This window comes from Moritella sp. 5 (assembly GCF_018219455.1).
In the GTDB taxonomy this organism is placed as follows: Bacteria; Pseudomonadota; Gammaproteobacteria; order Enterobacterales; family Moritellaceae; genus Moritella.
In genome coordinates this window covers 2,709,254-2,766,924 of sequence record NZ_CP056122.1, presented here as the reverse complement: position 1 = coordinate 2,766,924, position 57,671 = coordinate 2,709,254, and the positions used below count along the sequence as shown (strand labels likewise).

The following is a 57,671-nucleotide window of genomic DNA, read 5'->3' as shown; positions in this document are numbered from 1 at the left end:
TGTATTCGATCAATTCCTTTCTTCTGGTGAACAGAAGTGGGGCCGTATGTGTGGTTTAACAGTGATGTTACCACATGGTTATGAAGGGCAAGGTCCTGAACATTCATCTGCACGTCTAGAACGTTATATGCAAATGTGTGCTGAGCATAACTGGCAAGTCTGTGTACCTAGTACACCTGCGCAGGTTTACCATATGCTTCGTCGTCAAACAGTTCGCCCAATGCGTCGTCCATTGATCGTGATGACACCTAAATCGTTATTACGTCACCCATTAGCTATTTCTAGTTTATCTGAATTAGCAGAAGGCACGTTCCAAAATGCAATCGGTGAAATTGATACTCTCGACGCAGCACAAGTCAAACGTGTTGTTATGTGTAGTGGTAAAGTGTATTTCGATTTACTAGAAACGCGTCGTAAATTGGGTCAGACGGATGTTGCTATTGTACGTATTGAACAGCTTTATCCTTTCCCTCATGCGGAAATTGCAGCTATATTTGCAGAGTATCAACACGTAGAACAGTTTGTTTGGTGTCAAGAAGAACCTCAGAATCAGGGCGCTTGGTATTCAAGTCAGCATAATTTCTGGGGCGTAATCCCGCAAGGTGCGAAACTAAGTTACGCTGGACGTGCTGCATCAGCATCACCAGCAGTCGGGTATATGTCTGTACATACAAAACAGCAGTTAGCACTTATTGAAGATGCTTTAACTGTTGCGCAGAAATAGTTTATTAAAGGAATTATGAAAATGACAATTGAAATCTTGGTACCTGTACTACCTGAATCAGTAGCTGACGCAGCAGTAGCAACATGGCACAAACGCCCTGGTGATGCTGTTGAACGTGACGAAGTAATTGTAGAGATTGAGACAGACAAAGTTATTCTAGAAGTTCCAGCAGTTGAATCTGGTGTTCTTGCTGAAATTCTAGAAGAAGAAGGCGCAACGGTTCTTGGCCAGCAAGTTATTGGTCGTTTAAAAGCTGGCGCTGTCGCTGGTGAAGAAACAAAAGATAAACCTGCAGAAGTAAGCGAACAATCAGTTGACGCTAGCCCTGCTGTTCGCCGCCTTATTGCAGAAAAAGGCTTAGATGCTTCGAAGATCACTGGTACAGGAAAAAATGGCCTGATCACAAAAGAAGATGTTGAAAAAGTATTAGCACCTGCAGCACCAGTAGCAAAATCACCAGTAGCTGCTCCGGTTGTTGAACTTCAACCAGGCCGTAGCGAAAAACGTGTTGCTATGACGCGTCTTCGTAAGCGTATCGCAGAACGTCTTCTAGAAGCTAAAAACTCAACGGCAATGTTAACAACGTTTAACGAAATCAACATGAAGCCTATCATGGATATTCGTAAACAATATAAAGATGTATTTGAAGAGCGTCATGGTATCCGCTTAGGCTTTATGTCTTTCTACGTGAAAGCGGTTGTTGAAGCATTAAAACGTTACCCTGAAGTTAACGCTTCAATCGATGGTACCGATATTGTTTATCATAACTACTTTGATGTAAGTATCGCGATTTCTACACCGCGTGGCCTAGTGACACCTGTATTACGCGATTGCGACACGATGAGCCTTGCTGATATCGAGAAGAATATTCGTGAACTAGCACTTAAGGGTCGTGACGGTAAACTGTCAATTGAAGATCTAACCGGTGGTAATTTCACAATTACAAACGGTGGTGTATTTGGTTCATTAATGTCAACGCCAATCATCAACCCGCCACAGAGTGCAATCTTGGGTATGCATAAAATCCAAGATCGTCCAATGGCTGTTGATGGTAAAGTTGAAATTTTACCTATGATGTATCTAGCACTTTCTTACGATCACCGTTTGGTTGATGGTAAAGAATCTGTAGGATTCTTAGTAACAGTAAAAGAATTATTAGAAGACCCAACTCGTCTTCTTTTAGATGTGTAATATTTAGTTTAATTATTTAGTTGCTTACGCCTTATCTTAAGGCGTAAGTTTTCGGGACAAGCCCTAGTGGCTAATAACATGGATATACGAGCATGAATCTGCATGAGTATCAGGCAAAACAACTTTTTGCTGAATATGGTTTGCCAGTTCCAGAAGGTTACGCAACAAACGTACCTCATGAAGCGGCAGCTTTCGCTGACAAAATTGGTGGCGATAAATGGGTTGTTAAATGTCAAGTTCACGCCGGTGGGCGTGGTAAAGCAGGTGGTGTTAAGCTTGTAACGTCTAAAGACGAAATTACTGCATTTGCTGAGCATTGGTTAGGTAAGAACTTAGTTACTTATCAGACTGATGAACACGGTCAGCCAGTTTCACAAATTTTAGTTGAAGCTGCAGGTGATATCGCTAATGAACTTTACCTAGGTGCGGTTATTGACCGTGGTTCGCGTAAAGTTGTATTTATGGCATCAACTGAAGGTGGCGTTGACATTGAGACGGTTGCTGAACAAACTCCAGAGTTAATTCACAAAGCAACGATTGATCCACTTGTAGGTGCACAACCTTACCAAGCACGTGAACTTGCGTTCAAACTTGGTTTACAAGGTGCTCAAATCAAGCAGTTTACACAGATCTTTATGGGTCTAGCTAAAATGTTCACTGATTCTGATATGGCATTACTTGAAATCAACCCGCTTATCATTACTGGCGCAGGTGACCTTGTTTGTTTAGATGGTAAAATTACTATCGATTCAAATGCACTTTATCGTCAACCTAAGCTACGCACAATGCAAGATATTACTCAAGAAGATGCACGTGAAGCTCACGCTGCTAAATTTGAGCTAAACTATGTTGCATTAGACGGTAGTATTGGTTGCATGGTAAACGGCGCGGGTCTAGCAATGGGCACTATGGATATTGTTAACATCCATGGCGGAAAACCAGCTAACTTCCTTGACGTAGGCGGCGGCGCAACAAAAGAACGTGTTGCTGAAGCATTCAAAATCATTCTTTCTGATGACAATGTTAAAGCCGTACTTGTTAATATTTTCGGTGGTATCGTTCGTTGCGATATGATCGCTGAAGGTATTATTGGCGCAGTACAAGAAGTTGGTGTACAAGTGCCAGTTGTTGTACGTCTTGAAGGTAACAATGCAGAATTAGGCCGTGCAGTTTTAGCTAAATCTGACTTAAATATTATTGCAGCATCTAGCCTAACGGATGCAGCGCAACAAGTTGTTGCAGCAGCGGAGGGCAAATAAATGAGCGTTTTAATTAATAAAGATACGAAAGTGATCTGCCAAGGTTTCACTGGTGGTCAAGGTACTTTCCACTCAGAGCAAGCTATTGATTACGGAACTCAAATGGTTGGTGGTGTTTCTCCTGGTAAAGGTGGCACTACACATTTAGGTTTACCTGTATTTAACACAGTACGTGATGCAGTAGAAACAACAGGCGCAACAGCTTCTGTTATTTATGTACCTGCTCCGTTCTGTAAAGATGCGATTCTAGAAGCAATTGATGCTGGTATCGAACTTATCGTTTGTATCACAGAAGGTATTCCTACTGTTGATATGATCGAAGTTAAAGTTAAACTTGATCAAGAAAATGTGCGTATGATCGGTCCTAACTGTCCAGGTGTTATTACTCCTGGTGAATGTAAGATTGGTATTATGCCTGGTCACATTCACAAGCCGGGTAAAATTGGTATTGTTTCACGCTCTGGTACGCTTACGTACGAAGCAGTAAAACAAACAACTGATGAAGGTTACGGTCAATCAACATGTGTTGGTATCGGTGGTGATCCGATCCCAGGTACAAACTTTATTGACGTACTTGAATTATTCGAAAATGATCCACAAACTGAAGCAATCGTTATGATTGGTGAAATTGGTGGTACGGCAGAAGAAGAAGCAGCAGCTTATATTAAAGCGAATGTAACTAAACCTGTCGTTTCTTACATTGCTGGCGTTACAGCGCCAGCAGGTAAGCGTATGGGCCATGCTGGGGCAATTATTGCTGGCGGTAAAGGTACTGCAGACGAGAAATTTGCAGCACTGGAAGATGCTGGTGTAGCAACGGTACGTTCACTTGCTGATATTGGTTCTGCTTTACGTGCTAAATTAGGTTAATACCTGTTTCTTTTAAAATAAAGCCACCTTCGGGCGACTTACTACAAGTTGTTCTAAGGTGGTTTTTTTATTTAAAACATAGGTTTAACTGTTTGTATTGATACTGCGATATGTATCATATACTACGAGTTTGGTCACAATGTGGACATTGGGTTTAGCGTCATTGCTTCATTCAAATAATCCGGAGCAAGGTGAGCATAAGTCATTGTTTGCATAATCGTTGAATGACCTAGGATTTTTTGCAACGTTAAAATATTGCCCCCGTTCATCATAAAATGACTCGCAAAAGTATGTCGTAAAACATGCGTTGCCTGACCTTTAGGTAAATCAAAGCCCTGCGCTTTCAACACATCGTAAAACTCCATGTATGAACCATTAAACAACCGACCTGTTTTTCCATTGTAGATCTCATTCATTAATTCTGGCGTTATAGGTACAGTTCTGTTTTTACCATTTTTGGTATCATTGAATGTAACTCGCCCATGAATAATATCGTTTCCCCGTAGTTCTGCTGCTTCACTCCAACGCGCACCTGTCGATAAACACAACTTAGCAATATTAAGTTCATCGCCATCAAGATTATCCAGCAACTGAATGATTTCTTTTTTATTCAAAAAACCCATTTCAGTTGCGCGTATCTTGAGTTTGCCGATCCCTTTTAATGGGTGTTCGTTATGAAACTCACCAGCTTTTATCAATACAGTAAAAACACCACTTAGCCTGACTTGGCTCCTATTGATCGTTGTTGCTTTATTCCCGATAGCCATTTTGTCGGCTCGGAATTGCATAACGCGCTGTTTAGTTACCTGGTCAGCCCTTGGATGCCCTAAGTCTTTATCAATAGATAACAGGTGTTTTAGCTCTTTTTCAGGGCGCTTTAACTGTTGTCCATGGTAGTGATACCAAAGATCAATTAAATCGCGTAACGGCCGCTTGTCTGCTGATTTCTCTACCCAGCCTTTTTGGTTCTGAGTTGATAATAACCAGCGTTCATACTGTTGCGCTTCGCCTTTCGTTTTAAACTTTTTTCTGTATCGTTTACCACTTCGTCCTTGCGGACGACAATCGACCTCATACCCGTTAGGAATAGATTTAATAGACATCTAGTTGTCCTCCCCAGGGTAGAATTGTATTGCTAACGTTTTTATTGTAGTTGAGTCCACCTCCTTTTGATTTAAACGCATGGCTCTTGAGTTGAGAAAACCGGACAAACTTGACCTGAACGTGGCTCAACATTTCCGGTTAATAGCCATATCGTGTATTTTTTTAAACAGTCATGCTGGCTAAATTGCATTAAAAATTGGCAGCATGGTTCCTTATGTCCAGTAACATAGTTCGCTGTTGCGGATAGATTAAAACGTAACGCATTAGCGAGTTGTTTGTTACTATATCGCTCTTCTTGAATAATAGCGCGTAATCTCGTATCAAAAGACATCCTGTCACCTTTAATTTGTAGTGAATGAAATTATCCACCCTAAAAGGGTATTACAATTATTTACAAATTAACGAGTCTGAAGTACCAATTTAGAAATAGTGCTTATACTCCATATAATGGTTTGGCTTTTAACTAACTATAAGCTTTATCATGGTTATCTCCTTAAAAGTACATCTATTCGGTTTGAAGCACATTTCACATCAACTTTAATATTTATTCATATTCAATCTGTTACATATCTAAAGAATTATAACTTGAATTTATGTAAATTATTTCGACAGTATTCCTTACTTACCTTGTCGAACATTTGAAGTGGAATAGTTAACATTGCCACCTAGTTAGAGGTATTTAAGTGGTTTGTTTGGAGGCACAAGCAGGGAGATACCGCTTATGCCTATTATGAATAGTTAAATTTACAGAGTGTTCGTTACTGCGAAGGTGACCTATGTTTATTGCTTACGTTTTAACTTTAATGCCAAACCCATTAATCCAAACCCGAGTAGAGACAAACTAAAAGGTTCATTTACATTAATAGGTGGTGGTTCTGGGTATACTTGCAATAAGTCTTGATGTCCATCGTTACGATAAACATCAACTATGACGTCATTACTCCATGACCCTAAAGAATTGAGGTAGTTTTCAGCTGTAAGTATTCCACTTGGAATTATCTGTACCATCTGAAAGTCACCAGTAGATAAATCGAAGCCGTTGGTATTGTAGTCTTCATGCATTATCTCCCAAAGTGCAAACTGAAATGCAGCCGCGGTTGCCTCATCCGTGACGTTGCTATATGCATTTGTATAAAGACGACCTATGTAATCAGCCACCTCAGAGCCGGTACCCAAAGGTAGGGGGTCTGTGGCTGGGTAAATAGTATAATCTACGGTATCTCCTATTCCAATTGGCTCATTTATCTCAATGCAGAACGCCAAAAAATCTGATGATGTCGTATTATTGGTAAAATTAAACAACCCTCCAGATGTAGTACCATAACCCCCATTGAAAGAGAATAGTGCGCCTTCATTCCAGTCATTTTCCCAACCATTCAAAGTTGCTGAAATTGTAGTTGCGCTGACTTGGTTAGTTGACATGATTAGACTAGAAATGAAAATTAATTTATATAGGATTTTCATAAAAAAACGCCTTATAGGATTGTGACAATCATACTTATTAAGCACTTTGCGTACCAAGTGAAAAGTGTTGTTAAAATAGAAAGGCTTAGAAAGGCTTAGAAAGGCTTAAATGTTAAATTTGTAAACAAAATCGACATGATTTACGTAATATTATCTACGTTTAAAATTTTTAACCATGTGGATATTTATTGAAATAAGCTTCCTAATTGGATTTTTTATTTGGATAAAAATCCATACACGACCTATTGAACATAAATAGTGATAATGCGCATAACGATGATCGGGTTAAGTAATGGTAATAAATATTACTAGGTAATACTTAATGTTGTGACAACGGAATATCTCATTGGGATGTTTGATGGCCGTCAGCTACGCGCCTGGAATAATTCTTGGTGGGTGTTAGTTCGCTAGATTTCACGTAGCGAACCATTCTCACGATCTGATCTTACATAACATGCGTTATACGCAGTGATTTTAGCCTTTTAGTTTGTGGCCAAATTCACTATTCCACTACACTTGCCCAGTGCCGATAATGATGACTTTTTCCATGTGGTAATTCCTTAAATAAATGTATGATTTTATAGGTGTAAAACAACACATTGAGAACGATAAAAGGCCACACTCTGTGCGGCCTTTTTAATTTTACTTCGATACTTTCCTTAGACTTAGAAAATGAATTCGTATAGGAAACCTGCGCCAATTGCCATGCTCAGGATTACAAATAAGAACGCTGCAATCATTTGGTTTTTGAAGATAGATTTAAGTAAAATAACTTCTGTTAAACTTGCACCTGCACTACCAATAATCAATGCCATTACCGCGCCAAGTCCCATGCCTTTTGCTGCTAATGCTGCACTTAGAGGGATAACAGCTTCAGCTCTAATATAAAGTGGAATACCGATTACCGCTGCAACTGGGATAGCAAATGGGTTGTCTGCACTCGCCACACTTGCTACAAATTCAGTTGGCATAAAGCCGTAAATCATTGAGCCAAGTGCAATACCACCGACTAAATACGGGACTACTTTTTTGAAATCAACCCAAGTCGTGTTCCAAATACGCATCCATTTGCTCACCGGTGCTTTTTTACCACCACAGGCTGTTGCGCAACCTTTTGCTTCTGGCGTCATGTAGGCTTCAGCTCTAACATATTTTTCAAAACCTAGTTTTTCTAATGTGTAACCAGCTACAACCGATACACCCATTGCTATCACAAAGTAGAAAACAGTTACTTCGAGGCCGAACGTTACGGCAAACAAACCAATAATGATCGGGTTTAACAGTGGACTTGCGAACAAGAATACCATCATGGTACCAAATCCCGCTTTCGCTCTTAACAGCCCTTTAAGAAAAGGAATCGTAGAGCATGAACAGAACGGTGTAATCGCACCAAGTAAACCTGCAACAATGTAACCTCTACCGTTTTTACCGCTTAGAATACTTTGGATTTTTGATGGCGGAATATACTCTTGTAGTATCCCAACAATGTAACTAATCACTAAAAACAAAATTGTTAATTCAACGGCTAAGAATGCGAACATACCTAACGTGTCCATGACCATGTCTTGTGTAATGTTTATCATAATAAGTGCCTTTCGCTTCTTCATTTCGATGTTTCTGGAATAGTTGTAATATACCGATCTTAAAAAGCACTGTCAACTTTATTTCCATGTTTATCGAAATAACCTTGTGGTATTATAATAGACAGGTTTACATATTGATGAGTGTACATATGAGTATTGAGGTAATCGCTAAGGCGTTCAAAGAATTGGGTCATCCAGTTCGACTCGCGATATACAAAATTGTGATGAGAGCGGGGGCGCAGGGAGCACCTGTTGGAAAGGTATGTGACAATATTAAAATACCTAATTCCACACTGTCTCATCATATTTCAAGTTTGGTATCTGCTGGGCTGATTTCACAACGTAGAGAAGGACGCGTATTATTCTGTGTGGCAAATTATGATATTCGAGAGCAAGTCATCGATTTCCTACAAAAGGACTGTTGTGGAGTTCAGTGAGTATGACCTATTGATCTGTAGTGATTCATTGAATTTGGCCTCCTAGCGGGAGGCTTTTGAGGGCGCGGCCTTATTGGCAAGTGCCATCCAGGACGAAAGCCGTCAGTTCAGACCAGCGGCTTTTAATGCCCTGGTCTTTATGGGTTAGCAGTGATAACCCGAATGACTTAGCCAAGCAATTAGCAGCTATTAATGACTACTGTCCATTAACCGGCTTTGTCGAAAGTGCGCGTTATGCAGCGAGTCTAGCAACATTAGATGCAGATAAACTCACTCGGCCTCAAGGCACCGAACAATCAATAGAGTGGACGGTATTGAGTGATGAGCGGTCGATACCAGCGCTTAAGCGGCAATATCATGCGACATCATTAGCACTGGTTAATGACCAAGGGCAAGCGCTTATTAGCGATATTGATAGCGCACTAGCAGAATGTAAGCAGTTAAAGAGTTTGCGTAATGTGCGTTTAACTGCAACTGAATTCAACCCAATTAACACCGGCTTAAATTGCATCAGCATCAGCGCCAATTCAGCGAAAGGTTTAGCTGATAAGTTACAAGGTCTTGGTGATGATAAAGCGTATTGGGCTTTTTGTGCGTTTGTGGGTAATAGCAGTGAACTTGAACCGATTAAGGAAGTGTTTTTATGATAGCGCTCGATGGTTGGCAAGTACCAGGTTATGAAACCAAAATAAAATGCAGTTTCAAATTAGCTGGTGAAGACTTAAGTGGCTACGGTTCCTTGACCCTATCATCGGATAACGGGGTTAAACCTGCCGTTTTATCGGTGACGACCAAGATACCTTTCAATGAAAAATCAGACTTAGCCAAACTCATATCGAAAGCCAAAGAACTTGATGAACACGGCGCCCGAATAATTCGCACCGTGAATTGTGATGTAGCTGAATCATTCAAAGTACGTAAAGCCAAGTTTGATGGCGAAATGAGTGCGACCGAAGATGAAGAAGTGAAGTCATGGGTTGTCAGTTTTGATCTACTTGAAGTCATGAGCAAATCAGAACGCGAGCAACTGCAGATCGATAGTGAAGCCAATAACAATACTACCCTGCAAAGTACCGATGGGCATAATTCACTGCAACATCAATTTGAAAATGTAGAGGGACCCTAATTTATGGATAGAGGGATGAATGAACAGGATTCGGCACGATTAACAACCGTATTAACCATTGGTGGTGAACCCGTGGGTAATATTATCAATAACAGTGTGCAGCTTGATTTGTTTAGTCCTGGTCGCGCTAGCTTTGTTGTTACTTGTGAGCATGAACCCAAAGGCATCGTGGAATTACACCTTGGTTATCGGGTCGATAAATTACAGCCTTATTTCATGGGCGTGATTGAATCTAAATATCAATCATCCGATCGTTGGTATCTGACTTGTCGTGAATTACTCGGTGCATTATCGCTGCCGGCTAACATGGCCATTCGGTTTGCGACGATGAAAGATGTGCTGGACCAACTCTCGCTGACTGGTCTTCAATTTATTTATCCAGATGCAGGTTATCTTAATCAGCCGGTTCCTTGTTTTTATCATCAAGGCGATGGCATATCCGTATTACGTCAGTTGGGGAAGATATACCAGGTACCGGATTATATTTTCCAGCAACGCCCCGATGGTAAAATATACGTAGGCAGCTGGCATGATTCCGGTTGGGCCAAGTCGGTCATCACTGATTTTTCAGAACACCCAATCAAACCAATCAGCTCGAGTAAAGGTGAGCTAATTGCGATCCCTAAGTTACGTCCAGGACTAAAATTTAATGGCCGTTACCTTACCGAAGTGACATTAACAGGAAATAAGCAGGTTATCAGATGGTCAAAAACGCTATACGCCGCTTAGTATTACGTTACTTTCCCGAATTAGGACAGCGTAAACACTTACCGCAATTGGCTCGAATAGAAAAAATTTATGATATGCCGGTTAATGGCGCCAGTGTCAGCAGTGCATTCCGCGCCTATAAAGCGGCTGATATTCAATTATTAGATGCAGTGACGGGTAAGCCCTTAGCCGTTGCTGTCTTTGAACAAGTAAGTATTGCGTCAGGGCAGGGGCATGAACATGGTTTGTTCGTTGAACCAACACCTGGCATGCAGTGCTTGATTCAATATATTGATGGCCTTGATTCATTGCCGGTGATCACGTCACTTTTACCCTGGCATACTTTGGTACCCGACCATCGTTCAACAGATGTGAGTCTGCAGCAATCGCATCGTAGTAAATTAGTTGGTCGTAATGGCGATTGGCAGCTGCAGACAGATGGTGAAATAAAACAGTCTAGTCAGAAATCGATTGTTGAAGCCCAAACTAGTGAGCAAAGTTACCATGAACGCAACACTAAGGTTGCTACGCACGACATTAATAAAATAGACGGTAACCAGGTCAATGAAATTATGGGGGCGTTAAAAATACTCGTCGGTGAAAAGGCGATTATTACTTCATTGGATAACCAGTTCGCTATGGCTGAAAAATTAGCAACGGCCATTGCAAATGCTACAGTAAGAGAGCGAGTGAAGAATGCGAGCGTAACAATCACGTCGGGAAGTTCTGCTGGTACTTATAAAGTGGATTAAATATAATTGATATTAAAAAGGGAGATTAATAATGGTAGAGATTGAGTTTCCTTCTCGTAAATAAAGGCGATTAAATAGCGCCAACTAGTAACTATAGCACAACTGCATGGCGCTATATCCAATGAAGGGATAATTCAATAAATTATCCCTAATTAGCTAAAGAATAGGTAAGTATTTGTAAATAAAAAGGCCTTAATGAGGTCTTTTTATTAGCTTATTAACGTACATGTGGTCGACATGTGGTCACTTACAAATAATAAGTCATTATATTCAAGTACTTGAATGTAGTATAAAAACACCTTCGGGTGGTTTTTTTATTTGTGCATTTTTATTTTCTGAGTCTATATTTTTAATATGAGGTAAAAAAATTAATGTTTTATTTACGTTAATATTATTCCTCAGGGTTAACCTTGTATTCTCTAGGAGTATTAATAATGGAAATGTCACGGCCTCATGATGGAATAATTGTTTTGCAGATAGTTCACGATCTCGACACCGAGCACGTTGTTAGTATTCAGCCGAAATTAGAAGCCTTAGTTGATGAATATACTGAAAATATTATTTTAGATTTTTCAAATGTCCACTTTATCGATTCAACCGGTATTGGCGCTATTGTTTTTTTATTCAAAAGATTGACCTCACAACGACGAACTCTTTCTCTACTTAAAGTCTCAGGTCAACCTTACAAGTTGATGACGATGTTACGTGTAGAAAATGCTATTCCTTTTATTGAAAATATAACTGAATGTGACGCAAGTCGCTCGGCATAAGTACAAGGCCGTAAGGTATTAAATGAATAAATTAATGCTATGGATATCTATATGCGTTTCTTTTTCTGCTTGTACAAATTGGCCACGAGAAGGCTATTTTGAAAATACGACTATACATACAGAGGAACGAGTCCAATTCAAAAAACATTATTCGTATTTAAATTTGCATTTTTCAGTAGCCAACCTACGGGGTGCCAAAAAGTGTACACCAGCCTATGTTAAATCGGTCGAAAATATTAACAGCCGTGTTGAAAAAGCAATTGCCGTGGAAGACCTACAAGATATAAAAATTGAAATGGCTATCTTAGAGCGGAATATAACGGATTTAATTGTTAATCTTAATCGAGTTAGTGCGAATACTAATTGCGCACAACCGCCACGTTCATTGACTTCAAACTTTGTTCACCCTTTAACTTACCAACTTGATCTCTTATTGTATTGTGCCCCACAATTTGAAGTTGATAGCGCTGTTTTAACGGCGCTATATAAAGTGTGCCTTCGTCAGGTTAGTTTTTTACTGCTAGATAACCCCGATGTTGAGATTGAATATACTAAATACAAGTTGTTTGAAAGTAGGGGGAAGCCAATAGATGATGGTTCAAATGTCAATTACAATCAAGGTCTCGTTTTTCATGATGTTAGTACAATCGTCGATGTAAATAATGAGTTTAAAGACACGTTAAATGATCGTGACGATGAAGGTTATAATGACGAAATGCGTAAATATTTAATCTTTGATCAAGTACCAAGTGTGAGTGTTCAACAATTATCTAAATTAGAATTCAAGATAGATCAAGAACATACTCCTGTACTTGTCCATGAAATTAAATCCTCCAATGATGTTAATCATGACTCAAAATCAAATCCTGAAGTTGAATATGCAACAAATTTAGATGATGTTGCATTATTTAATTTACGTACAGATACAATTCTAAGCTATGTCACAGGTCTTACAGCGAATGAACAAAAAAACAATGTCATTTATGAAGAGCTCAGGACCGGTGTAACACCACCAACAGCCCCCGTTATCACAACACTTATGTGGCTATCTGAGAGCAATAAAAAGGTTAACCATAAGGTAAAAGATTGGCGTTTCTTGCTGACAGAAGGTGAACTTTTTAGTGATGCGAAATTGCCGAAAGGACTCGCTTTATGAAAATGGTATTTTTTTGTTTTGCTTTATTATTCACATCTCCTCTCGCTTTAGGTGAAAATGAATTCATTGATTCGGGTGATCAATTATTTATTTTTATGCCAGGTGAGGAGGACTTTGAAAAACCATTTCAAGTTGACGCAAGTGGTTTTATTCAATTGCCTGAAATTGGGAAGTTACATGTAAAAGGCAAAACCTTGACTGTCGTGTTAGAAGAGATGAAGGTATTGCTTAGTGTCGTATTCCGGGATATATCAAAGTTATATATTGAGTTTAGAGCACGAGAAAAATTAGTCACGGTGTTAGGTTATGTGAATGATCCTCGTGAAGTCGTATTACCAGAACTTGGTAATGTACAGATGGCATTGAATAAAGCCGGGGGGATGCTGGCTGGTGCACAGCTCGATAATATGCAACTGCAACGAGGCGCTGAAGTTATCATATTTAACTTCAAGCGTTATTTAGAAACGGGTGATGAAAATGAACTTCCTGCATTGAAATCTGGCGATATTATATTTGTCCCATCATCGCCATTGACCGGTAATGTACAGATGACCTTTGATGCGAGGTCACTAAAGCAAGGCGGAGACGCAAGCGACACTCAAAAAGCCGTGACGGTTTTCGGTGAGGTCAATGCGCCTGGCACATTTTCCTATGTGCCGGGTATGACCATTATCGAAAGTTTGATGAAAGCGAATGGCGTTACGCGTTATGCTAATGTGGGTAAAATCAGAGTCATGGGGAGTAAGGCTCCACAAACATTTGATTTAAAGTTATATCTTGATACAGGGGATATGGCTAAGTTACCCAAAATAAACCCCGGTACGACTATTTTTGTGCCTATTCAGGTTGAGGACATCAAAGTTGGCTTACAGGTTGTGTACGTGATGGGGCAAGTGAATAAACCGGGCGCTTTTGAAGGTCGTAAGGGGATCACCTTCATGGACATGTTAGCAAATGCCGGCGGGCCGAATAGATATGCTGATACTCAGCAAATTAGAGTGCTTAAAGAAAATGGTGAAACATTCCGCTTTGATTTAAAAAAATATTCAGATGATCCTGAAAATAACCCATTTCCTGTTATTGAGGGGGGGGATGTGATTTTCTTACCTGAAAAAGCCGATATGGTTGAAAAATCATGGCTCGTTGAATCACACGATGAGGCAATAAAAATTATTGGCGCGGTCAAAAATCCAGGTCGTTATCAATGGGATGATGACATGACATTCCTTGATCTACTTGGCCATGCTGAGGGACCAACCGAGAAGGCTGATTTATCAAAAGTAATGATTGTTGGTAATGATGGTTTAGGTGAACGTCTGTTTTTCGATTTAGATAAATTCATGAAAGTTGGTGGTGATTATTTAATTCTGCCGCAGTTATCTGCGGGTGATACAGTCATGTTTACGGAGCTACCGGATGATCCAACAGATAATAAATCAAAGTGGATAAAACAAGAATCTGAATCTTCTATATATATTCTTGGTGCAGTCGGTGCGCCAGGCCGGTATGCATTTAACAGTCAATTAGATTTCTTAGATTTATTATCTGCAGCTGATGGTCCGACTAATGATGCAGACATTAAGCATATTAAAGTAACACATCGTAATAAACGCTATGCAAAATCATCAACGCTGGATCTCGACATGTATTTTGAGACTGGAGACGAAAGTCTTTTACCACAAGTACTACCAGGAGATACGATTTATATTCCAGCTAAGAGTGAACAAGGGGAATTAAATAATACGGTTAATATTGTGCAGGTATTAGGTGCTGTGCATAACCCTGGCCGTTATAAATATGATTCTTCACTGGATGTAGTTGGTATATTAACAATGGCTGGAGGACCTACCACAGAAGCTTATATTGATCGTATTATTATTTTGACTAAACGTGGAGAAATGAAGCATAGTGCACGTACTTTTAATATGAAGCATTATCTTACTCAACCTGACTATAGAGATATCCCGATTATTCATGCTGGTGACACTATATATATCCCTAATGAGAAAGAGTCTAACTGGAGCCAGTTATTGGATATATTAGGGAGTGCGTTAAGTGTCGTTACGCTCTTTATTGTTGGTTCTTCATTATGAATATCTTACCAGAAACGTTTGTTGAAATTGAGCAGATTTATCAGTTAATTGCGAACGAAAATATCAAGTCATTAGCAATAAATTGTTCTCAAGGAAAAGAAGGTGGAACTGAATTAGTTCTAGCATTAGCTCGGCGTCATAAAGTGGCGGGGAGTAAGGTGCTGATTGTGGATCTTAATACATTTAAACCTGCAATTACCAATGAGTATATTAATGAAACAAAATCATGGTCTCTCGACGATATGGGTTCACAAACGGCTTGTATAGCAAAGTTTACTGACATGATTGATATTTTACCTGCGCCAAAAAGTGAACAAGATCAAAATATTAGCTTTCGAGATGAAAAAAAGATAAAAGATGCTATCGAATACTGGTTGCAGCACTATAATTTTATTATATTTGATACATGTGCAATCACGCGAACTAATTTTTCCAATATACCAGGCGAAGTTATTGCTAGAGGATGTGATGCCAGTTTACTTGTTGTTGCTCCTGGTATCTCGCTCGAGAGTTCGGTTGTAAAAACAATAAAAATTTTTAAATATAATCATGTTAAATTGCTTGGCACTGTGATTAATGATGTCAAATGTCCACCGTTGGATATGCAATTAAGAAATTCAGTGCGCAGACGATTACATGGCTTTCCGATATTCAAACAATGGTTACTTAATCGGATTTCAAACGTGGAATTATTAAAAGGTAAATTTGGCCGCTGATGAAAACACAACTGTTTGCAAAGCAATATCCATTAAAACTGGATTCAATTAGTGAGGTTCGGCGTCTCTTAACGACATTATGCCAACAGCTCGCTCTTGAACAAGCTGAAATTGACCGTGTAACGTTAGTGTTAGCAGAATACCTTTCTAATCTTTATTTTCATAACCAAGGTACAGTTAACTGGTTCAGTATTGAGCTCGCTGGAGTTAAAAGTAATTGGTATTTTGAAATATCAGATAGTGGTGATAGTTTTGATCCCTACAAAGTTAATGTTCGCGATATTTTTAATGGTGAGCTATTAACGGGCGGTATGGGATTAGCTTTAATTCAGAAGAATAACCACAATGGTCATTACGAGAGCGAGAATGGAATTAATAAATTCACTTGCCCCTTAAAGGAACAGAAAAAAAAGCTAAGTGTTGTTATTGTTGATGATGATCAAACCCTATTGTGGGCATATAAAGGCTATTTGCAACATGATTTTGTCGTGCATATTTTTTCAGCCGCGGTATTAGCACTTAAATATATTCAGCATGAAGGCTGCGATCTTATTATTGCCGATATTCACATGCCGGAAATGTCAGGATTTGAGTTTAGGCTGAAAGTGGAGTCTTTTGAGAAGGGAGCGTTGACACCGTTTGTATTCTTAACTGGTGATGATAATCTGTCAGTGCAAGAACAAGCCGCGGAAGTTTCTATTGATGATTATTTAATTAAGCCGATAACTAAAACACCGTTACTTGCAGTTTGTAACCGTGTTATACGTCGTACAAATCAACTGGCATTGCATTATCAGCAACGTATTGTGGAGTCACTCTGTCGACCATTTAAACCGTCACTGCCACCAAAGTCTGGTGACTGGAATTTCTCACTTGCTCATACGCCAGCAAGTGAAGGTGGCGGTGACTTTGTTTTTTTTCATGATTATGGTGAAAGTAAATTACTCATTTTAGGCGATATTATGGGGCATGGGCCTGTCGCTAAATTTCATAGTTTTGCGATAATGGGCTATTTAGAGGGGCTAATTACATCTATACCTACTTGTCCTGGTGTTCTATTAGCTGGCTTGTCTAGCAGGTTATACTTAAATCAGTTACTAGAGTCCAGTATGTTAACTTGTATTGTTATAAAGTTGACAGGAAACAAATGTGAAATCGCCACCGCGGGGCATCCACAGCCTTATCTATTGAATGACGTTGGATACAAAGCAATTGATTGTAAAGGCACTGTATTGGGACTCTTACCCGATGAAGGGTATGCCGCCGTCACAGTAGAGCTAAAAGAAGGAGAAAAACTTTTTTTCTATTCAGATGGCATTTTTGAGAATATAGATAGGAATTGTGATTGTATTGACAATATACTAGATGGAATTAAAGGAACGACAGCTCAATATGTATTAGATCAACTATGGTTACGTTTTGAATCACTTTTACCCGGAAAGTTACAGGATGATGCCACTGCAATTATCATTGATCTAAACAATAAATGAGTAATAAGTTCAAATTGAAGATATGAGGTAATGAAATGGAAAACACAGTTATTAATGAAACGGTATTTTCTCAGCTGTTAGTTGATGTAGGTGAAGACATGTTACCTGCGTTGGTCGCTGTTTTTAATGAAGAAACTACGGAGCGTATTAATGACTTACAAGCATTAATACTGGATATTGATAATAATAAAGTGGCACAAAGTTGTCATAGCATAAAAAGTAGTGCCGGCACATATGGGGCGTTATTAGTGCAGCAGCATGCTGAAGAGTTAGAGATTATGGCAAAATCGAATCATACCGAAGAAGTACAAGCGAAATTGCCTTTACTAATACATAGTCTCGAAGATGCAATCAATGCGCTGGCGTTAAGATGTGATTAACAACCGATTCAATTGCTTCTTTTAATTTAACACGATCGTGATAGTATTTATTAACGTCTTCACGTAAGTCATGGGTATAGGTAGGATAAGTCAGTTTTGACTGTTTATCTATATCCTCTATAACGGCACTAATGATTGGAAAACCAAGTTTTTTTTCACACCACTGTAAGCGTTCTTGCAGGGGTATTTTTGATGCCGGACCTATCTCTTGTTGTAAATTACCTAAGTAAATCACTTTTGCATTGCTTCTACGTAACGCTTTTTGTATATCTTTAAGCAACAGCGGAGGCATGATACTGGTTAGAAACGACCCCGGGCCTAATAATATTAAATCAGCTTTCTCAATTGCCTGTACGGCTTCAAATGTTGCTGCAACATTTGGGTGTACGGTTAATTGATTTGGAAACTCATGCATCTTATCGACAGACACTTCACCATGCACATCGTTACCACAAGGTGTGACTGCGATTAAATCACTTGGCTGTTCTGACATTGGGATCAGTTGACATTCGATATGTAGCATATTACGAATAAGATTTACAGCGTCTAGCGGACGCACACAGAGGTTATCTAAAGCAACCAGCATTAGGTTACCTAAGTTATGATTTTTTAGTTCACCTTCGTTCTTAAAGCGATATTCAAAAAGCAAAGAACCTATATCAGGTTGGGTTACTAGCTGATTAATACAGTTACGAACATCTCCCCAAGCGATGCAGTTCTCAGAACTTCTAAGTCGCCCTGTTGAACCACCATTATCTGTTGTTGTTACTATACCCGTTAATCTTGACCCTAAAAAAGAAAGGGAAGATAGCACTCGACCTAGTCCATGACCGCCGCCGATTGCGACAACTTTATCGAGATCTGAAAGTGATTTTTGCAACATATTACAATACTAAACTCGAATGAATTACAGAATCTCATCATATCTTGAAATAAAATATTTTAACAATTAACTTGACCCATTTGTTGCATTAATAAACAGTAATAAATAAGAATATAGTGATTTATAGATATGCCTCACAATAGGGTGTGAGTATGACTATATTGGAATAAGTTCTTTTAAGACTTGTAATGTATGGGTGCAGTTAGCTTGTTGTAATAAAAATTGTTTTCGCTCAACTGGTATTGGTAATAGTTCTAACCAGCGTTGTGATATCCAGCTTGCATTATCCATTTCTTTTGAGTAGTACAACTCATCCAGATCTGGATGTTGATTGAATATATCCGTTAGTTTGTCAGTTAAGTAGCGATCTTGTTCAGTGATGTTTTGATCTGGCCAATTAGATATGTAATGGATTTCGGCTATTTTTAATCCATCATCTTCGACGGCTATATCATCGATGATGAAACGATCAACACCTTCCACAATAATGCCAAGGAAACCATCATCGAGAGGGTAAAAATCAACAATTTTAACGTGTGTGCCGATAGGTGATATACGCCCAAATGGACCAGTCTGTTTAGAGTCAATCATAACGATACCAAACCCTATCATTGTCTTAGCGTTGTCTTTGATCATGCGTATATAGCGTTCTTCAATGATACGTAAAGGAAGTCGACCATTAGGGAGTATATGAGAGGGTAACGGGAATAATGCGAGTTGAGTTGATTGCAAAAGTGGACTCATTAGTCAGTGGATATATAACTAATAATAGTGCTGTTTAAAAAGTTTGCATTTTTGATTGTAAATATAGAAGTAAAAATATAATAAGGCTTATATCTTTACTTCTATTATTTGATTACGCGCTAGTTTTATTAAATTCAAGATACATAACAGCAGCTTCAACACGTGAACTTGCTTCTAGTTTCTTCAATAAACTTTTAACGTGAACTTTTACAGTCCCTTCTGAAATATGCAGGTTACTTGCAACATGTTTGTTGCTGTAGCCTTTTGAGATTTCAAGTAAGATTTGGTTTTCGCGTTTAGTTAGCTTAGCTAGCTTTTCTTCAAAGTTATTATCTTCATGTAGGCAGTCTAAATAGCCTAGTAAGCTTTCAGAAAGAGCCTGTTGACCAGATAATACGTCTTGTAATTGCTCTAGTAACAGATCCGGTTCCGAATCTTTTAATAAGTAGCCATCTGCACCCGCATTGATTAGTTTAATCACGTCTTGTTTGTTATCAGAAACTGTTAAAATAACAACGCGAGAGCTCAACTCTTCAGAGCGAAGCGCTTTTAACGTATCTAAGCCTGACATGCCTTTCATGTTCAGATCAAGTAGAACAAGATCCGGTTCATGCTGTTTAGCAAGCGTGATAGCTTCCACACCATCACTGGCTTCACCAATAACATTAAACTTTTCTTCTAATGTAAGAAGTTGAACTATCCCTTTACGCATTAGTGGATGATCATCAACAACTAAAATTGTGTAACTATTGTCAAGCATGTTTGTTTTCCCTGTCGAAGGTAAGTAATACCAAGGTGCCTTTTGTTATATTATTTTTAATTTCTAGTTTAGCACCTAGTTTTGAAGCGCGTTCACCCATTATGTTTAGCCCATAATGGTTGGATTTCGTTGGGTTAGCTGTAATGCCATCACCATTATCCGAAATAGATACTTTAATAGTACCATTTTTATTCGTGCCACAGTCAATCATTATTTCGTTTGAGTTCGCATGTTTGATTGAATTTAATACAGCTTCTCTAATTATTTGTAATATATGTATGTGTTGGTTGGGTTTGAATAAATGTTCTTCTAATTCGTAGCTTAGATGAATTTTGGATTTTGTGCGTTGACGCAGTTGTGTGAGCATGATCGAAATGGCTACAGAAAGGTTCGCGTCATCAAGCGTCAAACGAAAAGTATTTAATAATTCTCTTAGCTGTGTATAAGATAATTTTAGGTTAGTGTCGATTTCATCCACAATATCGTTGGTAGCCGATGTGATTTCTTGATTTTTTAAATGACGTTTCAATAACGCAACTTGTATTTTTAAATAAGAAAGCGCTTGCGCAAGTGAATCATGTAATTCCCGCGCAATAACGGCGCGTTCTTCCATTAATAAGGAGCGTTGTGCTTCTAAGTTACTTTGAGAACGGTGCTGAGCACGAGAAATAATTCGACAGTAACTGCGTAAGTGCTCTTGATCATTTGCTTCACGTTTGAGAACAGTCAAGGTACCAAATGATTGCTCTTCGAGTTCTAATTTTAGGTCAATAGTTTGCTCGCCATTATCAAAGCCTGAATTAAGGTAAATAGTTTCAACTTCCGATCCCGTTAATACAAGTTTGTAGAAATTAAGGCCATTGAGTTCGGACACACTTTGTAGTGTTTGTTCAAGCATATCGGCGTTAAGGTGTGTGACGTGTAATTTTTGTGATGTGGTATAAAGAAAGTTAATTTTATCTTTTGCTTCTTTCAACTGCTTGGTTTTGGCATCTACCTGTTGTTCTAACGTACTGTATAGTTTATTTAAATCTTGCGCCATGTGTGAAATATTACTCGCTAACGAGCCAATTTCATTTTCATAGAAAAAATCAAAGGATACATTGAATTCACCTTTTCTAATTTGATTTGATGCGGCGAATATTTGCTGTAGTGGTTTTAATACCTGTACTTGCATTAAACGGATAGTGATAATACATACCGCAAAAATGAGGCCGATCCCGAGTCCTTTGATTAGTGTGATAATTTTAACTTTGTACTCAGAATGATCTTGTAAATGTTGTACAAAACTATCAATTTTTAATACAAAGCTGTCCACATTATCTAAGAATTGTTTGGGATTATTACTGTGTAATATATCTAATTGCGTTTGCCATCGATCATTAACATCCATAAATTCGGTTTTTAACTTTGATGTGATATCCCAGTTATCGACAATATTATTTTTAATGTGCGCAAGTGATTGATTGAAAGTATTAATATGCTGTTGACGTAATATTTCAGATTCGTCCCGGGATAAATTGTAAGCGATTTGGTAGCTTTGCATTCGCAATGCACCCGCTTTGTTAATTGATGCCGCATCAGAAAGACTGAGTGATAATGCGACTAAGGAAATAAATGTTAGCATTGAGGCTAATGCTAATATACTGAACATACCACGGCCGATTAAAATGATAATAGACTGGTGGGAGGGGATTATATTTTTTATCATGTTAACTTTACTGTTGATGAATTGAGCTGTTAATAGCCAATAATTTACATGGCAATTTAATTTCGATCAATGATTTATCATATTCCACTATAATAACGACTATATATCCTTTAAATTAATTTGAAAATCGTTTAAGTTTAAGAACTCTAAAATTTAATATAAATCAAACTCCGATCCTTAATGATCTAAATTTATCGTTATAAATATGATCTTAAGGACTCATAGCATCCATAATTGCTATAAGGGTTTAATCAGAAATGGTTAAGCCTCCCGTATTTGGAAAGGTGTTTATGCAACTTCAAGATCAATTTTCGCGTAAATTTTATTATTTACGCTTATCAATTACAGATGTCTGTAATTTCAAATGTAACTATTGTCTACCAGATGGTTATAAAGCCGAAGGCAAGCCTGAGTTTTTAGCGCGAGATGAGCTAAGGCGCATAGTGACAGGTTTTGCTGAAATGGGCACTGAAAAAGTCCGTATCACAGGTGGTGAACCTTCATTAAGAAAAGATTTTACTGATATTATTTCAGATATATCGTCTATCCCCAAAATTAATAAAGTTGCGACGACAACAAATGGCTTCAACCTCGAAAAATATGCTCAAGAATGGCGTGATGCGGGGTTGGATGCATTAAATGTGAGTATTGATAGTTTAGATGCTCGCATGTTCCGTCAAATTACCGGTAAAAATATGCTCCATAAAGTAATGGGCGGACTTGATGCCGCTTTTACTGCTGGGTTTGAAACCGTAAAGGTGAATACGGTGTTAATGCGTAATTTAAATGATATTGAACTTGGTGATTTTTTAAATTGGATAAAAACTCGGCCTATTCAGTTACGGTTTATTGAATTGATGCAGACCGGGGATAATCAAGTATTGTTTGATAAACACCATGTTTCGGGTGTGAGTATTCGTGATAAATTAAAAATGCAAGGGTGGGTCAGTAAAGTAAGGGGCAAAGCTGACGGCCCTGCACAAGTTTTCGTGCACCCTGATTATGTCGGTGAAATTGGCTTGATTATGCCGTATGAAAAGAATTTTTGTTCAACGTGTAACCGTTTACGTGTTTCCACTAAAGGGCGTTTACATTTATGTTTGTTTGGTGAAGAAGGTGTTGAATTACGCGATTTACTACAAGAAGATAACCAACAGTCAGAATTGATTGCGCGTGTTTTCGACCACATGTCTGATAAAAAATCGACTCATTTTCTTCAGCAAGGTATCACTGCAAATACACCCCACTTAGCTTCTATTGGCGGCTAATTGAGACTCATACAAGCTTAAATATTTAATCCCTTCTCTAAAAAATATAACGTAGTGAGTTGCTGCGTTATATTTAATCTCGCTTTAAACATGCGCATATTATTGCTGTTGTCTATAATATTAGAAATATTTGTCTATTGATTCAATAGGTAGGTTTAATCTAGTACAAACACAAAATGTGACATTCCTCACCTTTATTTATTGATCTAAAATAAGTTTTGTCTACCTTACCCATTAGTGAGTATTTATAGCGGGTATTATATAGACCATTATAAATTAATGGTTTTTATAGAGTGATGTACACCTTAATTCTTTACATTAAAAATGTTACTTCAGTAAGGTAGTTTTGATGAGTATTAATCTAGCGCGACGTTCGTTATTTCGTCGTAAAGAACAAGACAACGTTGTACGTCTACCTTGGTTAAAAGCAGATTTAGAATTTACAGATAAATGCACACGATGTGGCGATTGCACTGCCGCTTGCCCAGAGCAAATCATAATAGTCGGAGATGGTGGATTTCCTGAAATTGATTTTAGCGTATCAGAATGCAATTTTTGTAAAGAATGTGTAAATCACTGTAAAGAAGATTTATTCGACTTTAATCAAGCACAAGCATGGGCTAATAAAGCTGTTGTGTCTGATGGATGCTTGAATATTCAGTCTGTATATTGCCGAAGTTGTGCTGAATCGTGTGAGTCTGAAGCTCTAGCATTTAACTTTATTAATACAACGTTCGTGAGCCCGGATGTTGTATTTGATGATTGTAACGGTTGCGGTGCGTGTGTATCGATTTGCCCTGTAAGTGCTATCACGGTAAGCCCTGACTGTTAGGTTTAGCTATTAAGAATTCGTTTTATAATAATTATAAGGTCATAAAATGGCAGAACAAGAAGTTCATATATCGAGTCTAATTATTCACGTGAAACCAGAAGGTTTGGTAGACGTGAAGCATAAAATTTCAGCACTTCCTGATGCTGAAATTTACGGTGATAGTGAAGAGGGTAAAATTATCGTCGTATTAGAAACCAGTAATCAAAAATTTGTTACCGATATTATTGATAAAATTAATAATTTCGAACATGTCTTAAGTACTTCTCTTGTTTTTCACCAAATTGAAACTATCGATCTATCATGTGAGGATGATCTATGAAATTAACCAGACGTGCGTTTGTTAAAGCAAATGCTGCAGTCTCTGCAGCTGCAATTGCTGGCGTTACTCTTCCTGCGAGTGCAACAAACCTGATTGCAAGTCGTGATGAGACTAAAATTAAGTGGGATAAAGCCCCATGCCGATTCTGTGGTACAGGTTGCTCTGTATTAGTCGGTACACAAGGTGGCCGAGTTGTTGCTACTCAAGGCGATCCTGAAGCTCCTGTAAATAAAGGTCTTAACTGTGTTAAAGGCTATTTCTTATCTAAAATCATGTACGGGAAAGATCGTTTAACAACGCCTTTACTGCGTATGCGAGATGGTAAGTTTGCGAAAGACGGTGAATTTGCACCAATTTCATGGGATCAAGCGTTTGATATCATGGCTGAGAAATGGAAAGCATCACTAAAAGCAAACGGTCCAACATCAGTGGGTATGTTTGGTTCTGGTCAGTGGACCGTAATGGAAGGGTATGCAGCAGTTAAATTGATGAAAGCAGGCTTCCGTTCAAATAACATTGATCCGAATGCGCGTCACTGTATGGCTTCTGCTGTTGGTGGTTTCATGCGTACCTTTGGTATTGATGAGCCAATGGGTTGTTATGATGATTTCGAAAATGCAGATTCGTTTGTACTTTGGGGTTCAAACATGGCGGAAATGCATCCGATTTTATGGACGCGTATTACTGATCACCGCTTAAGTAATCAGCATGTTAAAGTTAATGTATTATCCACTTATAAACATCGTTCTTTTGAATTAGCTGATATGGGGATTGTTTTCAACCCTCAATCCGATTTAGCAATGGCTAACTTTATTGCTAATTACATCATTCAAAACGATGCTGTAAACTGGGATTTCGTTAATAAGCATACACACTTTAAACGTACAGCAACGGATATCGGTTACGGCTTACGTGACGAACATCCAATGCAAGCTAAAGCCAAAAACCCTAACTCGGGAAAAATGACAGCAATGACATTTGAAGAGTATAAGGCGTCTGTTGCTGAGTATACGGTTGAGAAAGCATCTGAAATCTCAGGTGTATCAGAAGAAAAACTAATTACACTTGCTAAGCAATATGCAGATCCAAACATCAAAGTAATGTCGCTATGGACAATGGGTATGAATCAACATACTCGTGGTGTATGGATGAACAGCCTTGTTTACAACATCCATTTACTTGTTGGTAAAATATCACAACCGGGTAATGGTCCATTCTCGCTAACGGGTCAACCATCTGCGTGTGGTACAGCACGTGAGGTGGGGGTATTCTCACACCGATTACCAGCTGATATGGTTGTTGCGAACCCGAAACATCGCGCAACTGCTGAAAAGATTTGGAAATTACCAGAAGGTACGATTCCACCGAAACCAGGTCTACATGCTGTTGCACAAAACCGCGCATTAAAAGACGGTACGTTAAATGCGTATTGGACTATGTGTAATAACAATATGCAAGCAGCACCAAACATGATGGAAGAGGGCTTACCGGGTTACCGCAACCCAGCTAACTTCATCGTTTGTTCTGACCCATACCCAACAGTAACGGCACAAGCATCTGATCTTATTTTACCAACAGCAATGTGGGTAGAGAAAGAGGGCGCATACGGTAATGCTGAGCGTCGTACACAAGCTTGGTATCAACAAGTTAAATCTGTTGAAGGTGCAAAATCAGATTTATGGCAGTTAATGGAATTCTCTAAGCGCTTTAAGATTGAAGAAGTGTGGGGCGAAGACCTATTAGCTAAAATGCCAGAGCACCGTGGTAAGACTATGTACGATGTACTTTATCGTAACGGTAATGTTGATGCATTCCCATTAAGCGAAGCGCAAGAGCTAAATGATGATGCAAATGATCAAGGTTTCTATGTGCAAAAAGGTCTATTTGAAGAATATGCAAGTTTTGGTCGTGGTCATGGTCATGATCTAGCCCCTTATGATGTTTACCATACAGTACGTGGTTTACGTTGGCCTGTTGTGAACGGTGTTGAAACAAAATGGCGTTTTGCAGAAGGCAGTGACCCATACGTAGGTAAAGGTAAAGGCTTTGAGTTCTATGGTAAGCCAGATGGTAAAGCAAACATTATCTTTGCACCGTACGAAGCGCCACCTGAAATGCCAAATGAAGAATATGATATGTGGTTATGTACTGGTCGTGTTCTCGAACATTGGCACTCAGGTACGATGACAGCACGTGTTCCTGAATTATATCGTGCAATGCCGGATGCACTTTGTTATATCCATCCTGATGACGCTAAAAAACGTAATGTACGTCGCGGTGATGAAGTTCTTATTGAATCTCTTCGTGGTGAAGTGCGCTGTCGTGTAGAAACACGTGGTCGTAACCGCCCTCCAGTAGGCTTAGTATTTGTACCTTGGTTTGATGCGCGAGTATTAATTAACAAAGTATGTCTAGATGCTACGGATCCGTTATCAAAACAAACGGATTATAAAAAATGTGCAATTAAAATTACCAAAGTGTAATTAAAAACTGCACATCTTACTGAACGAGTTTGCCAGTAAACGATACTGGTAAATAACGGATTTATTTGCCAATAGGCGGAGAACATTATATGAGAAAATTATTGGCTGTGCTGCTAGCTGCAGGGACGTTATTCTCTGTATCAGCACAAAGTACAGAAACTGCTGTAATTGAAAATGTAAATAACGGTGGTGTTGCATCATTACGTGGTATCACTGAGTTAGACACCACTCGTAAAGCGGATGAGTTGAAACGTGTGATCAAAGATCGTAGTCCAATCGATCGTGATTACGTATACCAACCACCACTGATTCCGCATCAAACACGTCATTATGAAGTGTCTTTAAATGCGAACAAATGTCTGTCATGTCACAGCTGGAAATACGCAGGTGAAATGGGCGCGACTAAAATCAGTGTAACGCATTATCAATCACGTGAAGGCGAAGTATTATCTGATGTGTCACCACGTCGTTACTTCTGCTTGCAGTGCCATGTTACACAAGCAGATGCATCACCGTTAATCAAAAATGATTTTAAACGTGTAGATTCATTGCGTTGATTTATCTAAATGAAAGTAGCCTAAACGAAAAAGAGGCGATAAAATGAAATTAATTTTAAATTTTTGGCGTAAATTAACGACACCAAGTAAAGCGGCTGTTGGTACTGTCTTGGCAATGGGTTTTCTTGGCGGTATTATTTTTTGGGGTGCTTTTAACATGGGTATGGAAGCGACAAATACAGAAGAGTTTTGTTCTGCTTGTCATGCACCTATTCTTAAAGAACTAAAAGAAACAATTCACTACTCTAATCGTTCTGGTGTACGCGCTATCTGTTCTGATTGCCACGTACCGCATAAATGGACTGATAAAATTGTACGTAAAGTGCAAGCGAGTAATGAAATTGTTGCATTCTTGATGGGGAAAATTTCTACTCAAGAAAAGTTTGAAGCACGTCGTAAGCATTTAGCTGTACGCGAATGGCAACGTATGAAAGAAAATGATTCACAGGAATGCCGTAATTGTCATAACTTTGAATTCATGGACTTTTCAGAACAAGGCCCACGTAGTAGAAAGCAGCATTCTACGGCATTAGCGAGTGGTGAAAAAACATGTGTTGATTGCCATAAGGGTATTGCCCATCAGCTACCAGATATGTCAGACGTACCTGGTTGGTAGATAGATAAAAGGAAACACTATTATGAGTACGTTAGAATACGTTATTTGGCATATCCTAGGTTACACTGCGATACCGTTTATTTTCCTCGTTGGTTTTATTGGCGTGGCAGGGTTTTCAGTATGGGCATTGTCTTTTACTTCAGACAAAAAGAAATAATTACAACGTAAACTAGATTAATAATGTTAAGGCCGCATTACTGTAATGCGGCCTTTTTTATTCTCTAACTTACTACCTTGAGGTGGCTTTAATATCCCTGTATTATACCGCCACAATATCCCGTTTATTATTGATAAAATAAAGCACTGAATGAAAAACAAAAATGTATCTATTGGTTTAACCAATCCTAAAAGTCCGACTAATGTTGGTGCTGTAATGCGCGCTGCTGGTTGTTATCAAGCTGATGCGGTTTATTACACTGGTCTAAGATATGACCGAGCCTCAGCCTTTCAAACCGACACCCAGAATATCGCGGCTAAAACACCATTAACGGGTGTTGATAATTGGCTTGATAGTATTCCAGAATCAACCAATATAGTGTGTGTTGAATTAGCTGAAGGCGCAATCCCGCTACCCGCGTTTGAGCATCCTGATAATGTTATTTATATCTTTGGACCTGAAGACGGGACCATAGATCAAAAAGTAATTGATCGGGCATCTGCGGTTGTTTATGTGCCTACCGTTGGTTGCATGAATCTTGCAGCTACGGTGAATGTCCTACTGTATGACCGTCTGGCGAAGTCAACCGGAACGATTGCTAATGATGCGTTGATCCGTGAAAGTCGCGATAATAACAACAAAGTTAAAGTGACTAGCAAATAATAAATAATAACGACACGTGATCGTTATTTACTCGCTGATCAAGATCAACGACTAATAAGCTTAATCCCTTATAATTATTTAATAACATGACCGAATTGAAAGGAAAAATAATGAGCCATGCTGAATCAGGGTTTAAAGCCGCAAAACTTGCCGTATTAACCGTATCCGATACCCGTAATGAAGGAACAGATACTTCAGGGCGCTTTCTTGCAGAAGCTCTTGTTGCTGAGGGTCATATTTTAATGGATAAAAAGATCGTCATTGATGATAAATATAAGATCCGAGCTATTGTATCTCAGTGGATTGCTGATGAAGATATTCAAGGTGTGCTAATTACCGGTGGCACAGGTTTTACTGCTCGCGATACAACGCCTGAAGCGGTTCAACCATTATTTGATAAAGCGATCGAAGGCTTTGGTGAATTATTCCGTGCAGTTTCATACGATGAGATCGGAACATCGACAATTCAGAGCCGTGCAGTGGGTGGTTTTGCAAATAAAACCGTTATTTTCTGCATGCCGGGTTCGACAGGCGCATGTAAAACTGGTTGGAATAAGATTTTACGTGAGCAGTTAAATAGTTCACATCGTCCATGCAATTTTATGCCACATATTTAAGCTATAGTATTTAAGCTATAGTATTTAAGTTATAGGAATTATTAATGTCTCAAAAATTTACTCATGTAAATGCTTCTGGTGAAGCAAATATGGTTGATGTTACAGAGAAAACAGTAACACAACGTGAAGCAAGAGCAGAAGCTATTGTACGTATGTCAGCAGACACGCTTGCGCTAATTATGTCGGGTGATCATCATAAAGGTGATGTATTTGCGACAGCGCGTATTGCGGGTATTCAAGCTGCAAAGAAAACATCCGATATCATTCCGCTTTGTCATCCACTAATGTTGACCAAAGTAACGGTTGAATTAACGCCTGAGCCAGAAAACAACCTTGTACGTATCGAAACGTGTTGTAAGCTTTCGGGTAAAACCGGCGTTGAAATGGAAGCGTTAACAGCCGCATCTGTTGCTGCATTAACGATTTATGATATGTGTAAGGCAGTTCAAAAAGATATCATTATTGATGGTGTCAAACTGCTTGAAAAGAAAGGTGGCAAGTCAGGTCATTTTAAAGTTTAGATAGCGCAGGGTATTATGATGATTAAAGTATTATTTTTTGCACAAATTAGAGAATTAGTTGAATGCGCGGAGTTAGACGTGGCTGGCCAGTTTGAGTCTGTGAATGCATTACGTGCAGAACTGGCTGCTAAAGGCGATAAGTGGGCGCTGGCGCTTGATTCTGATAAATTGCTGGTGGCTATTGACCAAGAAATTTGTAGTTTAGACTCGCCACTTATCGATGGTGTCGAGGTCGCATTTTTTCCACCGGTTACTGGAGGCTAAATGAATACAGATATGATTCAGATCCAAACTGAAGATTTTGACCTAGCAGCAGAATATGCGGCATTAGGTAAAAGTCACAGTACTGGTGCTGTTGTTACTTTTATCGGGAAGGTACGCGATTTTAACCAAGGTGATAATGTATCGGGTTTAACACTTGAGCATTATCCTGGCATGACTGAAAAGTCACTGGCTAAGATATTGGTTGAAGCTGAAACTCGCTGGTCTATCCAAGGCGTTAAAGTGATTCACCGTGTTGGCGAATTAGCATTAGGTGATCAGATTGTTTTTGTTGGTGTGGCAAGTATGCACCGTGGTGATGCGTTTCAAGCATGTGAGTTCATTATGGACTATTTAAAAACCCAAGCACCATTCTGGAAAAAAGAAGCAACGGAAGCGGGTTCCCATTGGGTTGATGCTCGGGAAACTGATACTACAGCAGCAGACCGTTGGAAGTAATTGCAGATCATCAACAATGATTCTGTAAATAATATATTGTAGATACTGTTTCGTAAATACAACAAAGGCCCTATTAAACAAACCAAGTTGGTTATTTAATAGGGCCTTACTATTTTAACGAATAGCTAAGCTAATTGTTATTTTTGTTTTGGCGCAGCAACATTACCTTTACGGTGTAACTTAGCACTTGTTTTACGGTGCTTACCTTTACTTGCTTTTTTCGATGGCGCAGTTGTTTTTGGTTTATGCTCAACTTTTTCTTCACCAACCGCTTTGTTACGACGAGGCTGACGACGCTCATGCGAAGCACGACCACTAATGTCTGCAATTAGACGATCACGGTTACTTACTTCATAGCCTTTAACAACTTGGCGTTCAATCTTATACCCGATCATCGCTTCAATATCAGCCAGACCGTGTTCTTCTTCACGCGATACAAATGATACAGCATTACCTGTTTCGCCTGCACGGCCTGTACGACCGATACGGTGAACATAATCTTCTGCTAGGAATGGTAAATCAAAGTTAACTACGTACTTAAGACCTTGAACATCAAGACCACGTGCAGCAACATCTGTCGCAACTAGCGCACGGATTTTACCTTCTTTAAATTCACCTAATGCACGACGACGTGCGCCTTGGCCTTTATCACCGTGACAAACGTCAGCTTTAATACCGTCAAGTTTTAATTCCTTAACGATGTTATTAGCCGCTTCTTTAGTGTTAACAAAAACTAATACTTGTTTCCAGTTTTTAGTACCGATTAACTCAGATAAAAGCTCTTGTTTACGACGTTGCTCAACAGGGTGAATAACGTGTTTAATTGTTGACGCTGTAGAGTTTTCTTTTGAAGCAGAAACAACCACTGGGCTAGACAGTAATTCATTTGCTAGGTGCTTCATTTGTTGAGATAACGTTGCAGAGAAAAGCATTGTTTGGAAATCATTTGATATAGACTCTAAGATCTTACGGATATCGGTGATGAAACCCATATCAAGCATACGATCTGCTTCGTCTAGTACTAAGTGTTCAACATTAGCAAGGTTGGTGTTGTTAAGTTGCAGGTGTTCTAATAAACGACCTGGCGTTGCAACTAAAACATCAACACCTTGTTTAAGCTGTTTAGTTTGCGTTTCCATTTTAACGCCGCCGTATACACTCACAACGTTAAGTTCCATGAATTGGCTGTATGCTTGGATGTTGTCTGTTACTTGTGCTGCTAGCTCACGTGTCGGTACTAAGATTAGCGCACGTACGCTGCCTGAGTGGATGTCTTTTGGCGTATCTGCGATTTGCTGCAAGATAGGTAAAGCAAACGCAGCTGTTTTACCAGTACCTGTTTGTGCGTTAGCTAGAATATCTTTACCGCGACCAGCTGCTGGAATAGCTTGCTGTTGTACAGGCGTCATTTGGTCATAATTACAAGCATCTAGCGCGCGTAAAATTTCGGGAGTAAAACTATATGATGAAAATTTCATTGGATATCCTAGCAATTGGGCAATATGCCTCATTAAGGCGGCATATGATACAGTAATAAATAACTTAGGTGAATGTATGATTTACGTTAACAGGTAAAAAAATCAGACTTAATTTATTAAACTGCTTATATTTTAGACGTGCTTGAGCTTGGATAGATCGGTCAATATGCTATAATATTCCGCTTATATTGGCATCATATGGCACCATAGGTTTTATAATGAGTAATGAGCAAACGTTTAAGCTAGTCGCGATTGAAGGTAATATTGGTGTTGGTAAGTCAACATTATTACCCTTACTGGCTGCAAAATTAACTGAACATGATAATTCAGAGTGGCGATTAATTTTAGAAGATGTGGATTCAGATCCAGAATTTAAACGATTGTTACAAGCGTTTACGGTAGACTCGACACGCCGCATTGAATTTCAACGTTACATTACCAATAAAAGAGCGGATATCTGTAAAGACTTAGATCCTAAATTTAATTATATTATTGAACGTTCGTTGTTCTCTGATCTTGTTTTCTGTCAAGCCAATTTAGCAGAAGCGTGCCGCCCAGATGGTAAAGATCTTGATTATTATTATGATATTCAAACTAAATTAAAAGATTACCCGCGTGTGTCTGCCGTTGTTTATTTACGCTCTGATGCGGAAACTGCGTATACGCGTATGCTTTCACGTGCTCGTGATGCAGAGCAAGGTACATCTCGTGATTATCTACAATTAATATCTGATTGCCATGATACATTTTTACCACATATCTGCCGTAAATATGACACCGTTCTGTTAACGGAAAACTGGACACACTTTGGTTGTTCTAGCACATTAGCTAAACGTATCATTAGTGAAGGTATTTAGTTAATTTACCCAAACAATTTCAAAGTGTTGATTGCGCAGTTTGAAGTAGTTTGGGTATATACAATGGTGTGGTAAATATTGCGCCATTGAATTTATATTGTAATTAGACTAATCTGTTATTCATCATTTTCTTTTACATGGAAAGTACGATTCTATATTGAACTGTGCTAAGTAAGGTCTCAGTTAGTGAAACTATCAGTTTTATGCGCATTTATTCTATTTTTATATTCTTCAGTTTTCTCTCCTTCCGCGTTTGCTGTTTCAAGTGTTGCTTTCGATATTAATGGTGTCTCAGGTGATATCAAAGATAACGTTAATTCTTACTTATCGACGGTCTCTATTCCTAAAGGTAACAATTACAGTTATTTTGAATCTAAAGTACGTAAAAATCTTATCGAGTCGATCCAAGTTTTTGGTTTTTATCGCCCCGAAATTACGGTCCACCTGACTGTTGATGATGATGAACTCCTCGTCTTTATTGATATTCAATTAGGGGAAAGGGTGACGCTATCCGTTGTTAATGTGGAAATTAATGGTGGTGCAAAAAATGATACGGCTTTTATTCATTTATTGAATGAAATACCATTGCATAGAGGTGACAATTTATCACATGCGGACTACGACAAATTTAAGGCAAATATCAGTAAACTTGCGCTAGCGCGGGGCTATTTTGATAGTAAATGGCTAAAAAGTGAAGTGCGCGTTAGTGTTAAAAAAAATAGCGCAGAAATCGATCTTATTTTTGATAGTAAGCAGCGTTATGTATTCGGAGAGAGTGTTTTATCCAATCCAACAAAATCTGAATTTATAGTCACTGAACTAGCAACGTTTGAGGAGGGACAAGCGTATGATTCTGATTTAGTCGCTGAATATAGTTTAGCATTATTTAATAGTCGATATTTCCAGTCTGCATCTGTTGTGCCTAATATTAATGGTAGAGCAGATGGTAAAATCCCAATGGTAATCACAGTCATAAATCATCCTAGCAATACGTATGAAGTAGGTATTGGCTATCTCAGTGATGTGGGTGTTAGAGGTACGTTAGGCTGGAAAAAACCTTGGATCAATAGTCGTGGTGATAGTGTTTCCGCAAAATTTGAATATTCAAAAGTACAGCAGGAGTTTACTGCTAACTATGATATTCCGATCGAAGATCCCATTACCAACATAGCTAAAATCCAATTAGGTTATCAGCGTAAAGATAGCAAGGATACAAAGAGTGATCTGTACACTCTACAGTTACAACGTCAATTTGAATTAGAATCTAAGTGGTTGCGTACTTGGTTTATAAAATTTGAGCAAGAAAATTTCACCCAGGCTAGCCAAAAAGGTAATACCATCATGGTATTACCTGGTGTTAGTTTTGCGAAAACAAATCAACGTGGCGGTGTTGATCCTTATTGGGGTAATCAGCAGCTTTTTAGTTTTGAGGTCGCGAGTCGTGGCTGGGGGGCTGACATTAATATGGCTAAAATACAGAACCGGACAAAGTATTTACGCTCTATCGATAGAACTCACTTTTTCACAACGCGTTTTGATTTAGGCGCTATTTATGTCGATAAAGTCGAGAGTGTGCCAGCATCAATGCGTTTTTTTGCTGGTGGTAGTCAAAGTATTCGAGGTTATCAATATGAAACGGTTACAGCTGTTGATGACAATAAAAAGTATATAGGTGGTCGCTATTTAACGGTTGGCTCGTTTGAGTACGGTTATCAATTTGCTGAAAAATGGCGTGTTGGACTATTTACCGATGCGGGTACATCAACCAATGATTTTTCTGAACCTATTAGTGTGGGTGTTGGGACTGGTCTCCGTTGGATGACTCCTATTGGCCCTGTCAAAGTTGACTTCGCTGTACCTGTTAATTCAGATACAGATACTAAGTATACTTTTCATTTGTATATTGGACCTGAATTGTAATGCGGCTTATTCAATTGTTTTTTGTAAGTTTAATTCTGATTGTTAGTAGCTTAACAGCCTTACTCGGCAGTCATGCCGGAAACCAGTTCATTATTAATAAATTAAATAACACAGAATTACCGCTACACCTGGTTCTAGAAGAAGGCACAGTTTTTAATCAAGCACATTGGAAAACAATTGACTGGCAAGGGGAACTATTTCAGCTTTCAATTTCAGACTTAGCATATGACATTGATTTAAATTGTTTATTTAGTGCAGAAGTCTGCATTAATAAACTGGATTCTAGCGCAGTATCTTTCATTATGCCTCTAACGGAAGAACCTAGTACACTTCTCGGTATTGATTTGAATGACACACTATCACGTATCGCTAAGCTCGATGATAAAATTGAAAATGATACTTGGCAATTAAATATCCCTATTTTAATCAGCGCTTCAAATATAGATATTCGAGATATTAATGTTATTGTTGCTAATACCAGTGTGACTGCTGATCGTCTTGAGGCTGTAGTTAATTTATCAGGGCGAGATATTGCTGTTACCAAGTTGATAACACATAATGTAGATGTTCAAGTATCAACTGAATCAGAAGGAAATAAGGTAACAAGTGGCGCTATAAGCTCGAAACCTACCACCTTGGTTGAAGAAACAAATAAACAATTAGATATCGTTACTGATCTATTAAATGAGTTCGAACTTTATCAGGTTTCAATTCCACTACGTGTAGATGTGCATGATGCAAAGCTTATTCAGTCTAAACTTCAAGTAAATGATTTATTACTATATTTCAATTCGATAGACTTAGTCGGTTATATTGATTCTGGAGAAGTTGGGTTCGAAAAGCTTATCGTTAATATGCCGCAGGCTGATACCAGTATTAAAGGACAAATTGTATTACAAAAAGATTACCCCTTGTATGCGACGGTTAACACAACATTAAAAAAACCAACGTTGTTAAAGCAACTTGCTGTCAATATCAACGCGACGGGTAGCCTTGATAGTATGAATTTAGCTATCAATACATCAGGGCCGATTAATACGCATATCGATGCATTACTCGCGCCGTTACGTCCTGCCTTACCCTTTACTATCAATGCTAATTGGCAACAATTAAGCTGGCCATTACTGAAGCCGGCATATATCAACTTAGCGGATGGGAAGTTGTCAATGCAAGGTAATCTTGATGACTACACTATAGCCGTTTCAGGACTGTTAGATATTGATAATGCACCGTTGTTGGATCTTGATGCAAAAGGTAAAGGGAGTCTACAAGATTTATCATTTTCTCGGATTAACGCTAAAACGCTGAGTGGACATGTTTCAGCATCTGGGCAACTAAAATGGACAGATGGCATTACGGTAAAAAGTAAAGTCGCAGCAGAAGGCATACGATTAGATCAATTTTGGCCAGATATAAAGTTACAGCCGCATGGAAGCGCTACGGTTAATTTTAACCTCAAACCCGAATTAGATAATGATTGGAAACTTGATATTGATGATATTGACGTCGTCGCCGATTTTAAAGGTTATCCACTCACTTTACAGGGCAGGATAGCACTCGACCAAGATCTGTATTGGAGTCTAGATGGTTTTTCACTTTCTCGTGGAGCTGACTCAATCAAACTAGACGGTACTATTAACGAGCAGCTTAAGATTGGAGGGGAAGTTGATATTGAATCTCTAACGGCTTATCTTCCAGAAAGTAAGGGGAGTGCGTTTGGTTATTTCACTATTATGGGTCAGAAGAGTAAGCCTTGGCTTAACTTTGATTTATTCACTGATAATGTTTTATTTGAAAATAATAAATTACAGCGAGCAGACCTTACTGGACGAATTAGCTTAACTGAAAGTCCGCAGGGAAACATATCATTTACTGGTGAAAAGTTAATAATCGGCGAACAGGTCATTGATAAAATTGCTTTAGAATATATAGCGGGCCAAACTGACAGTAGTATTAGCTTAAGCCTGGATAATGAAAAAAATAATGCGCTATTAAAGGTAAGCGGTTTTTGGAAAGGTGATACCTTACAGGGAAAGGTGACTAAAGGGCGAGTTAATTCAGAATATGGTAATTGGGTCATTGACCCGAATGTTAATTTCACTTTCTCTAAAAAAGATTATTATCTTTCGATTGCGCAGCACTGCTGGAATGAAAAGGTGGCCTCGCTGTGTCTCGGCTTTGACGGGAAAATTGAAGGCGCAGGCAATTTTGAATTTAAACTGCAAGATTTCGATATAAATAAATTAGGTCTAGCAAGGGAAAAAAATATCAAAATTGAAGGTTTACTTAACATTATGAGTAAAGTAGCTTGGCGTAAGGACGAGTCATTGCAAATGACGTCTAAGATGGAGATCATTGATTCATCGTTACTCATCTATAATGATGAAGAAAGTAGTATTGCTAATTTTGATAAGTTAGTAGCGGATGTAAGATTGGACGAATCGAGTCTAACTGCGAAGGTTAATATCAAATCACATGAATTGGGTGGAATGACATCTGATATTCGTGTGGATGATATCTTTGGTAAGCGTGAATTGAGTGGCGATATCAATATCATCGATATCGATCTTGCCTTTATTGAGCCGCTTATTTATCAGGTAGATGTACTTAATGGTGTTGTATCCGGTGCTGGTATTGTAGATGGGACTTTAGACAAGCCTGAGTTCATCGGGCAGTTCAATGTCAACAATGGTTATTTAGCTGGAGATGAATTACCTGTCACACTAGACAATTTTCAATTTAGTATAGAATCTAGTGGTCAAAAAGCGAGTATTACTGGTAGCGCTAATTCTGGTAAAGGGCTAGCTAAAATCGTCGGTAATATTACTTGGGGTAATGAATTCAACTATCAAATGCTTCTACAGGGTGACAACTTTGAGTTTGACGATAGTAAGGGGGTACATCTACATTTTAGCCCTAACATAAGCATTAAAGGCAACACTCTAGGGACTAAAATTAGCGGTGATATTGTAATACCGTATGCGCGAATTAAAGTAGAGAAATTACCGCAAACCGCGATCCCGGTTTCTAATGATGTGGTTATTGTTGACGCTGATGACGTCAATGAAAAACAGAACTACCCACTCGATGTTGAAGTGAATATTAAATTATTAGACAATGTGAAAATAGATTCATTTGGTCTTAAATCTAATATTACTGGCGATGTAAATGTTATTCTTGATGGCGATGGTAATTTATTTTCTGATGGGATGCTTCAGTTTGAAAGTGGTCGTTACCGTTCGTTTGGTCAAGATCTCTATATTCGAAAAGGACAAATTGTATTTTCTGGCCCCATCGAAAACCCTTATATAAATGTAGAAGCTATTCGTAATTCAGAGGTGACAGAAGACAACGTTATTGTCGGTGTCCGATTAATCGGACCTGTTAAAAAACCAGTGTTTACGATATTTTCAGAGCCTGAAATGCCGCAAACTCGTATGATCTCCTATTTATTACGTGGGCGAGATATAGACTCGGAAGATGAAACGAGTCAAGACGTTGTGATAAAGACAATGCTTGTTGGTTCGAGTCTTGGGCAAGGTAAAGACGTGATCAATTTCTTGGGTGATACACTGGGAGTTACAGATTTCTCCATCGATACTAGTGGGCAAGGTAATGATACTAGGGTCGAAGTGAGTGGCTATGTATTACCTGGTATACAAATTCGTTATGGCATTGGTTTATTCTCGGATTTAAGTGAGGTCATCGTACGATATGAAATTATTCCGAAGCTCTATATAGAATTAGTATCGGGTGTAGATAAGGCGGTTGATTTATATTATAAATTTAGCCGTTAAGATCTTTAAATAATAGCTATGAAAAATAAAAGCAGCCAAGCTGCTTTTTATCAAAATAGGCCGACAAGCTATTTTATTTCGCTTGTTTCATGGGCTGAAATAGAAACAGCATGAGATCCTTTTGGGCCTTCATCTATTTCATAGTCAACGACTTGTCCTGCTTTTAATGTACGATATCCATCCATTTGTATAATTGAAAAATGAGCGAACACATCATCACCACCAGATTCAGGGCAAATGAAGCCGAATCCTTTCGCGTTATTGAACCATTTAACCGTACCGGTTGCCATACCTCTGCATCCTTTCTGTAATTGCAAATTGTTTGATTACTGAACTTACATCACCCATTTAACTCACGGGTTATAAGATGGTTATAATAATACATGTCAAGGTAACTCAAATGTTGATCATTTTAACGCATCTTGTTAATAAATTTAGTTTATTCGTCACTATAGTCAAGTTAATATTCCTAAAAATGATTAAAATGAGGTAAACTTAGACGAAAGGTTGAAACTTATTAGCCCAAATCTGTGATAGGTACTAAGATAGAATTATGAGTAAGTTAGATGAACTGATTGATTTCAAAACAAGTATAGAAAGTGAGCAAGAACTAAAACCGCCTTCGTTTTACAAAGTGTTTTTGAATAATGATGACTATACTCCAATGGATTTCGTTGTAGATGTACTACAAAGGTTTTTTTCTATGGATATAGATAAGGCTAACCAAATCATGTTAACTGTTCATTATCGGGGCAGAGGTGTTTGTGGCGTATTTACGGCTGATATAGCCGAGACAAAAGTATCACAGGTAATGCAATATGCAAAAGACAACGAACAGTCCTTATTATGTACCATGGAACAAGCATAAACGTAATGCTGACAATATTACGCAACACGTAGTTATAGGGAGATGCCTATGTTAAGCAAAGATCTTGAAGTAACGCTAAATGAAGCGTTTAAAACTGCACGTGAAAATCGTCATGAATTTATGACGGTCGAACATTTATTGGTTTCATTACTGAGCAATAAATCTGCTTGCGAAGCGATTAAAGGCTGTTCTGGTGATATCGATGCAATTCGCGATGAACTATTGCTTTTTTTAGAACAAACGACACCTATTTTACCAGAATCGGATGAAGAGAAAGAAACACAGCCTACGCTCGGTTTTCAACGTGTGTTACAGCGTGCTGTGTTCCATGTGCAATCTTCAGGAAATAACGAAGTGACAGGTTCGAATGTTCTTGTTGCTATCTTCAGTGAGCAAGAATCACAAGCTGCTTATATATTGAAAAAAGCAGGTATGAGCCGATTAGATGTGATTAATTTCATTTCGCACGGGATTCGTAAAAATGATGAAGAACCGGGTGCTGAAGATAGTCATGACGCTTCGGAACAAGTCATTAATGATAGTGAAGACCAATCGACTCAACTTGAAAACTTTTCTACTAATCTCAATAAATCTGTTGTCGAAGGGCGGATTGATCCATTAATTGGGCGTAATGAAGAACTAAATCGTACTATTCAAATATTATGTCGTCGCCGTAAAAATAACCCATTATTGGTTGGTGAAGCCGGTGTGGGCAAAACGGCGATTGCAGAAGGTCTCGCATACCGAATCGTCAATAAAGAAGTCCCTGATGTGATGAAAAATACGCAGGTATTCTCACTCGATTTAGGCGCTCTACTTGCTGGTACCAAGTACCGAGGTGATTTTGAAAAACGTTTTAAATCATTATTGAAACAGTTACAAAAACACGATGATGCTATTTTATTTATTGATGAAATTCACACGATTGTTGGGGCTGGTGCCGCGTCAGGTGGTCAACTTGATGCCGCAAATTTAATTAAGCCATTATTAAGTAATGGTACGTTACGTTGTATTGGTTCGACGACATATTCTGAGTACAGTCAAATCTTTGAGAAAGACAGTGCGTTAGCGCGCCGTTTCCAAAAAGTGGATATTGTTGAACCTTCTATTGATGATACGGTTAAAATTCTGCAAGGTTTGAAGTCTCGCTACGAAGAACATCATGATGTACGCTATACGACTAAAGCGCTACGTGCAGCAACAGAGCTATCTGCGAAGTACATTAATGAACGTCAATTACCTGATAAGGCGATTGATGTGATGGATGAAGCGGGTGCTAAACAGCGCTTGTTACCGATAAATAAACGTAAGAAAACGATCGGTATTGGTGAAATTGAATCTATTATTGCAAAAATGGCTCGTATTCCAGAAAAATCAGTTTCTTCTAATGATCGTGATGTACTTCGAAACTTAGAACGTAACTTGAAAATGGTTGTGTTTGGGCAAGACCCTGCGATTGAAGTATTGACCGATGCGATTCGTTTATCGCGTTCTGGTTTAGGCGCTGAAACAAAACCAATTGGCTCTTTCTTGTTTGCTGGTCCGACAGGTGTTGGTAAAACAGAAGTGACTCAACGTTTAGCTAAAATTATGGGTGTTGACCTGATCCGTTTTGATATGTCGGAATACATGGAGCGTCATACCGTATCTCGTTTGATTGGTGCGCCTCCTGGCTATGTTGGTTATGATCAAGGTGGTCTATTAACGGATGCGGTTATTAAACAACCACATGCTGTTGTGTTATTGGATGAAATTGAAAAAGCACATCCAGATGTATTTAACTTGTTATTACAAGTGATGGATAACGGTACATTAACGGACAACAATGGCCGTAAAGCTGATTTCCGTAATATTATCTTAGTTATGACAACTAACGCTGGTGCAACGGAAACAGTTCGTCAATCCATTGGTTTTAAAGAACAAGATAATAATAGTGATGCGCTTGGCGAAGTTAATAAACTGTTTGCACCTGAGTTCCGTAATCGTCTTGATAACATTATCTGGTTTAATCATCTTGATATGAGTGTTATCCATATGGTTGTTGATAAATTCTTGGTTGAATTAGAAGCACAGTTAGATGACAAACAAGTTACCTTGCATGTATCAAACGATGCTCGTAAATGGCTAGCTGATAAAGGTTACGATAAAACGATGGGCGCTAGACCAATGGCGCGTGTTATTCAAGATAAAATTAAACGTAATCTTGCCAATGAGATCTTGTTTGGTAAATTGTTAAATGGTGGCGCTGTTGATATTCAATTGAAGGGTGATGAGCTCGCGTTTACGTTTACGGATGTGAAAGTGACAGCGACAGAAACAGAATAAGTTAATTTTTGAATAGTATTAGAAGGTTGTTTTTTTTCGTATTAGTGTTACTTTGTATCTATGCTTGACTTAAAGAGGGAATGCAAAATGGATATTTCCGCATTAACTAGGGTCGAAATTAGTATCCCAGATGGGATTAGTTTTGACTCCTTAGGACTTGAACTTGATTATGATGGCAGTATTTCCTTTGACATTGAAACATTGGAAGCAGTGGCATTAGAAAGTGGTATTGATGTAGCTTTATTAGATGAAGACTATGTATTACAAGTATTACTTATCAGTTTTTATCAGTGGCACAGAGTACAGAATGGTGACGTCAACGCGGTCATGGAAGATATTATTGAACAAGCTAACGATTTATCTGCTTATTCTGACGATGAGTTAATTATGATGTTGGGCTCTGCTGAGATGGATAAACAAGCTAATGTTGCTATCTCGCAAATTGTTCATTAATCTAAGATGACTAAGCATAAAAAATGGAAGCCAATTGGCTTCCATTTTTATTACTATTAGTTTGATTACTCTTTATATCTTATTGTTCGTAATCAACGCCTGATAGTATACATTATTCACTGTCTTTAACTTGTAAGCCAACGTTACCTGTCTTAACGATATCAATGATACCTTTCTTGAATAGTTGGCCTACAGCGCTTTTGAATGTCTTTTTACTCACACCAAATAAGCGAGAGATTGTTTCAGGGTCTGTTTTATCTGTAACCGCCATGAAACCACCATTTTTATTCAGTTCTGATAATAGTACTTGGCTAAAATCAGATACTTTTCCATGACCAGGTTCATTAAGTAAAATATCAATTTTACCGTCTTCACGTACTTTTTGAATGTATGCTTTTTGTTTTTCACCACGGTTTAATTTCTTAAACATTTCATTTTTGTAAACAACGCCCCAATGGCTATTATTTACAATTACTTTATACCCAAGATCAGTTGGATCAACAGGGGTGATCTCGACTTCTTCGTGTATTTTGTAACGCGCAGGCGTGTTGTCAACGTGACGATCTAGTTTTGTTGTTGCTGTAATACGTCCGTGAATTCGATCTAAGTAAATAGCGACAAGGTATTCACGACCCACTTGTAATGGGATGCGCTGTTCACTGTATGGAACTAAAAGATCTTTGTCTAAGCCCCAATCAAGGAATGCACCAACATTGTTTACTTGCTTTACTTTTAGCATGACGAATTCGCCGACAGCACCAAGTACTTTTTGTGTTGTTGCAATGATACGGTCTTCTGAATCAAGGTAGATAAATACCTCAAGCTCATCACCGATATCGATATCTAATGGTGAGTTTGTAAAAGGTAACAGTATTTCACCTAATACACCGCCGTCCAGGTAGAAACCCGATCCAGTTTCTTTGATAATTTCTAGGGTATTTAACTTACCTAATTCTGCCATAGTTCTTTGCTCTGTCTTGAAATAATGAGGGTTATTATAGATCACCCAATAATGCGGGCAATGTACCACGAAGCGTGAAAAAAACCCAATATTTGCGGATGAATTAGTATTAATTACTTGAAAGGTTAAATATATACACTAATATTGCTTGATAATAATGCCTTCTGTTATACTCCACACACATAATTGCGGTCTTTCTGAAGTATAAGTTCTCAAAACCTTTCGCAATTCCTAATTCCCTTAATATTAGTATAAATTATCATGACGCAACAAGACATCAAACTAACACGACTTAATAAATATATCAGTGACACGGGTTATTGCTCTCGCCGAGAGGCAGACCGCTTAATTGAACAAGGTCGCGTAACCATTAATGGTAAAATTCCAGAAATGGGAACGAAAGTGTCAGATGGCGATATGGTTTCTGTAAATGGAAAACCCGTTAAAGAAAAACAAAAACGTATCTATATTGCCCTAAACAAGCCGGAAGGTATTACCTGTACGACAGAACGTCACATTCAAGGTAATGTGATTGATTTGATTGATTACAGTACGCGAATATTCCCAATCGGTCGTCTTGATAAACCATCAGAAGGTCTTATCTTTCTAACCAATGATGGTGATATTGTTAATAAAATTCTACGTGCTGGTAACGCGCACGAAAAAGAATACATAGTTAAAGTTGATAGTACCGTTACTGACCGATTTTTAAAGGATATGGCGCGCGGTGTGCCAATTTTAGACACGATCACTAAACCCTGTAAAGTGACGCGAGAAGGTCGTTTTGAATTCAAAATCATTTTAACGCAGGGTCTAAATCAGCAGATTCGACGCATGTGTGAGCATTTTGGTTTCCAAGTGAAATCATTAACGCGTACACGTATTATGAATATTGATATGAAAGGTTTAGCAACAGGCCAATGGCGTTTACTGACTGATAAAGAAATGGCTGAAATCAATAGCATGGTTGAAGGTTCAAGCAGTACAGAAGAAGCGTCTGACTATGGTCAAGAAAAGCCAAAAACCAAAGGTGTACATTCAAAACGTGGTGTTAACAGTGCTGCACGTCAGAAGCGTTTCGGCTACGGTGACTACGCCGCAACACCTGGTCAAGTTTTGAATGAAGAAGCAAGTTCAAATGTTTGGAATAAAGATGAAACAACCGCTGATCTAGATAAGAACGATGAGCCGACATCTAATTTCTGGACGCAAAATGCAGCATCGTCTGATGCTGATATGTCTTCAGAGATAGCCCTGCAAGATAAACCAGTGTCTTATTCTGATGAACAAATTGCATCAAGAGCGCGTTTTGACTCTGCTGAAAAGAGAAAAGAACGAAAAAAACCTGTTACTCGTTTCAGCATTATTGCGGAACGTGAAAAAGCGAAACTGGCTAATGTAAAGGCTACGTCCGCTACACCTCGTGTTAAAGGCACTTTATCGTTGAAAAAGAAGTAATTAGATACATGTCTGTCGATAATTATCCTCAAATTGACATACCATTTGACGTTCGCTACACATGCTTTTTTTGTGGCGAACCATCAGATGCCACGATCAATATACCGTTCTCTGTGGATGATATAAATAAAGTGCCCCATGAGCCTTTATCTGTCCCAGCATGCGCAGAATGCCTGTCTTTTGTGAAAAAAGCCCGCAGCCAGTCTATCTATCAATATCGTAATGCCGTAAAAGCAGCACTAACACGGAAATACCAGAAAGCATTAAGTATTGGTTCAAATTGGACCGAGCAAGAGTTGCAAGAGTCTGAATTTGAAGGTGCTGCGTTTGAAGGTTTTAAGCGTAGTGCATGGATGATGTATACCATTGCAAAGGAAAGAATTAACTATTCTGGTTGGCCGTTATGTCTTGAGGGCGTCCCACTTGCTGCAGATGATGAGGCGGGTGGATTTACGTTTGATGGTACAGAGTTTGTCAGTGTTGAACACGCAATGGAACATTATATCAAAACCTTTCATCTTGACGATACGCTATTACCTGAACTTGTTAAACGATTAGGTACAGATAAGTTTGGTTATGCCATTCGCATTAGTCGTCTTTATTTAAATATATCGCCAGCAGAGCGAACGCAGATAATCGCTGATATAGTAGATAACCAGTCCTAATTTCTGATGTTAATAATTATAATAATTCAAAGCCGTGCTTGATTCCTTTTCATAACGACTTTGAGTTATTCAATTTTCTATTCAAATCACACCGTTTATCAGAAGATAAAATTAAGCATTATAGTATATAGTTGAGCATCAGTATCGCCATCGACAGGAGTTCTGATTAACTCACCATGACTCCCACCTTTTGCATTCGTGTATTTCCACTCTGTATTAAGTGATACCCTTGTCGTCAAATCGTAACGTAGCCCGATTAACAGAGAATTATTTTTTTTGCCGTGGTGTGATTCAGCGTAGGTCACATAAGGTGTAAATTTATCGATATTATATGCGATACTTGAATACCAATTGAAATTCATCTCATCGATAAGTACTTCGGCCGTCAGTAACCATTGTTCAAGTGAATATTCTGTCCCTAATGTGTAAATGTTTATATTATCAGAGGGATAATCTAGACTTCCTTGAGGTGTTGTTACTTTAACTGCATATTTGGAATACGCATAATTAAATATAATACGGTAATCAAACCCGCTTAATTCACTGTGTAAGCCGACCGTATTATCTATATTAAAATCATATTGCTTGTCACCTATGCCAACCTTGCTATTACTTTCTATACCTAGATAGGGTGTTACTGTTAAATAACTATCATCGCTTATTTCGATATCCCAAGTCCCAGAGATGCCATCATAAGACGTGATCCCTAATATCGAGTTATATACCTCCTGCGGGGGCCTGGCTGATGTATAGGCTTGTCCAACATAATAGTATTCAGAGCTTAAAAATAAGGGTAACCGTAACCGCCCAAATTTTAAATTAAAATCTGATACGCTATAACCTACGTAGACCCATTCTAACCTCGGTGATGACCAGCTATCTTGAGGGCGTTTTACAATCTGAATCGAAGTATTGAAGTTATCATTAAAGCGGATATCACCTTGCAATCCTAAAGTCGTATCACAATCGTAGCAAGTGTTATCTGTGATCTCCCGGTTGACATAGAGTGGTGTTGCATTGTTAGACTGGGTTATGGAAGTCGAGCCAAAACCACTTAACGAAATGTTATCGGTAAGATTTAGTTGTGCATTTACTGCGAATGTACTGATTGATAGTGTTGTTGCGATAAAGCAAATCTTTGATGTTTGCATGCTTTATTCCTCCGGATCTAAAACGAATAAAACATTAACATCTTCTGGTAATGACTTTATGCTGGTGTAAGCAATGCCGTTTGGGTTTTCTTCCAACCAATCGAGTATGGATGCAATATCATTATTTGATATGGTGACGGGTAGGTTCCCTTTTCCCGAAAATGCTAAACTGGCTCTATAACCATTCACCTGGGAGAGCGATTTACCAAGTAGCTTTTGATAGAAATAGGCCTTGTCATCGTTATCTTCTGTTAAATCAACAAGTTCAATATTTTCATTATTAATACGTTTTACCTTTCCTTTATATATCATTCTTACCTTGCTTTTACTTAACTTAGGAAAAGAATTATTCAATGAAAATACGGAAAAACTTGGTCCTTCATCTTTTCCGATTTCTTCTTTAGCTGAGATATTAAATGGAGGCGAGAGTGAAAAAATGAGTAGTCCAACGCAAAAATTACGTAAGTTTAATCCTTTAAACATGTTTACCTGCTAATTTTAGTTCTGTTACCTATTATTCAAGTTAGTAAGAAAAAGAATAAATAACAAATTAATTTTTACATGGAAGTCAAAAACTTATGCTTAATACGTTATCGATCAAAAAACGGCTAATAATTTTATTATTATGTCCATTATTGTTACTTACGTTGTTGATTGGCGATCGAGTCAGTGAGTCTGTGTTTACATTAAACCAACTAAATAAACTTCAATATAGAATTGAACTACTCACTGAGTCGTTACATTTAAATACATTACTGCATAGTATAAGAGTCAGCAAACTTTCGAATGATACTGTAGCCAATGAAGATGAACTTACTTCATTCACGAACGCTGTTAATAAATTAAAAAAATTAGCACCTTTAGCCTTACAAAAGAGTAACAACGCGATTGATTTATTATCCGATTTAGACGGTGCTGCTGAAGAACTCACGAGCCTTAGCGTCGAAGATGTTAATGATTGGTCTAGCTGGATTTCGGATTCTACGAGTCAATTACTACTTATATTAGAAAAAAACAACCTCGATTTTGAGGATAAAGGAATAGAAACTAATATTCAGGTTCTGTATCAATTACAGTGGCTTTATTTTTGGGCTAATGAGGAAAATTGGTACATAAACCTTATTTTTTCAGGTGCTAGCGTTGATGCTAAGTCCTTATTGCCCGCCATTGTTGAAAGGCAACAACTGTTTATTGAACGGTTTATTGCGATTAGTGCCGATAACAGTCAAATCTCTCTTTTGCAAAGTACATTTTCTGATAAGGCATTTATAGATAGTTATGCATTACGTAATTTGATTCAAAATGAGCACTTCAAAACAAACGCAAGTAATTACGACATATCAGTGTTAGACAAACGTTTAGCATTAATTAGACAAGTTGTGTCAAATGTAGGTGCGAATTTATCAATCAAGATTAAAACAAAAGTCGCTGAAGCTAAAATGCATGTGATGGCATCGAGCATTTTCATTACTGCAGTATTACTCTGTGCGTCTTACTTAGGTTGGATGCTGATTCAACGTATTCTTGGCAACTTGAAAGAAATTATTGCCACGTTAACGCGTATTGAAGATACTCATGACTATTCACTAAAAGTGAAAATCGATGGTAATGATGAATTTAGTGCGTTCGCTAAAATGTTAAATAAGCTAATTGAAGAGCGCTACACAAACGAAAGTCAGATAATTCAGGCTAAGGAGTTAGCCGAACAGGCCAACGTTGCGAAAAGTTCATTTTTAGCGAATATGTCACATGAAATTAGAACCCCGCTGAATGGTGTCATTGGCATGTCCGATATATTAGCTAGCACTAAGTTAACACCGTCACAGCAGGAGCATCTTGCGATTATTGAAAACTCCTCGCAAACATTACTTATATTAATTAATGATATTCTGGACTTTTCTAAAATTGAATCTGGTCACCTTACCATTTCTAACCATAGCTGTAATCTACGAGAAGTTATTTACGATACAGTGGCAATTGTTATCCCCACTGCAGCATCCAAGAACTTAGATATTATCGTCAATATAACCCCTGAACTACCGACAAACTTATTATTAGATGAGCATAGATTACGCCAGGTCTTGATGAACTTATTATCTAATGCTGTTAAATTCACCAATCGTGGTCAAGTTAGTTTATCACTCAGTTGTAAATCACTCTCAAATAAGCGATGTGAGTTGTCGTTCTCTGTTGTTGATACAGGTACTGGTATTGAAGGTGATAAGCAACAGAAAATCTTCGAACCTTTCACTCAAGAAGATGGTTCTATTACACGAGAGTTCGGTGGGACTGGATTAGGGTTAGCGATTAGTAGCCAATTAGTTGAATTAATGGGTGGAAAAATCGATATCGATTCCATAAAAAGTGAGGGAAGTAATTTCTATTTTACGATTTACGTAGACTCAGTTGCCGGTATTCGGGCTCAGCAGATGGTACCAACAAATACGAAGGTAACGGTTATTACTAATGAAATGGATTTTAGTCATAGTATTTGTGCGGAACTATCACGTAATAATTTTTCTGATATAACGACTGTAGCCTATACACAAGATTTACCGGACAATGCGATGGATAAAGATATTAATACGTTGCTCATTTATTGCCAAAATAGTGTTCCACTAACGCTAAAGGATATAGATTTTTTAAGTCAACTAGCGTTGAACCATACTTTTATTTTAGTACAGTCACATATAGATGAGAAATATGATTTTGATAATAGAATTGATGGCTTAGCTACTATGCCATTACTTGGTAACCGATTACTTAAAACCATGAAATCAGCGCTGATGAACAAGGCTGAATTAGAGAAAAATAGAGATCCGAGTTTGGCTAATCAGGTCATGACTGAAGATATTGCAGTAGATAATATGCTTATCCTTATTGTGGAAGATAATTTGATTAATCAAAAAGTCGCCACCTTGCTATTAAAGCAGTGTGGTTATGATAGCCATATTGCGAATAATGGTGAAGAAGCTGTCGCAATAGTATCTTCTGGTAAGCATAAGTATAAGGCTATATTAATGGATTGTATGATGCCTGTCATGGATGGGTTTACAGCGACAGAGCATATCCGGAAATGGGAAAAGTCATTTTCGGTACCACAAACCCCCATTATTGCATTAACAGCAAGTGTGCTGGATGCTGATATTCAACGTTGTTTTGATGTGGGGATGAATGATTATGTACCTAAGCCATTTAAAAAAGATCTACTTATCGAGAAAATTGAGCAGCTAGCAAGCGCCGCTTAAGCTGATATTATCGATCTCCTTTAGTCTCTGGCGTAGGGAGTTGCTGACGTAATAATATTTTCAGTTCAGCAATATCCTGCTTTAACGCCATGACTTCTGTATGCAAGGTCTCTACATTTGAGGTTTGTTCTATTTTAGACTCTTTTCCACCATCAACAAACCACGAGGAAATAAATCCAGTAAATGTGCCGAATAAACCAACACCGGCAGTCATGAGTAGTGCCGCGATGATACGTCCACCTGTTGTTACAGGATAATAATCACCATAACCAACCGTTGTTATCGTCACAAATGACCACCAAAGCGCGTCAACACCATTGTTGATGTTACTGCCTACTTGTGCTTGCTCTAACAATAGAATACCGATTGCACCAAAGGTTACAAGCATAAATGATATTGCAGAAACTAAGGAGAAAGTGGCTTTAAAGCGATGTTCAAAGATCATTTTAAGGACGAGCTTAGATGATCGAATATGCTGAATAGCCCGGAGGATCCGTGCGATACGAATGATACGTATGAACTGAAGTTGCTGCACCATAGGAATACTAGATAATAAATCAATCCAGCCCCATTTCATAAATTGTAGCTTACTCTCTGCTTGATAAAAGCGAATGACAAAGTCGGTAAAAAAGAATAAACAAATGATATTATCCACACTGGTCAATATTTCGCTCACGTTACTAGACAGCGGGAATATAAGCTGAACAAGTGAGGAAGCAACAACATGCAGTGATAAGATGAGCATGAAAATTTGAAATGGATTCACATCGTCATTATTTTTAAGTTTTGTTTGCACAGGTTAGCAGCCTTGATTCATTGATTTTATTAATATAAACGTTACTGCGTAGCAAAACAAAATATTTTTATAATGCTTAGTAATCGGTGTGGTGACAGTGTAGCGTAGGGGTGTAAGTTATGTTTGTTATTATTTTTTATGTGCCGCCAGAAAATGTGGAAGATGTTAAGCAAGCGCTGTTTAAAGCTGGCGCGGGTACTATCGGTGATTATGCGCGTTGTGCCTGGCAATGTTTAGGTACAGGTCAATTTAAACCGTTATTTGGTAGCCAGCCACATATAGGCACGCTCAATGAGATAGAATTTGTCGATGAGTTTAGAGTCGAAATGGTTTGCAGTACGAGTAATGTAAGGGCTGCAATTAATGCATTGATTTCTGCCCACCCTTACGAAGAACCTGCTTATCATATTTTACAAACACTCAATGTTAATGATTTACCCTAGCGTAAATATAGCACCTATCTTAGTGATTGGTTGCACTGACAATATCGGAAATTGTTTTTGCACAAGTTACAGTTATTAAACTGTCTGCATCTTGCTCAGTTCCCATTCTAACTGTTGAATGGGGCTTCATTGCACTTTTCCTTGTTGTCTTTCCCGATAAGTGTAGTTCTTTTGCTTGCGTGATAGCGATGATATTTTCAGCATTTTGGGGGTTAACGCCTGCACCAGGCATGATACTAATTCTGCCATCAGCTTGAATGATTAATTCTTTGATAAGCTCGCAACCTTGTTCAGCGTTGGCCTGTTGTCCAGATGTTAAAACGCGTTCACAGCCTGCATTAATTAAGATTTCTAACGCTTGTTTAGGATCATTACATAAATCAAAAGCTCGATGGAAGGTTACGCTGATATCGCGAGAGGCCGCCATTAAACGTTTTAATGCGACCTCATCAATATCCCCCTCTGGTGTTAATGCACCGATGACTACACCTTCGATTCCCAGTAATTTCATGAATTTAATATCAGAAACCATGATATCAACTTCTTGTTCGCTATATATAAAATCACCTGCGCGAGGGCGGATTATTGTATAAAGGGGAATAGTTGCTAGATCGAGAGACTTTTGGACAAACCCTGCATTGGCGGTTAGTCCACCCAATGCCAAAGCTGAACACAATTCGATACGATCTGCACCAGCCTGCTGAGCCGTTTGAAGTGACTCTATATTATCGACGCATACCTCTATTGTAATAGTCATAAACTTCCCTTTATTAAAAAAATAAAGTGATCATAGGCAGTTCTGCATTATATGAAAGTAAAAAAGGCGACTAAGGTCGTCTAGATCAATCATTATGGTAAAAAACCACAATATTAGTGCTAGAAAGACAACTGTTTTTCATTAATCGCAGTTATCGTACTTTCGTCTAACGCCGTATAGCTATTTTGTTTAGGTTGCTTGATAAGAATTAGTTCTTCCGAAATGTTTGGGTAATATGATTCTTTTTTCAAATCTGTTTTTTTATATTTGAACGTACCTGTAATTTCCTGTTTTTCACGTAGACGTACAAATATAGGTTGTGCATAGCTTGGTAGTACAGATGTGACGTGTTGAAAGAAGTCAGCTGTTGAGAATTTATGTATTGGGCAATTCAGAGTAAGCGCAACCATTCCAGCTCGACCATCATGATGTGGAAGTTCGACACCGTAAGCAACAGTTTGGTCAACTTGATTAAACTCATTGAGTTGACCTTCGACTTGCGTAGTTGCCACATTTTCACCTTTCCAGCGGAATGTATCACCTAATCTATCGACGAAAGAAATATGCCTGAATCCTTGGTATTTAACGAGATCACCCGTATTGAAATAACAGTCGCCATCTTTGAGTACCGATTTGAATAGTTTTTTATTACTTTCTTTATCATCGGTATAACCATCAAAAGGGGATCGCTTGGTTATTTTTGTTAGCAGTAAACCCACAGCCCCCGTTTCTACTTTGATCATTTTCCCTTTTTCATTGTACAGGGGTTCGTCATTATCAATATCATATTCTACAACGGTAAAGGCAAGTGGCGTAATGCCCGCAGTGTGAGGTAAGTTCAATGCATTGGTAAAGACAAGGTTACATTCACTCGCCCCATAGAATTCGTTAATATGTTCGATCCCAAAACGCTGTTGGAACTCGTCCCAAATCTCTGGGCGTAAACCATTACCAATAATTTTTTTAATACCGTGTTGTTTATCGTTATCTTTTTTAGGTACATTCAGAAGGTATCGGCACAGCTCGCCAATATAGGTAAATGCAGTTGCATTGTGGTCCCGTATTTCATCCCAAAATCGACTGGAGCTGAACTTTTCAGAAAGAGCAAGTGTGGCTGCATTACCAAAAACTGCACTTAATGAAATAGTTAAGGCGTTGTTATGGTACAGGGGGAGTGATAGGTATAACACATCATCAGAAGTAAGGCGTAACGATGCCATCCCCATACCTGACATAGATTTAAACCAGCGATGGTGACTCATTTTTGCTGCTTTAGGTAATCCTGTTGTCCCTGATGTGAAGATATAAAATGCAGAATTTTTAAGTTGAATTTTAGGCGTTGAATCCGGGTTTAATACCGAATAATTTGCGACCAATTTTGAGATGTCTCTAAACTTAATAGGGTGTTCTGGTGCTTTCAATGCCGGGATATAAAAGATGTTTTTTTGTAACGCTGGCGATAAGTGCTCTTTAATGTCATTAATGGTCGAATGATAGATTTCATCTGCGATAATTAATCTTGTATCGACAACTGCTAGACTGTGTTCGAGGACCGCATTTTTCTGTGTTGTATTTATCATACAAGCAATTGCACCGAGCTTAACAACTGCCAGCGCGATAATAATTGTTTCAGGCCTATTGTCGAGCATGATTGCCACTTTATCACGCTGGCTAATCCCATATTCATGTAAAAAATTCGCATATTGATTTGCTTGATTGTTCAGCTCTTCGTAACTATAGCATTGGTCTTTGAACTGGATTGCGATCAAACTGGAATTCTTAATCGCTTGCTCTTCAAGTAGTAAACCAATAGACATATAGCGTTCTGGTTTTGCTTTTTGTAAGTGCCATAGACCCTTTAAAATAGGCTTAGGTGTTTTTAGTATATTGATCGCGCTTTTGAATAATTGCTTACCGGTTATAACAGTCATAAGTTAATTCATTCTATTGAGTATAGGGAGTATGACGCCTGATAAATGGGTCACGCGTTGTTCTGAATTTATTAAATTAAAGGTAGTTTTACTGTGATAATTTGACGTTCAAACACACTTGAGTAGGTAAATAGATAACATTTTTAAATTGAACATTAATACTAATGCGTTGAATATCAATAAGTGCTTCTAATTGTGCGAGGACACGCGCTTTTGTCGTCATGATAAATAAATTGTGTAATGATATGTTGCAGTTATGTTAACCTCCTTGTTTGGTCGTTGAATTGGCGAGTGTGCAATCGGTTAATGGCAGCTCGGTCAAATACTTGACCTAAATTGTGTTACTCAATCCTTTGATAGTGGTAGAGTTAGTGGTTCAAATAAAGATTTAAAGTTAATAAGTGGAATAATTATGCAAGATGCGGGCGTATTATTACGTATTGCTTATGCGGCAATGAAAGAGTTAGATATCGATGTACTCGAAGTACTCTCTCGTTGCAACATTAGTGAAGACGTGCTGAATGATAAGGACTTACGTACACCTAATCAGGCGCAAACACATTTTTGGCAGGTCCTTGAGGACATAACTAAAGATCCAAATATTGGCATCTCTCTTGGTGAACGCATGCCTGTTTTTACTGGTCAAGTTTTGCAGTATCTTTTTTTGAGTAGTCCTACGTTTGGTACTGGTTGGGATCGAGCCGCAAAATACTTTAGGTTGATTAGTGACGCGGCAAGAGCTTCTATTCATATTGAAGATGATGTCGCGAGGCTATCCGTTAATTTAGACGGGATGACTGAAGATGCTAATCGGCACTTGAATGATTGTTTAGTGATCGGTGCATTTAAATTTTGCCAGCATGTTACTGACGGTGACTTCAAAGCAAATAGAATTGCCTTTGCTCATCAACAGCCTGAAGACTTAACTGCCTATGCTAATGTTTTTCCTTGTCCACTTGAGTTTTCAGCGGCAGATAATTTTATTTATTTTGATGCTGATTTGCTAGACCGACCTTCTACTCATGCCGAGCCGGAGTTGTTTGCATTACACGAGCAGCTAGCAAGCCGAAAAATTGCAAAATTAGAACTTAAAGACATCGTGGATAAGGTTCGTGGCGTTATTGCGCAGCAACTTGAGTCGGGCGTTGTGACATTAGAGAGTATTGCAACCGAGCTTGATATGAAGCCTCGTATGTTACGGGCTAAGTTGGCTGAGATTGATTATAATTTCAATCAAATTCTAGCGGATTTCCGTTGTGAGCTGTCTAAAAAACTGTTGGCGAATACGGATGAATCAATTGATCAGATTGTATATCTAACTGGGTTTTCAGAGCCAAGTACTTTTTATCGTGCATTTAAACGTTGGGTACAGATGACACCCATTGAATATCGCCGAAGTAAGCAGGTTAACGATTAATAAATCTAGAAGTATTTAACCTAGAAAGAAGTAGCTACGATCCATCAAGGTCGCAGCTACTTTAGCGTTGCGTATCCCTAAGCGCCAATTAATGATTGTCCGCAAATTCGAATTGTATTTCCTGTCACACCTGCTGCTTGTGGTTGTGCAAAAAATGCAATAGCCTCGGCTACATCAATTGGTTTACCTCCCTGTTTTAACGAATTCATTCGGCGACCTGCTTCACGGACGGTAAAGGGGATCGCTGCAGTCATTTTTGTTTCGATAAAACCAGGTGCTACGGCATTAATGGTTATATTCTTTTCAGCAAGCGATTTTTGCATCGCATCGACATAACCAATAACGGCAGCTTTGGAAGTCGCGTAATTTGTTTGACCAAAGTTTCCAGCAATACCACTCATCGAAGATACGCAAATAATTCGACCATATTGACTCAATAAGTTTTCACTTAGTAGTCGCTCATTAATTCTTTCCATGGCCGATAGATTAATATCCATAAGCACGTCCCAGTGATTATTCGTCATACGTGCGAGGGTTTTATCTTTTGTAACCCCTGCATTATGTACAATGATATCAAGTGATGTTTGACGTACAAATTCGGCAATGATAGCTGGCGTGTCATCAGACGTAATGTCGGCTACGATAGTACTGCCTTTTAAGCGATGCGCAATTTTTTCAAGATCCGGTTTCAGTGCTGGTATATCTAAACAAATAACATGAGCACCATCGCGAGCGAGTGTTTCAGCAATAGCGGCTCCAATACCACGAGATGCGCCAGTAACAAGCGCGGTTTTTCCTTGTAAAGGTTTAGTTCGGTTAACAGTACCGTGTATTGTTCCTGGTTTCACATTAATCACTTGTGCTGATATATAGGCTGATTTAGTCGAGGTAAGGAAACGGAGTGGGGCGTTAAGCAATGATTCACTGCCTGCTTGCACATACATAAGTTGGCATGTGCTGCCATTTTTACCGATTTCTTTTGCTAGGCTACGAGAAAAGCCTTCTAAAGATCGCTGTACAGTTGCGTAGCTCACATCCTCAAGGTGCTCACTCGGACGACCTAACACGATAACTCTGCTACATTTTGATAGTTTTTTAATTACAGGTTGGAAAAAACGGTGTAATGCACTTAATTGTTGACTGGTTTTAATGCCAGATGCATCGAAGATAATACCGTTGAATTTATCTGATTTGCTTATCGTATTTAAGCTAATTGGTGTTGCACTGAGTGAGGTATTATTGAACAGGTGATTAAGGTCTGCTAACTCCTGCGTGCTATTCGGATAAGAGATCGCGATACTTGCATTGTTAAATGTTTCTATTACAGGCTTAATCAGGTCACTATTCGTCGCAGCCCCGATAAGTAAACGACCAGAAATAAGATCTGGACCGTGAGAAAAGCGCGTTAATGTAACGGGTTGTGGAAGATTAAGTTTTTTGAATAAGGCTGAGGTCCACTTACCATTGGCGATCTTTGCATACGTATCCGTCATTATTTAATCCTTGTTTTTATGAGCTGTATTAATCTAGCAATTGAGCATGTGTTAAAAGTTACTGTATGACTATGACTTATTTGCCAAAGATTGGTAATAAAATAGTCCAGTTCATTGCAGTATAAATGGGTATAGTATAACTAAATAATACGCAGAGTTTGATTTTGTAATCATTATTCTGTTCACTGCTAGATTTTAGTTCAATTCCTTATCCTGAGTTCAGGTTAACTGGGGGAGCTAATTACTACATCAATGGATTAAAGTGGTATCTCGATGAGCACCGACACATTTAACACACGCGTTCAGCAACTTAGCTTTGGTCAGCCTAAAGAGTCCTTATTGTTGGATAGTATTGCCTTAGAGCCACTTCAGGAAAGTAAAGTTCGCGTTCGCATCGAAGCTACAAACATCAATCCTAGCGATCTATTATCGATTCACGGTGTGGGCCAATATCGTCGAACGCATGTTCCACCGCGAGTGCCGGGCTTTGAGGCGGTAGGCAGAGTTGTTGAGTTCAACGCTCCTAACCAGTCAGAACTTAAAGTCGGACAGAAAGTTCTGGTGGCAACGAGTGGCACTTGGCAAACCTATGTCGATGTGTTGCCTGAAAATCTATTCTATCTTCCTGAAGACCTTGATAATGGCTACGCTTGTCAGCTGTACATCAATGCCTTAACGGCTTGGGTGATCACAACCAAAATTACTCAGCTGGGCGAAGATGATGTGGTGATCATCAATGCGGGCTGTTCCGCTATAGGAAAAATCTTTGCACAGCTCTCTATGACTCTTGGTTTCACCTTAATTGCGGTAACGTCAAAACCACAACGTTACCCGTATGGCTCTATTGCTGTTTTGGATGCTAAACAAGATTTAAACTCTCAGATTCAGTCACTTAAATTACGAAAACCGAGCGTAGCGTTTGATGCGATTGGTGGAAAGGAAGGCTTTGACCTTATCGGTACATTAAGTAAAGCTGGCA

General features: G+C 38.5%; 56 protein-coding genes and 1 riboswitch (2 of these 57 running past the window's edge). Of the genes, 39 read left to right on the top strand and 17 right to left on the bottom strand.

From position 1 onward, the window contains the following. The 4 genes from sucA to sucD all read left to right on the top strand — a co-directional run. Positions 1-724, top strand: the final stretch of a protein-coding gene (gene sucA, locus HWV01_RS12395; RefSeq protein ID WP_211671846.1) for a 2-oxoglutarate dehydrogenase E1 component. 2,090 nt of this gene lie to the left of the window's left edge; 724 of the gene's 2,814 nt are visible here — the last part of the coding sequence; its start codon lies off the left edge, out of view; the stop codon is at positions 722-724. A gap of 21 nt (positions 725-745) precedes the next feature. Continuing rightward, on the top strand, positions 746-1,915 hold the full coding sequence (odhB, locus tag HWV01_RS12390; RefSeq protein WP_211671845.1) for a 2-oxoglutarate dehydrogenase complex dihydrolipoyllysine-residue succinyltransferase: 1,170 nt from the start codon (positions 746-748) through the stop codon (positions 1,913-1,915). A gap of 92 nt (positions 1,916-2,007) precedes the next feature. After that, complete coding sequence (gene sucC / locus HWV01_RS12385; RefSeq protein WP_211671844.1) at positions 2,008-3,174, top strand: ADP-forming succinate--CoA ligase subunit beta; 1,167 nt, start codon at positions 2,008-2,010, stop codon at positions 3,172-3,174. Then, a complete protein-coding gene (sucD, locus tag HWV01_RS12380; protein WP_211671843.1) occupies positions 3,175-4,044 on the top strand; it encodes a succinate--CoA ligase subunit alpha in 870 nt (289 codons plus the stop codon). 134 nt (positions 4,045-4,178) lie between these two features. Here the strand turns inward: sucD and HWV01_RS12375 are convergent, their stop codons facing one another. From HWV01_RS12375 to HWV01_RS12360, 4 genes are all read right to left on the bottom strand, one after another. Continuing rightward, positions 4,179-5,147, bottom strand: a complete 969-nt coding sequence (locus tag HWV01_RS12375) for a tyrosine-type recombinase/integrase (protein WP_211671842.1) — start codon at positions 5,145-5,147, stop codon at positions 4,179-4,181. 71 nt (positions 5,148-5,218) lie between these two features. Further along, positions 5,219-5,479: a hypothetical protein gene (locus HWV01_RS12370; protein ID WP_211671841.1), complete on the bottom strand. Its 261-nt coding sequence runs from the start codon at positions 5,477-5,479 to the stop codon at positions 5,219-5,221. 449 nt (positions 5,480-5,928) lie between these two features. Next, complete coding sequence (locus HWV01_RS12365) at positions 5,929-6,570, bottom strand: thioester domain-containing protein (RefSeq protein WP_211671840.1); 642 nt, start codon at positions 6,568-6,570, stop codon at positions 5,929-5,931. A gap of 707 nt (positions 6,571-7,277) precedes the next feature. After that, positions 7,278-8,195: a permease gene (locus tag HWV01_RS12360; protein ID WP_211671839.1), complete on the bottom strand. Its 918-nt coding sequence runs from the start codon at positions 8,193-8,195 to the stop codon at positions 7,278-7,280. A 149-nt stretch (positions 8,196-8,344) separates the two neighbouring features. Between HWV01_RS12360 and HWV01_RS12355 the strand changes: the two genes are divergently transcribed. The 11 genes from HWV01_RS12355 to HWV01_RS12305 all read left to right on the top strand — a co-directional run bounded on the left by HWV01_RS12355 (position 8,345) and on the right by HWV01_RS12305 (position 17,823). Next, a complete protein-coding gene (locus HWV01_RS12355) occupies positions 8,345-8,632 on the top strand; it encodes a helix-turn-helix transcriptional regulator (protein ID WP_211671838.1) in 288 nt (95 codons plus the stop codon). Positions 8,633-8,757: 125 nt separating this feature from the next. Beyond that, positions 8,758-9,279, top strand: coding sequence for a hypothetical protein (locus tag HWV01_RS12350; protein WP_249185295.1), 522 nt, complete (start codon positions 8,758-8,760; stop codon positions 9,277-9,279). Further along, positions 9,276-9,758, top strand: a complete 483-nt coding sequence (locus HWV01_RS12345) for a hypothetical protein (RefSeq protein ID WP_211671837.1) — start codon at positions 9,276-9,278, stop codon at positions 9,756-9,758. Before HWV01_RS12350 ends, HWV01_RS12345 begins: the two co-directional genes overlap by 4 nt. Positions 9,759-9,773: 15 nt before the next feature. Beyond that, on the top strand, positions 9,774-10,487 hold the full coding sequence (locus HWV01_RS12340; RefSeq protein WP_249185293.1) for a hypothetical protein: 714 nt from the start codon (positions 9,774-9,776) through the stop codon (positions 10,485-10,487). Next, on the top strand, positions 10,460-11,218 hold the full coding sequence (locus HWV01_RS12335) for a hypothetical protein (RefSeq protein ID WP_249185291.1): 759 nt from the start codon (positions 10,460-10,462) through the stop codon (positions 11,216-11,218). The genes HWV01_RS12340 and HWV01_RS12335 overlap by 28 nt, the downstream gene beginning before the upstream one ends. Before the next feature lie 434 nt (positions 11,219-11,652). Then, entirely contained in the window at positions 11,653-11,988 is a 336-nt protein-coding gene (locus tag HWV01_RS12330) for an STAS domain-containing protein (protein ID WP_211671835.1), read from the top strand. Positions 11,989-12,010: 22 nt separating this feature from the next. Beyond that, on the top strand, positions 12,011-13,144 hold the full coding sequence (locus HWV01_RS12325) for a hypothetical protein (RefSeq protein ID WP_211671834.1): 1,134 nt from the start codon (positions 12,011-12,013) through the stop codon (positions 13,142-13,144). Then, positions 13,141-15,237 carry an SLBB domain-containing protein gene (locus tag HWV01_RS12320; RefSeq protein ID WP_211671833.1) on the top strand — a complete coding sequence of 699 codons (2,097 nt, stop codon included), beginning with the start codon at positions 13,141-13,143 and terminating at the stop codon, positions 15,235-15,237. Before HWV01_RS12325 ends, HWV01_RS12320 begins: the two co-directional genes overlap by 4 nt. Continuing rightward, a complete protein-coding gene (locus HWV01_RS12315; protein WP_211671832.1) occupies positions 15,234-15,953 on the top strand; it encodes a chromosome partitioning protein in 720 nt (239 codons plus the stop codon). Before HWV01_RS12320 ends, HWV01_RS12315 begins: the two co-directional genes overlap by 4 nt. Further along, positions 15,953-17,443 (top strand): SpoIIE family protein phosphatase, encoded by a 1,491-nt coding sequence (locus HWV01_RS12310; RefSeq protein WP_211671831.1) that lies wholly within the window; start codon positions 15,953-15,955, stop codon positions 17,441-17,443. Before HWV01_RS12315 ends, HWV01_RS12310 begins: the two co-directional genes overlap by 1 nt. A 35-nt stretch (positions 17,444-17,478) precedes the next feature. Continuing rightward, a complete protein-coding gene (locus tag HWV01_RS12305; protein ID WP_211671830.1) occupies positions 17,479-17,823 on the top strand; it encodes an Hpt domain-containing protein in 345 nt (114 codons plus the stop codon). Here HWV01_RS12305 and yvcK read toward each other — a convergent pair. From yvcK to narQ, 4 genes are all read right to left on the bottom strand, one after another. Then, positions 17,795-18,706 carry a uridine diphosphate-N-acetylglucosamine-binding protein YvcK gene (yvcK, locus tag HWV01_RS12300; RefSeq protein WP_211671829.1) on the bottom strand — a complete coding sequence of 304 codons (912 nt, stop codon included), beginning with the start codon at positions 18,704-18,706 and terminating at the stop codon, positions 17,795-17,797. The genes HWV01_RS12305 and yvcK overlap by 29 nt on opposite strands. 156 nt (positions 18,707-18,862) lie before the next feature. Then, positions 18,863-19,438 carry an LON peptidase substrate-binding domain-containing protein gene (locus HWV01_RS12295; RefSeq protein ID WP_211671828.1) on the bottom strand — a complete coding sequence of 192 codons (576 nt, stop codon included), beginning with the start codon at positions 19,436-19,438 and terminating at the stop codon, positions 18,863-18,865. Between the two features lie 124 nt (positions 19,439-19,562). Then, on the bottom strand, positions 19,563-20,210 hold the full coding sequence (gene narL, locus HWV01_RS12290) for a two-component system response regulator NarL (protein ID WP_045110267.1): 648 nt from the start codon (positions 20,208-20,210) through the stop codon (positions 19,563-19,565). Next, positions 20,203-21,921: a nitrate/nitrite two-component system sensor histidine kinase NarQ gene (gene narQ, locus HWV01_RS12285; protein ID WP_211671827.1), complete on the bottom strand. Its 1,719-nt coding sequence runs from the start codon at positions 21,919-21,921 to the stop codon at positions 20,203-20,205. The genes narL and narQ overlap by 8 nt, the downstream gene beginning before the upstream one ends. Positions 21,922-22,077: 156 nt before the next feature. Beyond that, positions 22,078-22,224: riboswitch (molybdenum cofactor riboswitch) on the top strand. Between narQ and moaA the strand changes: the two genes are divergently transcribed. From moaA to moaE, 12 genes are all read left to right on the top strand, one after another. Then, on the top strand, positions 22,212-23,189 hold the full coding sequence (gene moaA / locus HWV01_RS12280; RefSeq protein WP_211671826.1) for a GTP 3',8-cyclase MoaA: 978 nt from the start codon (positions 22,212-22,214) through the stop codon (positions 23,187-23,189). It overlaps the preceding riboswitch by 13 nt. Before the next feature lie 349 nt (positions 23,190-23,538). Then, the gene (gene napF / locus HWV01_RS12275; RefSeq protein ID WP_211671825.1) at positions 23,539-24,021 is read left to right on the top strand and encodes a ferredoxin-type protein NapF; all 483 of its coding nucleotides are present in this window, start codon (positions 23,539-23,541) and stop codon (positions 24,019-24,021) included. A gap of 46 nt (positions 24,022-24,067) precedes the next feature. Beyond that, positions 24,068-24,340 (top strand): chaperone NapD, encoded by a 273-nt coding sequence (locus HWV01_RS12270; protein ID WP_211671824.1) that lies wholly within the window; start codon positions 24,068-24,070, stop codon positions 24,338-24,340. Next, complete coding sequence (gene napA / locus HWV01_RS12265; protein WP_211671823.1) at positions 24,337-26,823, top strand: periplasmic nitrate reductase subunit alpha; 2,487 nt, start codon at positions 24,337-24,339, stop codon at positions 26,821-26,823. The genes HWV01_RS12270 and napA overlap by 4 nt, the downstream gene beginning before the upstream one ends. A gap of 89 nt (positions 26,824-26,912) precedes the next feature. Further along, positions 26,913-27,380 carry a nitrate reductase cytochrome c-type subunit gene (locus HWV01_RS12260; protein ID WP_211671822.1) on the top strand — a complete coding sequence of 156 codons (468 nt, stop codon included), beginning with the start codon at positions 26,913-26,915 and terminating at the stop codon, positions 27,378-27,380. Between the two features lie 43 nt (positions 27,381-27,423). Continuing rightward, entirely contained in the window at positions 27,424-27,996 is a 573-nt protein-coding gene (locus tag HWV01_RS12255; protein ID WP_211671821.1) for a NapC/NirT family cytochrome c, read from the top strand. Between the two features lie 22 nt (positions 27,997-28,018). Further along, positions 28,019-28,153, top strand: coding sequence for a TIGR02808 family protein (locus HWV01_RS12250; protein WP_211671820.1), 135 nt, complete (start codon positions 28,019-28,021; stop codon positions 28,151-28,153). Between the two features lie 150 nt (positions 28,154-28,303). Continuing rightward, on the top strand, positions 28,304-28,816 hold the full coding sequence (locus HWV01_RS12245) for an RNA methyltransferase (RefSeq protein ID WP_211671819.1): 513 nt from the start codon (positions 28,304-28,306) through the stop codon (positions 28,814-28,816). A gap of 110 nt (positions 28,817-28,926) precedes the next feature. Further along, positions 28,927-29,433 (top strand): molybdenum cofactor biosynthesis protein B, encoded by a 507-nt coding sequence (gene moaB / locus HWV01_RS12240; protein ID WP_211671818.1) that lies wholly within the window; start codon positions 28,927-28,929, stop codon positions 29,431-29,433. A 44-nt stretch (positions 29,434-29,477) separates the two neighbouring features. Then, a complete protein-coding gene (moaC, locus tag HWV01_RS12235) occupies positions 29,478-29,954 on the top strand; it encodes a cyclic pyranopterin monophosphate synthase MoaC (RefSeq protein ID WP_211671817.1) in 477 nt (158 codons plus the stop codon). Positions 29,955-29,972: 18 nt separating this feature from the next. After that, entirely contained in the window at positions 29,973-30,218 is a 246-nt protein-coding gene (gene moaD / locus HWV01_RS12230) for a molybdopterin synthase sulfur carrier subunit (RefSeq protein WP_211675842.1), read from the top strand. Next, entirely contained in the window at positions 30,219-30,674 is a 456-nt protein-coding gene (gene moaE / locus HWV01_RS12225) for a molybdopterin synthase catalytic subunit MoaE (protein ID WP_211671816.1), read from the top strand. A 137-nt stretch (positions 30,675-30,811) separates the two neighbouring features. Here moaE and HWV01_RS12220 read toward each other — a convergent pair whose 3' ends face one another. Continuing rightward, positions 30,812-32,152, bottom strand: coding sequence for a DEAD/DEAH box helicase (locus tag HWV01_RS12220; protein ID WP_211671815.1), 1,341 nt, complete (start codon positions 32,150-32,152; stop codon positions 30,812-30,814). Between the two features lie 218 nt (positions 32,153-32,370). Here HWV01_RS12220 and HWV01_RS12215 point away from each other — a divergent pair, with 218 nt between their 5' ends. The 3 genes from HWV01_RS12215 to HWV01_RS12205 all read left to right on the top strand — a co-directional run bounded on the left by HWV01_RS12215 (position 32,371) and on the right by HWV01_RS12205 (position 38,726). Continuing rightward, a complete protein-coding gene (locus tag HWV01_RS12215) occupies positions 32,371-33,009 on the top strand; it encodes a deoxynucleoside kinase (RefSeq protein WP_211671814.1) in 639 nt (212 codons plus the stop codon). 186 nt (positions 33,010-33,195) lie between these two features. Beyond that, complete coding sequence (locus HWV01_RS12210) at positions 33,196-34,929, top strand: autotransporter assembly complex family protein (protein WP_249185288.1); 1,734 nt, start codon at positions 33,196-33,198, stop codon at positions 34,927-34,929. Then, on the top strand, positions 34,929-38,726 hold the full coding sequence (locus tag HWV01_RS12205; protein WP_211671813.1) for a translocation/assembly module TamB domain-containing protein: 3,798 nt from the start codon (positions 34,929-34,931) through the stop codon (positions 38,724-38,726). Before HWV01_RS12210 ends, HWV01_RS12205 begins: the two co-directional genes overlap by 1 nt. A gap of 68 nt (positions 38,727-38,794) precedes the next feature. Here HWV01_RS12205 and cspD read toward each other — a convergent pair whose 3' ends face one another. Beyond that, positions 38,795-39,016: a cold shock domain-containing protein CspD gene (gene cspD / locus HWV01_RS12200; protein ID WP_045110286.1), complete on the bottom strand. Its 222-nt coding sequence runs from the start codon at positions 39,014-39,016 to the stop codon at positions 38,795-38,797. Between the two features lie 263 nt (positions 39,017-39,279). On the opposite strand from cspD, the gene clpS reads away from it, so the two are divergent. From clpS to HWV01_RS12185, 3 genes are all read left to right on the top strand, one after another. Further along, entirely contained in the window at positions 39,280-39,594 is a 315-nt protein-coding gene (gene clpS / locus HWV01_RS12195) for an ATP-dependent Clp protease adapter ClpS (RefSeq protein ID WP_019440075.1), read from the top strand. Positions 39,595-39,642: 48 nt separating this feature from the next. Next, positions 39,643-41,919 carry an ATP-dependent Clp protease ATP-binding subunit ClpA gene (gene clpA, locus HWV01_RS12190; protein ID WP_211671812.1) on the top strand — a complete coding sequence of 759 codons (2,277 nt, stop codon included), beginning with the start codon at positions 39,643-39,645 and terminating at the stop codon, positions 41,917-41,919. 87 nt (positions 41,920-42,006) lie between these two features. Then, positions 42,007-42,372 carry a hypothetical protein gene (locus HWV01_RS12185; protein WP_211671810.1) on the top strand — a complete coding sequence of 122 codons (366 nt, stop codon included), beginning with the start codon at positions 42,007-42,009 and terminating at the stop codon, positions 42,370-42,372. A gap of 112 nt (positions 42,373-42,484) precedes the next feature. Here the strand turns inward: HWV01_RS12185 and HWV01_RS12180 are convergent, their stop codons facing one another. Then, a complete protein-coding gene (locus HWV01_RS12180; RefSeq protein WP_211671809.1) occupies positions 42,485-43,333 on the bottom strand; it encodes a S1 RNA-binding domain-containing protein in 849 nt (282 codons plus the stop codon). A gap of 261 nt (positions 43,334-43,594) precedes the next feature. Between HWV01_RS12180 and rluF the strand changes: the two genes are divergently transcribed. Beyond that, complete coding sequence (gene rluF, locus HWV01_RS12175) at positions 43,595-44,791, top strand: 23S rRNA pseudouridine(2604) synthase RluF (RefSeq protein ID WP_211671808.1); 1,197 nt, start codon at positions 43,595-43,597, stop codon at positions 44,789-44,791. 8 nt (positions 44,792-44,799) lie between these two features. Continuing rightward, the gene (locus HWV01_RS12170; protein WP_211671806.1) at positions 44,800-45,456 is read left to right on the top strand and encodes a hypothetical protein; all 657 of its coding nucleotides are present in this window, start codon (positions 44,800-44,802) and stop codon (positions 45,454-45,456) included. 98 nt (positions 45,457-45,554) lie between these two features. On the opposite strand, the gene HWV01_RS12165 is transcribed toward HWV01_RS12170, so the two are convergent. Together HWV01_RS12165 and HWV01_RS12160 are read right to left on the bottom strand one after the other, a co-directional pair. Continuing rightward, positions 45,555-46,607, bottom strand: a complete 1,053-nt coding sequence (locus tag HWV01_RS12165; protein WP_211671804.1) for a hypothetical protein — start codon at positions 46,605-46,607, stop codon at positions 45,555-45,557. A 3-nt stretch (positions 46,608-46,610) separates the two neighbouring features. Then, complete coding sequence (locus HWV01_RS12160) at positions 46,611-47,090, bottom strand: hypothetical protein (RefSeq protein ID WP_211671802.1); 480 nt, start codon at positions 47,088-47,090, stop codon at positions 46,611-46,613. 95 nt (positions 47,091-47,185) lie between these two features. On the opposite strand from HWV01_RS12160, the gene HWV01_RS12155 reads away from it, so the two are divergent. Further along, the gene (locus HWV01_RS12155; protein WP_211671800.1) at positions 47,186-49,855 is read left to right on the top strand and encodes an ATP-binding protein; all 2,670 of its coding nucleotides are present in this window, start codon (positions 47,186-47,188) and stop codon (positions 49,853-49,855) included. Positions 49,856-49,862: 7 nt separating this feature from the next. Here HWV01_RS12155 and HWV01_RS12150 read toward each other — a convergent pair whose 3' ends face one another. Beyond that, positions 49,863-50,651 (bottom strand): potassium channel family protein, encoded by a 789-nt coding sequence (locus HWV01_RS12150; RefSeq protein ID WP_211671798.1) that lies wholly within the window; start codon positions 50,649-50,651, stop codon positions 49,863-49,865. Positions 50,652-50,770: 119 nt separating this feature from the next. On the opposite strand from HWV01_RS12150, the gene HWV01_RS12145 reads away from it, so the two are divergent. Continuing rightward, on the top strand, positions 50,771-51,094 hold the full coding sequence (locus HWV01_RS12145) for an NGG1p interacting factor NIF3 (protein ID WP_211671796.1): 324 nt from the start codon (positions 50,771-50,773) through the stop codon (positions 51,092-51,094). Positions 51,095-51,113: 19 nt separating this feature from the next. Here HWV01_RS12145 and HWV01_RS12140 read toward each other — a convergent pair whose 3' ends face one another. Both HWV01_RS12140 and HWV01_RS12135 read right to left on the bottom strand, forming a co-directional pair. Further along, positions 51,114-51,851: a copper homeostasis protein CutC gene (locus HWV01_RS12140; RefSeq protein WP_211671794.1), complete on the bottom strand. Its 738-nt coding sequence runs from the start codon at positions 51,849-51,851 to the stop codon at positions 51,114-51,116. A 119-nt stretch (positions 51,852-51,970) separates the two neighbouring features. After that, positions 51,971-53,782: a long-chain-acyl-CoA synthetase gene (locus tag HWV01_RS12135; RefSeq protein ID WP_211671793.1), complete on the bottom strand. Its 1,812-nt coding sequence runs from the start codon at positions 53,780-53,782 to the stop codon at positions 51,971-51,973. A 412-nt stretch (positions 53,783-54,194) separates the two neighbouring features. Between HWV01_RS12135 and HWV01_RS12130 the strand changes: the two genes are divergently transcribed. Next, a complete protein-coding gene (locus HWV01_RS12130; protein WP_211671792.1) occupies positions 54,195-55,199 on the top strand; it encodes an AraC family transcriptional regulator in 1,005 nt (334 codons plus the stop codon). Between the two features lie 77 nt (positions 55,200-55,276). Here the strand turns inward: HWV01_RS12130 and HWV01_RS12125 are convergent, their stop codons facing one another. Further along, on the bottom strand, positions 55,277-56,692 hold the full coding sequence (locus HWV01_RS12125; protein WP_211671791.1) for a 3-oxoacyl-ACP reductase: 1,416 nt from the start codon (positions 56,690-56,692) through the stop codon (positions 55,277-55,279). 273 nt (positions 56,693-56,965) lie between these two features. Here HWV01_RS12125 and HWV01_RS12120 point away from each other — a divergent pair, with 273 nt between their 5' ends. After that, positions 56,966-57,671, top strand: partial view of a zinc-dependent alcohol dehydrogenase family protein gene (locus HWV01_RS12120; protein ID WP_211671790.1) — the 5' portion only. It continues 290 nt past the right edge of the window; 706 of the gene's 996 nt are visible here — the first part of the coding sequence; it begins with the start codon at positions 56,966-56,968; its stop codon lies beyond the right edge, outside the window.

What these genes read in the sequence shown, in the direction of transcription:
- HWV01_RS12255 (WP_211671821.1), top strand. Translation starts at nt 27,424, where the DNA reads ATGAAATTAATTTTAAATTTTTGGCGTAAATTAACGACACCAAGTAAA.
- yvcK (WP_211671829.1), bottom strand. Translation starts at nt 18,706, where the DNA reads ATGTTGCAAAAATCACTTTCAGATCTCGATAAAGTTGTCGCAATCGGC.
- HWV01_RS12325 (WP_211671834.1), top strand. Translation starts at nt 12,011, where the DNA reads ATGAATAAATTAATGCTATGGATATCTATATGCGTTTCTTTTTCTGCT.
- HWV01_RS12340 (WP_249185293.1), top strand. Translation starts at nt 9,774, where the DNA reads ATGAATGAACAGGATTCGGCACGATTAACAACCGTATTAACCATTGGT.
- HWV01_RS12360 (WP_211671839.1), bottom strand. Translation starts at nt 8,195, where the DNA reads ATGATAAACATTACACAAGACATGGTCATGGACACGTTAGGTATGTTC.
- HWV01_RS12205 (WP_211671813.1), top strand. Translation starts at nt 34,929, where the DNA reads ATGCGGCTTATTCAATTGTTTTTTGTAAGTTTAATTCTGATTGTTAGT.
- odhB (WP_211671845.1), top strand. Translation starts at nt 746, where the DNA reads ATGACAATTGAAATCTTGGTACCTGTACTACCTGAATCAGTAGCTGAC.
- HWV01_RS12335 (WP_249185291.1), top strand. Translation starts at nt 10,460, where the DNA reads ATGGTCAAAAACGCTATACGCCGCTTAGTATTACGTTACTTTCCCGAA.
- HWV01_RS12145 (WP_211671796.1), top strand. Translation starts at nt 50,771, where the DNA reads ATGTTTGTTATTATTTTTTATGTGCCGCCAGAAAATGTGGAAGATGTT.
- napF (WP_211671825.1), top strand. Translation starts at nt 23,539, where the DNA reads ATGAGTATTAATCTAGCGCGACGTTCGTTATTTCGTCGTAAAGAACAA.
- rluF (WP_211671808.1), top strand. Translation starts at nt 43,595, where the DNA reads ATGACGCAACAAGACATCAAACTAACACGACTTAATAAATATATCAGT.
- HWV01_RS12180 (WP_211671809.1), bottom strand. Translation starts at nt 43,333, where the DNA reads ATGGCAGAATTAGGTAAGTTAAATACCCTAGAAATTATCAAAGAAACT.
- narQ (WP_211671827.1), bottom strand. Translation starts at nt 21,921, where the DNA reads ATGATAAAAAATATAATCCCCTCCCACCAGTCTATTATCATTTTAATC.
- HWV01_RS12130 (WP_211671792.1), top strand. Translation starts at nt 54,195, where the DNA reads ATGCAAGATGCGGGCGTATTATTACGTATTGCTTATGCGGCAATGAAA.
- moaB (WP_211671818.1), top strand. Translation starts at nt 28,927, where the DNA reads ATGAGCCATGCTGAATCAGGGTTTAAAGCCGCAAAACTTGCCGTATTA.
- HWV01_RS12305 (WP_211671830.1), top strand. Translation starts at nt 17,479, where the DNA reads ATGGAAAACACAGTTATTAATGAAACGGTATTTTCTCAGCTGTTAGTT.
- HWV01_RS12170 (WP_211671806.1), top strand. Translation starts at nt 44,800, where the DNA reads ATGTCTGTCGATAATTATCCTCAAATTGACATACCATTTGACGTTCGC.
- HWV01_RS12345 (WP_211671837.1), top strand. Translation starts at nt 9,276, where the DNA reads ATGATAGCGCTCGATGGTTGGCAAGTACCAGGTTATGAAACCAAAATA.
- HWV01_RS12155 (WP_211671800.1), top strand. Translation starts at nt 47,186, where the DNA reads ATGCTTAATACGTTATCGATCAAAAAACGGCTAATAATTTTATTATTA.
- HWV01_RS12320 (WP_211671833.1), top strand. Translation starts at nt 13,141, where the DNA reads ATGAAAATGGTATTTTTTTGTTTTGCTTTATTATTCACATCTCCTCTC.
- HWV01_RS12135 (WP_211671793.1), bottom strand. Translation starts at nt 53,782, where the DNA reads ATGACTGTTATAACCGGTAAGCAATTATTCAAAAGCGCGATCAATATA.
- cspD (WP_045110286.1), bottom strand. Translation starts at nt 39,016, where the DNA reads ATGGCAACCGGTACGGTTAAATGGTTCAATAACGCGAAAGGATTCGGC.
- HWV01_RS12270 (WP_211671824.1), top strand. Translation starts at nt 24,068, where the DNA reads ATGGCAGAACAAGAAGTTCATATATCGAGTCTAATTATTCACGTGAAA.
- clpA (WP_211671812.1), top strand. Translation starts at nt 39,643, where the DNA reads ATGTTAAGCAAAGATCTTGAAGTAACGCTAAATGAAGCGTTTAAAACT.
- HWV01_RS12375 (WP_211671842.1), bottom strand. Translation starts at nt 5,147, where the DNA reads ATGTCTATTAAATCTATTCCTAACGGGTATGAGGTCGATTGTCGTCCG.
- narL (WP_045110267.1), bottom strand. Translation starts at nt 20,210, where the DNA reads ATGCTTGACAATAGTTACACAATTTTAGTTGTTGATGATCATCCACTA.
- HWV01_RS12220 (WP_211671815.1), bottom strand. Translation starts at nt 32,152, where the DNA reads ATGAAATTTTCATCATATAGTTTTACTCCCGAAATTTTACGCGCGCTA.
- HWV01_RS12370 (WP_211671841.1), bottom strand. Translation starts at nt 5,479, where the DNA reads ATGTCTTTTGATACGAGATTACGCGCTATTATTCAAGAAGAGCGATAT.
- HWV01_RS12250 (WP_211671820.1), top strand. Translation starts at nt 28,019, where the DNA reads ATGAGTACGTTAGAATACGTTATTTGGCATATCCTAGGTTACACTGCG.
- HWV01_RS12260 (WP_211671822.1), top strand. Translation starts at nt 26,913, where the DNA reads ATGAGAAAATTATTGGCTGTGCTGCTAGCTGCAGGGACGTTATTCTCT.
- HWV01_RS12355 (WP_211671838.1), top strand. Translation starts at nt 8,345, where the DNA reads ATGAGTATTGAGGTAATCGCTAAGGCGTTCAAAGAATTGGGTCATCCA.
- moaE (WP_211671816.1), top strand. Translation starts at nt 30,219, where the DNA reads ATGAATACAGATATGATTCAGATCCAAACTGAAGATTTTGACCTAGCA.
- moaD (WP_211675842.1), top strand. Translation starts at nt 29,973, where the DNA reads ATGATTAAAGTATTATTTTTTGCACAAATTAGAGAATTAGTTGAATGC.
- HWV01_RS12350 (WP_249185295.1), top strand. Translation starts at nt 8,758, where the DNA reads ATGCCCTGGTCTTTATGGGTTAGCAGTGATAACCCGAATGACTTAGCC.
- sucC (WP_211671844.1), top strand. Translation starts at nt 2,008, where the DNA reads ATGAATCTGCATGAGTATCAGGCAAAACAACTTTTTGCTGAATATGGT.
- clpS (WP_019440075.1), top strand. Translation starts at nt 39,280, where the DNA reads ATGAGTAAGTTAGATGAACTGATTGATTTCAAAACAAGTATAGAAAGT.
- HWV01_RS12330 (WP_211671835.1), top strand. Translation starts at nt 11,653, where the DNA reads ATGGAAATGTCACGGCCTCATGATGGAATAATTGTTTTGCAGATAGTT.
- HWV01_RS12245 (WP_211671819.1), top strand. Translation starts at nt 28,304, where the DNA reads ATGAAAAACAAAAATGTATCTATTGGTTTAACCAATCCTAAAAGTCCG.
- HWV01_RS12185 (WP_211671810.1), top strand. Translation starts at nt 42,007, where the DNA reads ATGGATATTTCCGCATTAACTAGGGTCGAAATTAGTATCCCAGATGGG.
- HWV01_RS12125 (WP_211671791.1), bottom strand. Translation starts at nt 56,692, where the DNA reads ATGACGGATACGTATGCAAAGATCGCCAATGGTAAGTGGACCTCAGCC.
- HWV01_RS12140 (WP_211671794.1), bottom strand. Translation starts at nt 51,851, where the DNA reads ATGACTATTACAATAGAGGTATGCGTCGATAATATAGAGTCACTTCAA.
- HWV01_RS12315 (WP_211671832.1), top strand. Translation starts at nt 15,234, where the DNA reads ATGAATATCTTACCAGAAACGTTTGTTGAAATTGAGCAGATTTATCAG.
- HWV01_RS12165 (WP_211671804.1), bottom strand. Translation starts at nt 46,607, where the DNA reads ATGCAAACATCAAAGATTTGCTTTATCGCAACAACACTATCAATCAGT.
- HWV01_RS12310 (WP_211671831.1), top strand. Translation starts at nt 15,953, where the DNA reads ATGAAAACACAACTGTTTGCAAAGCAATATCCATTAAAACTGGATTCA.
- moaA (WP_211671826.1), top strand. Translation starts at nt 22,212, where the DNA reads ATGCAACTTCAAGATCAATTTTCGCGTAAATTTTATTATTTACGCTTA.
- moaC (WP_211671817.1), top strand. Translation starts at nt 29,478, where the DNA reads ATGTCTCAAAAATTTACTCATGTAAATGCTTCTGGTGAAGCAAATATG.
- napA (WP_211671823.1), top strand. Translation starts at nt 24,337, where the DNA reads ATGAAATTAACCAGACGTGCGTTTGTTAAAGCAAATGCTGCAGTCTCT.
- HWV01_RS12215 (WP_211671814.1), top strand. Translation starts at nt 32,371, where the DNA reads ATGAGTAATGAGCAAACGTTTAAGCTAGTCGCGATTGAAGGTAATATT.
- HWV01_RS12365 (WP_211671840.1), bottom strand. Translation starts at nt 6,570, where the DNA reads ATGTCAACTAACCAAGTCAGCGCAACTACAATTTCAGCAACTTTGAAT.
- sucD (WP_211671843.1), top strand. Translation starts at nt 3,175, where the DNA reads ATGAGCGTTTTAATTAATAAAGATACGAAAGTGATCTGCCAAGGTTTC.
- HWV01_RS12160 (WP_211671802.1), bottom strand. Translation starts at nt 47,090, where the DNA reads ATGTTTAAAGGATTAAACTTACGTAATTTTTGCGTTGGACTACTCATT.